General features: G+C 70.4%; 53 protein-coding genes (2 of these 53 running past the window's edge). 20 read left to right on the plus strand and 33 right to left on the minus strand.

The window, feature by feature from the left end:
• The 5 genes from ACIBHX_RS08540 to ACIBHX_RS08560 all read right to left on the minus strand — a co-directional run.
• Positions 1–130: the 5' end (the start) of an MBL fold metallo-hydrolase gene (locus ACIBHX_RS08540; protein ID WP_397065557.1), read on the minus strand. 473 nt of this gene lie to the left of the window's left edge; 130 of the gene's 603 nt are visible here — the first part of the coding sequence; it begins with the start codon at positions 128–130; its stop codon lies off the left edge, out of view.
• 74 nt (positions 131–204) lie between these two features.
• Positions 205–1,290, minus strand: a complete 1,086-nt coding sequence (locus ACIBHX_RS08545) for an S-(hydroxymethyl)mycothiol dehydrogenase (RefSeq protein ID WP_397065559.1) — start codon at positions 1,288–1,290, stop codon at positions 205–207.
• 16 nt (positions 1,291–1,306) lie between these two features.
• A complete protein-coding gene (locus ACIBHX_RS08550; protein WP_397065561.1) occupies positions 1,307–2,281 on the minus strand; it encodes an adenylate cyclase regulatory domain-containing protein in 975 nt (324 codons plus the stop codon).
• A gap of 9 nt (positions 2,282–2,290) precedes the next feature.
• Positions 2,291–2,803 (minus strand): PH domain-containing protein, encoded by a 513-nt coding sequence (locus ACIBHX_RS08555; protein WP_397065563.1) that lies wholly within the window; start codon positions 2,801–2,803, stop codon positions 2,291–2,293.
• Between the two features lie 33 nt (positions 2,804–2,836).
• A complete protein-coding gene (locus ACIBHX_RS08560; protein ID WP_397065565.1) occupies positions 2,837–3,658 on the minus strand; it encodes a biotin--[acetyl-CoA-carboxylase] ligase in 822 nt (273 codons plus the stop codon).
• A gap of 83 nt (positions 3,659–3,741) precedes the next feature.
• On the opposite strand from ACIBHX_RS08560, the gene ACIBHX_RS08565 reads away from it, so the two are divergent.
• From ACIBHX_RS08565 to ACIBHX_RS08575, 3 genes are read left to right on the plus strand one after another with little or no spacing between them, the layout of a single operon-like run.
• The gene (locus tag ACIBHX_RS08565; protein WP_397065567.1) at positions 3,742–5,916 is read left to right on the plus strand and encodes an FdhF/YdeP family oxidoreductase; all 2,175 of its coding nucleotides are present in this window, start codon (positions 3,742–3,744) and stop codon (positions 5,914–5,916) included.
• The gene (fdhD, locus tag ACIBHX_RS08570; RefSeq protein WP_397065569.1) at positions 5,913–6,749 is read left to right on the plus strand and encodes a formate dehydrogenase accessory sulfurtransferase FdhD; all 837 of its coding nucleotides are present in this window, start codon (positions 5,913–5,915) and stop codon (positions 6,747–6,749) included. The genes ACIBHX_RS08565 and fdhD overlap by 4 nt, the downstream gene beginning before the upstream one ends.
• A gap of 50 nt (positions 6,750–6,799) precedes the next feature.
• The gene (locus ACIBHX_RS08575) at positions 6,800–7,906 is read left to right on the plus strand and encodes an epoxide hydrolase family protein (protein WP_397065571.1); all 1,107 of its coding nucleotides are present in this window, start codon (positions 6,800–6,802) and stop codon (positions 7,904–7,906) included.
• Here the strand turns inward: ACIBHX_RS08575 and ACIBHX_RS08580 are convergent.
• Positions 7,890–8,813 carry a LysR family transcriptional regulator gene (locus ACIBHX_RS08580; RefSeq protein ID WP_397065573.1) on the minus strand — a complete coding sequence of 308 codons (924 nt, stop codon included), beginning with the start codon at positions 8,811–8,813 and terminating at the stop codon, positions 7,890–7,892. The two genes, ACIBHX_RS08575 and ACIBHX_RS08580, sit on opposite strands and share 17 nt — an antisense overlap.
• Before the next feature lie 119 nt (positions 8,814–8,932).
• On the opposite strand from ACIBHX_RS08580, the gene ACIBHX_RS08585 reads away from it, so the two are divergent.
• Both ACIBHX_RS08585 and ACIBHX_RS08590 read left to right on the plus strand, forming a co-directional pair.
• The gene (locus ACIBHX_RS08585; protein ID WP_397065575.1) at positions 8,933–9,868 is read left to right on the plus strand and encodes a zinc-binding dehydrogenase; all 936 of its coding nucleotides are present in this window, start codon (positions 8,933–8,935) and stop codon (positions 9,866–9,868) included.
• Positions 9,858–11,234 carry an MFS transporter gene (locus tag ACIBHX_RS08590; protein WP_397065577.1) on the plus strand — a complete coding sequence of 459 codons (1,377 nt, stop codon included), beginning with the start codon at positions 9,858–9,860 and terminating at the stop codon, positions 11,232–11,234. Before ACIBHX_RS08585 ends, ACIBHX_RS08590 begins: the two co-directional genes overlap by 11 nt.
• A gap of 59 nt (positions 11,235–11,293) precedes the next feature.
• Here the strand turns inward: ACIBHX_RS08590 and ACIBHX_RS08595 are convergent, their stop codons facing one another.
• Genes ACIBHX_RS08595 through ACIBHX_RS08605 form a run of 3 tightly spaced genes read right to left on the minus strand, consistent with a single transcriptional unit; the run spans position 11,294 to position 16,295 of the window.
• Positions 11,294–13,915: a phosphoenolpyruvate carboxylase gene (locus ACIBHX_RS08595; protein ID WP_397065578.1), complete on the minus strand. Its 2,622-nt coding sequence runs from the start codon at positions 13,913–13,915 to the stop codon at positions 11,294–11,296.
• A 56-nt stretch (positions 13,916–13,971) separates the two neighbouring features.
• Positions 13,972–15,534: a hypothetical protein gene (locus ACIBHX_RS08600; protein ID WP_397065580.1), complete on the minus strand. Its 1,563-nt coding sequence runs from the start codon at positions 15,532–15,534 to the stop codon at positions 13,972–13,974.
• The gene (locus ACIBHX_RS08605) at positions 15,531–16,295 is read right to left on the minus strand and encodes an ABC transporter ATP-binding protein (protein ID WP_397065582.1); all 765 of its coding nucleotides are present in this window, start codon (positions 16,293–16,295) and stop codon (positions 15,531–15,533) included. Before ACIBHX_RS08605 ends, ACIBHX_RS08600 begins: the two co-directional genes overlap by 4 nt.
• Positions 16,296–16,331: 36 nt before the next feature.
• Between ACIBHX_RS08605 and ACIBHX_RS08610 the strand changes: the two genes are divergently transcribed.
• The 3 genes from ACIBHX_RS08610 to ACIBHX_RS08620 all read left to right on the plus strand — a co-directional run bounded on the left by ACIBHX_RS08610 (position 16,332) and on the right by ACIBHX_RS08620 (position 19,163).
• Positions 16,332–17,918 carry an acyl-CoA carboxylase subunit beta gene (locus ACIBHX_RS08610; protein WP_397065583.1) on the plus strand — a complete coding sequence of 529 codons (1,587 nt, stop codon included), beginning with the start codon at positions 16,332–16,334 and terminating at the stop codon, positions 17,916–17,918.
• Positions 17,915–18,115 (plus strand): acyl-CoA carboxylase subunit epsilon, encoded by a 201-nt coding sequence (locus ACIBHX_RS08615; protein WP_397065584.1) that lies wholly within the window; start codon positions 17,915–17,917, stop codon positions 18,113–18,115. The genes ACIBHX_RS08610 and ACIBHX_RS08615 overlap by 4 nt, the downstream gene beginning before the upstream one ends.
• A 106-nt stretch (positions 18,116–18,221) precedes the next feature.
• Positions 18,222–19,163 (plus strand): NYN domain-containing protein, encoded by a 942-nt coding sequence (locus tag ACIBHX_RS08620; RefSeq protein ID WP_397065586.1) that lies wholly within the window; start codon positions 18,222–18,224, stop codon positions 19,161–19,163.
• A gap of 103 nt (positions 19,164–19,266) precedes the next feature.
• Here ACIBHX_RS08620 and ACIBHX_RS08625 read toward each other — a convergent pair whose 3' ends face one another.
• The gene (locus ACIBHX_RS08625; protein WP_397065588.1) at positions 19,267–20,232 is read right to left on the minus strand and encodes a DUF5937 family protein; all 966 of its coding nucleotides are present in this window, start codon (positions 20,230–20,232) and stop codon (positions 19,267–19,269) included.
• A gap of 46 nt (positions 20,233–20,278) precedes the next feature.
• Between ACIBHX_RS08625 and ACIBHX_RS08630 the strand changes: the two genes are divergently transcribed.
• The 3 genes from ACIBHX_RS08630 to ACIBHX_RS08640 all read left to right on the plus strand — a co-directional run bounded on the left by ACIBHX_RS08630 (position 20,279) and on the right by ACIBHX_RS08640 (position 23,506).
• Positions 20,279–21,493 carry an MFS transporter gene (locus ACIBHX_RS08630; RefSeq protein WP_397065590.1) on the plus strand — a complete coding sequence of 405 codons (1,215 nt, stop codon included), beginning with the start codon at positions 20,279–20,281 and terminating at the stop codon, positions 21,491–21,493.
• A 115-nt stretch (positions 21,494–21,608) separates the two neighbouring features.
• Positions 21,609–23,006, plus strand: coding sequence for an Ada metal-binding domain-containing protein (locus ACIBHX_RS08635; protein WP_397065591.1), 1,398 nt, complete (start codon positions 21,609–21,611; stop codon positions 23,004–23,006).
• The gene (locus ACIBHX_RS08640) at positions 23,003–23,506 is read left to right on the plus strand and encodes a methylated-DNA--[protein]-cysteine S-methyltransferase (protein WP_397065593.1); all 504 of its coding nucleotides are present in this window, start codon (positions 23,003–23,005) and stop codon (positions 23,504–23,506) included. The genes ACIBHX_RS08635 and ACIBHX_RS08640 overlap by 4 nt, the downstream gene beginning before the upstream one ends.
• Here the strand turns inward: ACIBHX_RS08640 and ACIBHX_RS08645 are convergent.
• A complete protein-coding gene (locus tag ACIBHX_RS08645; RefSeq protein ID WP_397065595.1) occupies positions 23,503–24,663 on the minus strand; it encodes an MFS transporter in 1,161 nt (386 codons plus the stop codon). The two genes, ACIBHX_RS08640 and ACIBHX_RS08645, sit on opposite strands and share 4 nt — an antisense overlap.
• Before the next feature lie 83 nt (positions 24,664–24,746).
• On the opposite strand from ACIBHX_RS08645, the gene ACIBHX_RS08650 reads away from it, so the two are divergent.
• Positions 24,747–25,181 (plus strand): MarR family winged helix-turn-helix transcriptional regulator, encoded by a 435-nt coding sequence (locus ACIBHX_RS08650; RefSeq protein WP_397065597.1) that lies wholly within the window; start codon positions 24,747–24,749, stop codon positions 25,179–25,181.
• A gap of 19 nt (positions 25,182–25,200) precedes the next feature.
• On the opposite strand, the gene ACIBHX_RS08655 is transcribed toward ACIBHX_RS08650, so the two are convergent.
• The 12 genes from ACIBHX_RS08655 to ACIBHX_RS08710 form a co-directional block, all read right to left on the minus strand.
• Positions 25,201–26,136 carry a hypothetical protein gene (locus ACIBHX_RS08655; RefSeq protein ID WP_397065598.1) on the minus strand — a complete coding sequence of 312 codons (936 nt, stop codon included), beginning with the start codon at positions 26,134–26,136 and terminating at the stop codon, positions 25,201–25,203.
• Positions 26,133–26,705 (minus strand): hypothetical protein, encoded by a 573-nt coding sequence (locus tag ACIBHX_RS08660; RefSeq protein WP_397065600.1) that lies wholly within the window; start codon positions 26,703–26,705, stop codon positions 26,133–26,135. Before ACIBHX_RS08660 ends, ACIBHX_RS08655 begins: the two co-directional genes overlap by 4 nt.
• The gene (locus ACIBHX_RS08665; protein WP_397065602.1) at positions 26,702–29,635 is read right to left on the minus strand and encodes a BTAD domain-containing putative transcriptional regulator; all 2,934 of its coding nucleotides are present in this window, start codon (positions 29,633–29,635) and stop codon (positions 26,702–26,704) included. Before ACIBHX_RS08665 ends, ACIBHX_RS08660 begins: the two co-directional genes overlap by 4 nt.
• 78 nt (positions 29,636–29,713) lie before the next feature.
• Complete coding sequence (locus ACIBHX_RS08670) at positions 29,714–30,154, minus strand: pilus assembly protein TadG-related protein (RefSeq protein ID WP_397065603.1); 441 nt, start codon at positions 30,152–30,154, stop codon at positions 29,714–29,716.
• Positions 30,151–30,537, minus strand: a complete 387-nt coding sequence (locus tag ACIBHX_RS08675) for a TadE family protein (RefSeq protein WP_397065604.1) — start codon at positions 30,535–30,537, stop codon at positions 30,151–30,153. The genes ACIBHX_RS08670 and ACIBHX_RS08675 overlap by 4 nt, the downstream gene beginning before the upstream one ends.
• Entirely contained in the window at positions 30,534–30,953 is a 420-nt protein-coding gene (locus ACIBHX_RS08680) for a TadE family protein (RefSeq protein WP_397065606.1), read from the minus strand. Before ACIBHX_RS08680 ends, ACIBHX_RS08675 begins: the two co-directional genes overlap by 4 nt.
• Positions 30,950–31,171: a Flp family type IVb pilin gene (locus tag ACIBHX_RS08685; protein ID WP_214320877.1), complete on the minus strand. Its 222-nt coding sequence runs from the start codon at positions 31,169–31,171 to the stop codon at positions 30,950–30,952. Before ACIBHX_RS08685 ends, ACIBHX_RS08680 begins: the two co-directional genes overlap by 4 nt.
• Position 31,172: 1 nt before the next feature.
• Positions 31,173–32,093, minus strand: coding sequence for a type II secretion system F family protein (locus ACIBHX_RS08690; protein ID WP_397065607.1), 921 nt, complete (start codon positions 32,091–32,093; stop codon positions 31,173–31,175).
• Positions 32,086–32,964: a type II secretion system F family protein gene (locus ACIBHX_RS08695; RefSeq protein ID WP_397065609.1), complete on the minus strand. Its 879-nt coding sequence runs from the start codon at positions 32,962–32,964 to the stop codon at positions 32,086–32,088. Before ACIBHX_RS08695 ends, ACIBHX_RS08690 begins: the two co-directional genes overlap by 8 nt.
• Positions 32,964–34,265: a CpaF family protein gene (locus tag ACIBHX_RS08700; protein WP_397065611.1), complete on the minus strand. Its 1,302-nt coding sequence runs from the start codon at positions 34,263–34,265 to the stop codon at positions 32,964–32,966. The genes ACIBHX_RS08695 and ACIBHX_RS08700 overlap by 1 nt, the downstream gene beginning before the upstream one ends.
• Complete coding sequence (locus tag ACIBHX_RS08705) at positions 34,262–34,969, minus strand: hypothetical protein (RefSeq protein WP_397065612.1); 708 nt, start codon at positions 34,967–34,969, stop codon at positions 34,262–34,264. Before ACIBHX_RS08705 ends, ACIBHX_RS08700 begins: the two co-directional genes overlap by 4 nt.
• A gap of 1 nt (position 34,970) precedes the next feature.
• Positions 34,971–35,603 carry a hypothetical protein gene (locus ACIBHX_RS08710; protein WP_397065614.1) on the minus strand — a complete coding sequence of 211 codons (633 nt, stop codon included), beginning with the start codon at positions 35,601–35,603 and terminating at the stop codon, positions 34,971–34,973.
• Between the two features lie 286 nt (positions 35,604–35,889).
• Here ACIBHX_RS08710 and ACIBHX_RS08715 point away from each other — a divergent pair, with 286 nt between their 5' ends.
• Both ACIBHX_RS08715 and ACIBHX_RS08720 read left to right on the plus strand, forming a co-directional pair.
• A complete protein-coding gene (locus ACIBHX_RS08715) occupies positions 35,890–36,459 on the plus strand; it encodes a hypothetical protein (protein ID WP_397065615.1) in 570 nt (189 codons plus the stop codon).
• Positions 36,460–37,611: 1,152 nt separating this feature from the next.
• Positions 37,612–42,576, plus strand: a complete 4,965-nt coding sequence (locus tag ACIBHX_RS08720; RefSeq protein WP_397065617.1) for an FtsK/SpoIIIE domain-containing protein — start codon at positions 37,612–37,614, stop codon at positions 42,574–42,576.
• A 413-nt stretch (positions 42,577–42,989) separates the two neighbouring features.
• Here the strand turns inward: ACIBHX_RS08720 and ACIBHX_RS08725 are convergent, their stop codons facing one another.
• Positions 42,990–44,258, minus strand: a complete 1,269-nt coding sequence (locus ACIBHX_RS08725) for a hypothetical protein (RefSeq protein ID WP_397065619.1) — start codon at positions 44,256–44,258, stop codon at positions 42,990–42,992.
• Entirely contained in the window at positions 44,258–44,626 is a 369-nt protein-coding gene (locus ACIBHX_RS08730) for a hypothetical protein (RefSeq protein ID WP_397065620.1), read from the minus strand. Before ACIBHX_RS08730 ends, ACIBHX_RS08725 begins: the two co-directional genes overlap by 1 nt.
• 111 nt (positions 44,627–44,737) lie before the next feature.
• Between ACIBHX_RS08730 and eccB the strand changes: the two genes are divergently transcribed.
• From eccB to ACIBHX_RS08750, 4 genes are all read left to right on the plus strand, one after another.
• The gene (gene eccB, locus ACIBHX_RS08735) at positions 44,738–46,153 is read left to right on the plus strand and encodes a type VII secretion protein EccB (RefSeq protein WP_397065622.1); all 1,416 of its coding nucleotides are present in this window, start codon (positions 44,738–44,740) and stop codon (positions 46,151–46,153) included.
• An 18-nt stretch (positions 46,154–46,171) separates the two neighbouring features.
• Positions 46,172–46,504: a hypothetical protein gene (locus ACIBHX_RS08740; RefSeq protein WP_397065623.1), complete on the plus strand. Its 333-nt coding sequence runs from the start codon at positions 46,172–46,174 to the stop codon at positions 46,502–46,504.
• A gap of 241 nt (positions 46,505–46,745) precedes the next feature.
• Entirely contained in the window at positions 46,746–47,042 is a 297-nt protein-coding gene (locus ACIBHX_RS08745) for a hypothetical protein (RefSeq protein WP_397065624.1), read from the plus strand.
• Positions 47,042–47,455 carry a YbaB/EbfC family nucleoid-associated protein gene (locus tag ACIBHX_RS08750; RefSeq protein ID WP_397065626.1) on the plus strand — a complete coding sequence of 138 codons (414 nt, stop codon included), beginning with the start codon at positions 47,042–47,044 and terminating at the stop codon, positions 47,453–47,455. Before ACIBHX_RS08745 ends, ACIBHX_RS08750 begins: the two co-directional genes overlap by 1 nt.
• A 9-nt stretch (positions 47,456–47,464) precedes the next feature.
• Here the strand turns inward: ACIBHX_RS08750 and ACIBHX_RS08755 are convergent, their stop codons facing one another.
• From ACIBHX_RS08755 to ACIBHX_RS08785, 7 genes are all read right to left on the minus strand, one after another.
• Positions 47,465–48,841, minus strand: coding sequence for a LysM peptidoglycan-binding domain-containing protein (locus ACIBHX_RS08755; protein ID WP_397065627.1), 1,377 nt, complete (start codon positions 48,839–48,841; stop codon positions 47,465–47,467).
• A 194-nt stretch (positions 48,842–49,035) separates the two neighbouring features.
• Positions 49,036–49,803 (minus strand): hypothetical protein, encoded by a 768-nt coding sequence (locus ACIBHX_RS08760; RefSeq protein WP_397065629.1) that lies wholly within the window; start codon positions 49,801–49,803, stop codon positions 49,036–49,038.
• A gap of 2 nt (positions 49,804–49,805) precedes the next feature.
• Positions 49,806–50,846, minus strand: a complete 1,041-nt coding sequence (locus tag ACIBHX_RS08765) for a hypothetical protein (RefSeq protein ID WP_397065631.1) — start codon at positions 50,844–50,846, stop codon at positions 49,806–49,808.
• A 13-nt stretch (positions 50,847–50,859) separates the two neighbouring features.
• Entirely contained in the window at positions 50,860–52,194 is a 1,335-nt protein-coding gene (locus ACIBHX_RS08770; RefSeq protein WP_397065633.1) for a WXG100 family type VII secretion target, read from the minus strand.
• Positions 52,195–52,202: 8 nt separating this feature from the next.
• Positions 52,203–52,598 (minus strand): hypothetical protein, encoded by a 396-nt coding sequence (locus tag ACIBHX_RS08775; RefSeq protein ID WP_397065635.1) that lies wholly within the window; start codon positions 52,596–52,598, stop codon positions 52,203–52,205.
• A 77-nt stretch (positions 52,599–52,675) separates the two neighbouring features.
• Complete coding sequence (locus tag ACIBHX_RS08780) at positions 52,676–52,984, minus strand: WXG100 family type VII secretion target (protein WP_397065636.1); 309 nt, start codon at positions 52,982–52,984, stop codon at positions 52,676–52,678.
• Between the two features lie 45 nt (positions 52,985–53,029).
• The gene (locus ACIBHX_RS08785) at positions 53,030–53,404 is read right to left on the minus strand and encodes a WXG100 family type VII secretion target (protein ID WP_397065638.1); all 375 of its coding nucleotides are present in this window, start codon (positions 53,402–53,404) and stop codon (positions 53,030–53,032) included.
• Positions 53,405–53,718: 314 nt separating this feature from the next.
• Between ACIBHX_RS08785 and ACIBHX_RS08790 the strand changes: the two genes are divergently transcribed.
• Complete coding sequence (locus ACIBHX_RS08790) at positions 53,719–54,837, plus strand: hypothetical protein (RefSeq protein ID WP_397065639.1); 1,119 nt, start codon at positions 53,719–53,721, stop codon at positions 54,835–54,837.
• The gene (locus ACIBHX_RS08795) at positions 54,834–55,496 is read left to right on the plus strand and encodes a hypothetical protein (RefSeq protein ID WP_397065641.1); all 663 of its coding nucleotides are present in this window, start codon (positions 54,834–54,836) and stop codon (positions 55,494–55,496) included. Before ACIBHX_RS08790 ends, ACIBHX_RS08795 begins: the two co-directional genes overlap by 4 nt.
• A 2-nt stretch (positions 55,497–55,498) precedes the next feature.
• Here the strand turns inward: ACIBHX_RS08795 and ACIBHX_RS08800 are convergent, their stop codons facing one another.
• Positions 55,499–55,624, minus strand: partial view of a YbaB/EbfC family nucleoid-associated protein gene (locus ACIBHX_RS08800; RefSeq protein ID WP_397065643.1) — the 3' portion only. It continues 318 nt past the right edge of the window; 126 of the gene's 444 nt are visible here — the last part of the coding sequence; its start codon lies off the right edge, out of view; its stop codon occupies positions 55,499–55,501.

Consider the following 55,624-nt stretch of genomic DNA (forward strand, 5'->3'; position numbering starts at 1 on the left):
CGGAGGCGGAGTGGGAGGCGTCGATGACGATCACCTCGCGGGCGTCGCCGACGATCCAGACATTGTTGTCCACCTCCCACGTACCGCCGTCCAAAGAGAACGTGCCGGAGGTGATGACGCGGTCGATCATGGCCCTCGAGCCTGGCGGCTCGAAGGCCCTGATCGAGTCGATGCTGTGTCTAATGGTTCGTTCGCTTCGCTCTCTCACAGGACCACCACCGAACGCAGCACCTCGCCGCGGTGCATCTTGGCGAAGGCCTCCTCGACCTGGTCCAGGCCGATTCGCTCGGAGACGAACTTGTCGAGCGGCAGCCGGTTCTGCAGGAAGAGGTCGACGAGCATGGGGAAGTCGCGGGAGGGCAGGCAGTCGCCGTACCAGGAGGACTTGAGCGCGCCGCCGCGGCCGAAGACGTCGAGCAGAGGCAGCTCCAGCCGCATGTCGGGCGTGGGCACGCCGACCAGGACCACGGTGCCCGCCAGGTCGCGGGCGTAGAAGGCCTGCTGGTAGGTCTCGGGGCGGCCGACCGCCTCGATCACGACGTCGGCCCCGTGTCCGCCGGTCAGCGACCTGATCGCCTCGACCGGGTCGGTCTCGGCGGAGTTCACCACGTCGGTGGCGCCGAAGCCGCGCGCCCACTCCAGCTTGCGCGGGTCCACGTCGACGGCGATGACCTTGGTCGCGCCCGCCAGCGAGGCGCCCAGGACGGCCGCGTCGCCCACGCCGCCGCAGCCGATGACGGCCACGCTGTCGCCGCGGGTGACCCCGCCGGTGTTGATGGCCGCGCCGAGCCCGGCCATCACGCCGCAGCCGAGCAGCCCGGCCACCTCGGCCGGCGCCTCGGCCGAGACCTTGGTGCACTGCCCGGCCGCGACGAGCGTCTTCTCCAGGAAGGCGCCGATTCCGAGCGCGGGCGACAGCTCGGTGCCGTCCTTCAGTGTCATCTTCTGCGCGGCGTTGTGGGTGTTGAAGCAGTACCAGGGCCGCCCGCGCAGGCAGGCGCGGCACTGGCCGCAGACCGCGCGCCAGTTGAGGATGACGAAGTCGCCGGGCGCCACGTCGGTCACGCCCTCGCCGACCGCCTCGACGACGCCGGCGGCCTCGTGGCCGAGCAGGAACGGGAAGTCATCGTTGATGCCGCCCTCGCGATAGTGCAGGTCGGTGTGGCAGACCCCGCAGGCCTTGACGTTCACCACCGCCTCGCCGGGACCCGGGTCGGGCACCAGCACGGTCTCGAGGGTTACTTCCTGGCCTTTACCTCGGGCGATGACACCCTGCACTTCGTACGGCATGCCAGCCATCCTCCGTTCAACCGGATGATCTCCGCAAGACGTAGGGCTGCACCACGCCGAGCCCGCGGGCGGGACGCCGCCGGATCTTGTGCGCCTCGACGGCCGGGACGCCCTCCACCTGGGAGGCCAGCTCGGAGTCGACCACGATCGTGCCAGGCCGGGCGATGGCCGTCAGCCGCGCCGCCAGGTTGACCGTGGTGCCGAAGATGTCGCCCATCATCGGCAGCACCGGCCCGTAGGCCATGCCGATGCGCAGCTCCCCGGTCTCGACCAGCTCCAGCGCGATCTCGGCGGCCTGCTCGGCGGTCGGCGCGGTGAACAGCACCTCGTCACCCAGCGTCTTGACCAGCCGGGCGCCGTGCGCGGCGATGACGTCGGACGCCCGCGCCTCGAACCCCTCCACCAGGTCGCCCAGCTCGCGCTCGTCCAGCTCCCTGGCGCGCCGGGTGAAGGAGACGAGGTCGGCGAAGCCCACCGCGATCGACAGGCGGGTGGGCACCAGCTCCTCGTTGATGTCGGCGATGGCCAGCAGCCGGGTGCCGGCCGCGGCCAGCTGCTCGCGCCAGACGTGCACCAGGACCTGCTCGAAGTCGGGCAGCAGTTGCTGGGCGGTCGTCAGCACATGGGCCAGGTCGGCGTCGGAGGCCTCGCGGTCGCGCGGCAGCATCGCGCCGATCATGATCTCGGCCTGCCACTGAGCCAGCCTGGCCGTGGTCTGGCCGAGCGCGCGGGCCATCCGGATGACCGTCTGCTCGTCCAGCAGCCCGCTGTCGAGGATCGTGCGGACCCTGCTGAGGATCGCGACGTCGGCGTCGGTGAAGGCCACGGTGTCGTCGGGCAGCGTGGCGAAGCCGAGCGCTCGCCAGATCCGCTCGGCCAGCTCGGACGGCACGCCCGCCTTGGCCGAGACCTCGGACCTGGTGTAGCGGGCGGGGTGGCCGACCAGCAGCTGCTCGATCTCCTCGGCGGTCGGCCTGCGTGAGGTGTCCACGCCCTGAGGCTACTGGCCGTCCACCTGGCCGTCGGAGATGTCCTCCACGGCGCGGAACAGATCGGCCCTGACATCCTGGATTCTGGGGATGTCACGCAGCACGAGCTGGCCCTCGTCGCTGGCGGACTCGACGGTCAGCGTGCCGCAGCCGAGGATGCGCTCGAAGAACGCCTGGTCGGAGCTCACCGAGTTGACCTTGGTCAGCGGGATCTCGTCGGTCGACTTGTTCAGCACGCCGGTGCTGATCGTGAAGCGGTGCGAGGTGAGCACGTAGCCGGTGTTGCGCCACTGCAGGTAGGGCACGAACGACCACACGGTCAGCAGCAGCACCGCGATGACGCCCGCCGCGACCCTGCCGTAGAAGGCGTACTGCCACGTGCTGGGGATGAAGAACAGTGCGGCGCCGAAGGCCAGCACGATGAGCACGAGCGCGATGAACGGCACGACCATCCGCTTCCAATGCGGATGGAACGACCGGATGCGCTTCTCACCAGTCGTCAGGTGGTGGTCCGGGAGGGTCATGGCCCACATCGTGCCACCTGGGCAGCCGCAGAGCTACGAAGACGGGCGAACGTGGATCACCTCGCCGGCGCTCAGGGTGTACGTCCGGCCGCCCGCGTCCACCTGGAGGCAGCCGGACCTGTCGACGCCGGTGGCCTGTCCGATCAGCAGCTTGCCTCCCGGCAGCTCGACCCTGACCTGCTGCCCGATCGTGGCGCTCGAGGCCTGGTAGGCGGCCCGCAGCCCGGCGGCGTCGGCGTCTCCCCCGCTGGCGCTCCAGTCGCGGTAGTGCCGCTCCAGTTCCCTGAGTACGGCACGCAGCAGCGGATCGCGGTCGACGCAGGCGGCCTCCTCGATGGCCAGCGAGGTGGCGGTCTCGACGGGCGCCTCCGAGCTCTTGAGGGAGACGTTGAGCCCCATGCCGATGACCACGGCGTCCTCCACCCGCTCGGCCAGCACGCCCGCCAGCTTGCGCTCGCCGATCAGCAGGTCGTTGGGCCACTTCAGGCGCACGTCCACCTCGGCCAGGCGGCGCAGCGCCGAGGCGGCGGCCACGCCGAACAGCAGGGGCAGCCAGCCCTGCGCGGTCGGCGGGACGGTGGGCCGCAGCAGCACCGAGAACGTCAGCCCGGAGCGCGGCGGCGCTGTCCAGGTCCTGCCGAGCCTGCCGCGCCCGGCGACCTGCGACTCGGCCACCAGCACGGCGCCCTCCAGCGCACCGGCGCGAGCCGCCTCGCCCAGGTCGGCGTTGGTGGACCCGGTGCTGTCGACGACCGTGATACTGGTCCACAGGCTGCCAGGCCGTACGAGGGCGCGCTCGAGAGCCGCCTGGGAAAGCGGCGGGCGCTCGAGGTCGGAGTATCGGGAAACGGCCATCTCCCTATCTTGACGGAACGGCTATGGCTGTCATCGCCCGGGCTCGGCTGTTCCCCGGACGAAGCCCCAGGCAGGATGGGGGCATGAACCCGCGTAACTGGGCCTCGTGGCGGCCGTTCGGCATCGGCCTGCGCAAACCGAACAACTACCTGGAGCTGTGGAAGGCGTTCAAGTCGGTCAAGGGCAACCGGCGCTACGCCTGGCGCATCCTCAACCAGGGCACGTGCGACGGATGCGCGCTCGGCACGCACGGGATGCGGGACTGGACGATGGACGAGATCCATCTGTGCAACATCCGGCTCCGGTTGCTGCCGCTGAACACGATGCCCGCCCTGGACCACCGGAAGCTGGGCGACGTCTCCGGGCTGAAGGGCATGAAGAGCGCCGAGCTGCGGGAGCTGGGCCGCCTGCCGTACCCCATGCTGCGCAGGAAGGGCGACCAGGGCTTCACCCGCATCTCCTGGGACGAGGCGCTGCGCATCGCGGCGGAGTCGCTCGAAGGCGCTCGCTCCGGCACGTATCTGACCAGCCGCGGCGTGCCGAACGAGAACTACTACGCCGCCCAGAAGGCCGTGCGGGCGATGGGCAGCAACAACGTCGACAACGCCGCCCGCATCTGCCACTCGCCCTCGACCGTGGCGCTCAAGCAGACGATCGGCGCGGCGGCCACCACCTGTTCCTACACGGACTGGATCGGATCCGATCTGATCGTCTTCATCGGCTCGAACCCGGCCAACAACCAGCCGGTCGCCATGAAGTACCTCTACCACGCCAAGAAGGCCGGCACCCGGATCGCGATGGTCAACACCTACCGCGAGCCGGGCATGGACCGTTACTGGGTCCCGTCGAACGCCGAGTCGGCGCTGTTCGGCACGAAGATGACCGACGAGTTCTTCGGCGTCAACGTGGGCGGCGACATCGGCTTCCTGACCGGCGTGCTCAAGCACCTGATCGAGAACGACTGGGTGGACAAGGAGTTCGTCGAGTCCCGCACCAAGGGCTTCGAGCAGGTACGGCAGGCCGTCACCGACCAGCCGTGGGAGCGGCTCGAGGCGATCTCCGGAGCCTCGCGCGACGACATGCTCCGCCTGGCCAGGCTGCTCGGCGAGGCCAAGTCGGCGGTGCTGGTGTGGTCGATGGGCATCACGCAGCACACCTACGGCGAGGACAACGTCCGCTCGATCGTGAACCTGGCGCTGGCCAGGGGCTTCGTCGGCCGCGACAGGTGCGGGCTGATGCCGATCCGTGGCCACAGCGGCGTCCAGGGCGGGGCCGAGATGGGCGCCTACGCCACCGGTCTGCCCGGCGGCCTGCCGATCACGCCGGAGAACGCCGCCAGGTTCACCGGCCTGTGGGGCTTTGAGGTGCCCACCACGCCCGGCCTGACCGCGACCGAGATGATCGACGCGGCCCACTCCGGCGACCTGGACGTGCTGATCTCCTCCGGCGGCAACTTCCTCGAGGTGCTGCCCGATCCGGACCACTGCCGCGAGGCGCTGTCCAGGCTCAGGCTGCGTATCCACATCGACATCGTGCTGTCGTCGCAGATGCTGGTGGACGGGGACGTTCTCGTCCTGCCCGCGCAGACCCGTTACGAGATGGTCGGAGGGATCACCCAGACCTCCACCGAGCGCCGCATCATCTTCTCCCCCGAGGTCGAGGGCCCGCGCGTCGGCGAGGCCTGGCCGGAGTGGAAGATCTTCACCGAGCTGGCGTCCCGCATCGGGCCTGACATCCGCTTCACCGGAACTCCGCAGATCCGTGCGGAGATCGAGCGGGCCGTCCCCTTCTACGCGGGTATCTCCGAGCTGACGGGCTTCGGGGACAACGTCCAGTACGGCGGGCGCCACCTGTTCTCCGACGGCCGCTTCCAGACCGCGGACGGCCTGGCCGCGTTCTCGGTGCTGGAGTTGCCCCACCTGGAACGGCCCGACGGGTCGTTCATGGTGGCGACGCGGCGCGGCAAGCAGTTCAACAGCATGGTCCACGAGCGCCGCGACGGCTTCAACGGCGCCATGCGCGAGGCCGTGCTGATGAGCGACTACGACGCCGACCGCCTGGGCCTGGCCGACGGCACGGCGGTCGAGCTGCGCGCGGACGGGCGCTCCTACCTGGGCAGGGTGCTGCGGGCACCGCTCGTGCCGGGCAACCTGCAGATCCACTGGCCCGAGGGCAACGTCCTGCTCGACGAGGCCCGTCGCTCCCCCGACGCCAAGATCCCCGACTACAACGCTCTCGTCACGGTGCACAAGCTATGACCACTCCAACCCGGCCCGGCCCCACAACCCGCGCCCGAATCCGCGAAATTTCCGGAAATGTCGCCCGAGACCGGCGCGACGACCTCGCCACCGAGGAGCCGATGGAGATCCGGCTCGCGGGCGCCGACGGCGCCCGCAAGACGCTGGCGATCACCATGCGCACCCCCGGCCACGACTTCGAGCTGGCGGCCGGCTTCCTGAACGGCGAGGGCATCGGCGGCATCGCGGCCATCGCCTACTGCACCGACGACGACGTCGAGCCCGAGGCCCGCTACAACGTCGTCACGGTGCACCTGCGGGGCCCGGTCCCCGAGCTGCCCAGCCTCGACCGGCACTTCATGACCTCGAGCGCGTGCGGGGTGTGCGGCTCGGCCAGCCTCGACGCGCTGCGCGACCGCTGCTCCCCGCTGCCCGCCGATCCGCTGCGACTCACCCCGCAGACCCTGTACGGCATGCCGTACGCGCTCAGGAAGGCGCAGGGGGTGTTCGGGAAGACCGGCGGGCTGCACGCGGCGGGGCTGTTCACCGCCGAGGGAGAGCTGCTGGCGGTCCGCGAGGACGTGGGCAGGCACAACGCCGTGGACAAGGTGGTCGGCTGGGCCGGGCTGCAGGGACGGCTGCCGCTGCGCGGGCACGTGCTGATGGTCAGCGGCAGGGCCAGCTACGAGATCATGCAGAAGGCGCTGGCCGCGGGGATCCCGGCGGTGTGCGCGGTGTCGGCGCCCTCGTCGCTGGCCGTCGACCTGGCCCGCGAGTTCGGGATGACGCTGGTCGGTTTCCTGCGTGAGGAGCGGTGCAACGTCTACGCCGGGGCCGAGCGGATTGTGGAATAAAGCATTCCGTTCTGCTAAACTGAGGGCACATCCTCTCGAAAGGGACGACCATGAGTGAGATCCGCGACTTCCGCATCGACATCCCCCAGTCCGACCTCGACAGCCTGCGGAGCAAGCTGGCGGACGTGCGGTGGCCCGCCCAGGTCTCCGGCGCCGGCTGGAGCAGGGGCGTCCCCGTGGACCACCTCAAGGACCTGGTCGAGTACTGGGCCGACGGCTACGACTGGCGCGCGTGGGAGAAGCGGCTCAACACCCACCCGCAGTTCGTGACCGAGATCGACGGCCAGGACATCCACTTCGTCCACGTCCGCTCCTCCCGTGAGGACGCGCTGCCGCTGCTGCTCGCGCACGGCTGGCCGGGCTCGATCGTGGAGTTCCTGGACGTGATCGAGCCGCTGTCGGCCGACTTCCACCTGGTCATCCCCTCCCACCCGAACTTCGGCTTCTCCGGCCCGACCACCGATGCCGGGTGGGACTCCTTCCGCATCGCCAAGGCCTACGCGCAGCTGATGGAGCGCCTCGGTTATGACCGCTACGGCGTGCAGGGCGGCGACTTCGGCGCCTTCATCGCTCCCGACCTGGGCCGGGTCGCCCCCGAGCACGTGGTGGGCGTGCACGTCAACGCGGCCACCGCCGGGTTCATCCCGTTCGGCGGGGTGGACGAGGAGACCCTGGCGAGCCTCACCGACGGGGAGAAGGTCCGCCTGGAGCGGATGCAGCGGTTCCTGTCCGACGGCAATGGCTACTTCCAGATCATGGCGTCCCGTCCGCACACGATCGGGTTCGGGCTCGCCGACTCCCCGGTCGGGCTGCTTGCCTGGATCGGCGAGAAGATGCACGACTGGGCCTACCCTGCCGGGTCGATCGACCGGGACCACCTGCTGACCAACGTGATGGTCTACTGGCTGACCAACACGGGCTCGTCGTCGTCGCAGATGTACTACGAGTCCATGCACACCGGCAACTGGCCCACCCCGTCGCAGACGCCGACGGCCGTGGCCAACTTCGCCGAGGACATCGCCATCCGGCGCTTCTCCGAGCCGCTGAACAACATCGTGCGCTGGACCGAGTACGACCGCGGCGGTCACTTCGCCGCGCTGGAGGCGCCGGACCTGCTCGTCTCCGACGTACGCGAGTTCTTCAGCTCTCTGCGATAGGCACCCAGTGCCTGGCCGGGTCGTAGTCGAGCCATCCGTTGGCCCGCACGGCCCGGCCTACCGCGTCCAGCAGCAGGGGCAGCAGCGGGTGCCGCTCGCCCTCGCGCCACACCAGCGACCAGCCGTACAGCGGGGTGGGCTCGGCCAGCGGCACCCGCCTGAGCCCCGCCGCGACCGGGGCCTCGGCGGGCAGCAGGAGGTACTGCCCAGGTGTGGACCGCAGGTGGTCCAGGTTGGCCTCCATGCCGAGGTTGACCCCGCCGAAGGCGTGCGGCAGCCCGAACTCCTCGGCGAACAGCCGCAGGAACTCCAGCCTGGCCGCGTCCGCGGGGAACCACAGCTCGCCCGCCCGCAGATCCTCCGGCCGCAGCCGGTCGGCCGCGGCCAGCGGGCTGTCCTGGCTCATCACGGCGGCCACCGGCTCCAGCCTCACCAGGCGCCGCGTCAGCCCGTCGGGCAGCGGCCCAGCCGGCGCCCAGCCGAAGCCCGCGTCCAGCTCGTCCCGCCGCAGGCCGGTTACCGCGGCGGCGACGTCGGAGCGCATGCCGAGCGCCAGGTCCAGCCCCGGCTCCAGCTCGACGAGCAGGCGCACCATGCGCTGCGGACCGTACAGGTGGCTCCACACGTCCAGGCGCAGCGGCCGGTCGTCGTGGACGGCCGCCGCCACGGCGCGGTCGGCGGCGCGCAGCGTCTCGACGGCGGGCTCGAGGAACCGCCTGCCCGCGGCGGTGAGCTCGACCACGTGGCCGCCCCGGTCGAACAGCCGGGTGCCGAGCACCTCCTCGAGCCGGGCGATCCGCTTGGACAGCGCCTGCTGGGTGAGGTAGAGCTCGGCGGCGGCCTGGCCGAAATGCAGCCGCTCGGCGGTGACCACGAACGCCCTGACCTGGGCGAGGTCCAGATCCACCCCGTTCACCTCCCCTGACAACCGCCCGTTGTCGAAGCCGCGCGAGAGCTGTTGGACGCTCCCTGGCCGGCCCCGCTTATCTGGTTTCGGACATTCCACCGAAACTCTAAGGGGTCTCCATGAAGGCGCTCCTTCCCACCGGCGTGCCCGGGAACCTGGTCGAGCCGGGCTCGGCCGACCAGCCCGCGCCGGGTCCCGGCGAGGCGCTGGTCAAGGTCGAGGCGTTCTCGATCAACCGGGGCGAGGTGCTCCAGCTGCACCGCCCGCAGCCCGGGTCACGGCCGGGCAAGGACGTGGCCGGGCTCGTCGTTCAGGCCGCGGCGGACGGCTCCGGGCCGCGCGTGGGCCAGCGGGTCGTCGCCCACCTGCCGGGCGCCGGCTGGGCCGAGTACGCGGCGGCGCCCACGGACGCGGTGGCGGTGCTGCCCGACTCGGTGTCCACGGTCACCGCGGCCGCGCTGCCGCTGGCCGGGCTCACCGCGCTGCGGCTGCTGCGGACCGCCGGGTGTGTGGCGGGCTGCAAGGTCCTGATCACCGGGGCCTCCGGCGGCGTGGGCCACTACTTCGTCGAGCTGGCCGCGGCGGCGGGCGCGAGCGTCACCGCGGTCACCGCCTCGCCCGAGCGCGGGCGGCGGCTGCTCGAGCTGGGGGCCGCGGCCGTGGTCCACGACCTGGACGACGCCCGCGGGCCGTTCGGCAGCGTGCTGGAGTCGGTGGGCGGCACGTCGCTACCGCGAGCGCTCGCGCTGCTGGCTCCCGGCGGGAGCCTCTTCTGGTTCGGACAGGCCTCGCGGGAGCCCGCCACTCTCAGCTTCTTCGACTTCTTCAAGGGGCCGCTGTCGGCGACGATCCGCCACTTCAGCTACGCCGACTCGGCCGAGCCGTACCGGACGGACCTCGAGGCGCTGGTGCGGCTGGTCGCGGACGGGCGGCTGCACCCGGAGATCGGGCGCCTGGCCGACTGGAGCCAGACCGCCGAGGCCCTGGACGACCTGCACGAGCGCCGGATCACCGGCAAGGCCGTGCTGACGATTGGACACCGAGATGAGCACTGAGATGACCGCCTTGACCGTTGACCGGATCACCATGACCACGCGGCAGCGACTGGTCCTGGTGCTGCTGCTCGGCTCGCAGTTCATGCTGGCCGTGGACTTCTCGATCCTGAACGTGGCACTGCCCGCGATCGGAAAGGGGCTGGGGTTCTCGATGGAGAACCTGCAGTGGATCGCGACCGCGATGATGCTGCCGTCGGCCGGGTTCACGCTGCTGTTCGGCCGCATCGCGGACCTGGTGGGGCGGCGGCGGATGCTGCTGACCGGCATGGTGCTGCTGGCGGCCGGTTCGCTGGCCGGCGGGCTCGCGGAGTCGCCCGGCATGCTGCTCGCGGCCAGGGTCGCGCAGGGCATGGCCGCCGCGCTGGCCACTCCCGCCGCGCTGTCGCTGCTGACCACCTCCTTCCCCGAGGGGCCGCTGCGCGACAGGGCGCTCGGGCTGAACGGCACGCTGCTGTCGGCGGGGTTCACCGCGGGCGCCGTGTTCGGCGGGCTGCTGACCGACCTGCTGAGCTGGCGATGGGCCTTCTTCGTGAACCTGCCCGTGGCCGCGGCGGTCGTGCTGGCCGCGCCCGGGCTGCTGCCCGAGAGCCGCGGCGAGGAGCGGGCCAGGCTGGACGTGCCGGGCGCGCTGACCGTGACCGCCGGGATGCTCGCGCTGGTCTACGGCGTCACCACGGCCTCGTGGCCGGCCATCGCGCTGGCCGTGGCGCTGCTGGCGGCGTTCTGGCTGATCGAACGGCGCGCGGCCGCGCCGCTGGCGCCGATCGGGGTGCTGACCAGGCGCACCGTGCGCGGCGGGAACCTGGGCGGGCTGGTCACGTTCACCATGGAGAGCTCGCTGATCTTCCTGCTCACGCTCTACCTGCAGAACGTACTGTCCTACACGCCGCTGCAGACCGGGCTGGTCTTCGCCGTGCTGGGCGTGGCCGCCTTCGCGGGCGGGCTGCTCGCGCCCAAGGTGATCGGCCGGGTGGGCAACCGGGCGGCGCTGGTCGGCGGGCTCGTGCTGCAGGGCGTGGCGACCGGCTCGCTGGTCCTGCTCGGGCAGGACGGCGCGGGCTCGCTCGTCCTCGTGCTCGCCGTGCCCGCCGCCGGTGCCGTCGGCCACCTGGTCGCGATCGTGTCGTACATGGTGACGGCCACCTCGGGGCTGCCCGACAGCGAGCAGGGGCTGGCCACCGGGCTGGCCTCGATGACCCAGCAGGTGGGCATCACCATGGGCATCCCAGTGATCAGCGCGGTGATCAGCGCGGTGGCCACGGCCGGCGGCTCGGTCCTGGCGGGGGTGCACACGGCGATCCTGGTGAACGCGGCCATCGTGCTCGTGGGAGCCGGGGCCGTGCGCTGGATCCTGCGCCGGTCATGATTCGGCACGCCGGTCAGGGCGCTCACCCGCGACCCCGCCAAGGGCGGGGCTGCCCGGCTCTAGCCGGTGTTCTGCAGCCCGGCTGCCACGCCGTTGACCGACAGGAGCAGGAGCGTCGACAGGCGCTCCCGCTCCTGCTCTCCCACCTCGCCGGTGCGCAGCGCCGACAGCGCGCGCAACTGCAGGTGGGACAGCGCGTCCACGTACGGGTCGCGCAGCTGCACGGCGCGCGAGAGGACCTTCCTGTTCTCCAGCAGCCGCGTGTGCCCGGTGACCTCCAGCACGAGCCGCCTGGTCAGGTCGTACTCGGTGAGGACCTGCTCGGCGAAGTCCTTGCGGCCGCCGAGCGCGAGATAACGCTCGGCGATGGAGCGGTCGGTCTTGGCCAGCGACATCTCGGCGTTGTCGAGCATCGCGTTGAACAGCGGCCACTCGGCGTAGGCGGCCCGCAGCTCCTCCATCGAGTCGACCGCGGCCAGCCCGCTGCCCAGGCCGTACCAGCCGGGCAGGTTGACCCGGGTCTGCGCCCAGGCGAACACCCACGGGATCGCCCGCAGGTCGTCCAGCGAGCGCGGCGCCCCGAGCCCGCGCCTGGCGGGCCGGGAACCCAGGCGCAGCGAGCCGATCTCCTCCAGCGGGCTCACCAGCGCGAACCACTCGGGGAAGCCCGGGTCCTCCGTCAACGCCCGGTACGCCTGCTCTGAGGCCTGTGCGACCTGGGCGGCCAGCGGGCGGAAGCGCTCGGCGGCGGCAGCCGTACGGGATCCGATGGACGGCGAGGAGGCCAGCAGGACGGCGTTGGTGACCTGCTCCATGTGGCGGCGGGCGATCGCGGTGTGACCGTAGCGGGCGAAGATGACCTCGCCCTGCTCCGTCACCTTGAAGCGGCCGGCGACCGAGCCCGGCGCCTGGGCGAGCACCGCCCGGTTGGCGGGACCGCCGCCGCGGCCGAGCGCGCCACCGCGGCCGTGGAACATGCGCAGCTTCACCTCGTGCCGCTGCGCCCAGGCGGTCAGCTGCTCCTGCGCCTCGTAGAGCTTGAGCGTGGCCGCCGCGGGGCCGAGCTCCTTGGCCGAGTCGGAGTAGCCCAGCATGATCTCCATGCGCCGCCCGGTGGCCGCCAGCCTGGCCTGGACCTGCGGGAGCTCCAGCATTCCCGACAGGACCGTGGGCGAGTTCTCCAGGTCCTGGCCGGACTCGAAGAGCGGCACCACGTCCAGCACCGGCGCCTTGGCGCCCAGGGCGTGCTCGGCCAGCTCGTAGACGGCAGCGACGTCGTCGGCCGTGCGGGTGAAGGAGACGACGTAGCGGGAGCAGGCGGTGACGCCGAAGCGCTCCTGGATCCAGCCGATCACCCGGATCGTGGCCAGGACCTCCTCGGTGCGCTCCGACAGCTCACCGCCGGCCCTGATCTCCTCCAGGGCGGCCGCGTGCACCTGGGAGTGCTGGCGCACCTCCAGCTCGGCCAGGTGGAAGCCGAACGTCTCGACCTGCCAGATCAGGTGCTGCAGCTCGCCGTAGGCCTGCCGTCTGGCGCTGCGGGCCAGGGAGTCCTGGCCCAGGCGCAGGTCGGCGAGCAGGTCGGCGGGCGAGCGGTAGGCCAGGTTGAGGTCGCTCTCGCGGGTGGCGGCGATGCGGGAGGCGACGAACAGCAGCCACTGCCGGTGTGGCTCCTCGGGCGAGCGGGTGGCCAGCTCGGAGACCTGGTCGGGGTTGGCGTCCTCGGCCATGCGCAGCGCCGCGCGCAGCTCGGGCGAGGGCGGGGTGAACTGGGCCGCCGCGGTGATCGTGCGGGCGATGCGGGTGCAGGCCGCCTCCAGCGCGCTCAGCACGTGCTCGGCCTGGATGAGGATGGTCTCGCGGGTGACGCGGGCGGTGACGTTGGGGTTGCCGTCGCGGTCGCCGCCGATCCAGCTGCCATAGCGGATGTACGGCCTGGCCAGCGGCGGCCGGGTGCCGCTCCCCTCGCCGAGCGCCTGGTCCAGCGAGCGGTAGACCTGCGGCACCATGCGGAAGAGCGTCTCGTCGAAGGCCGCCATCGCGGTGCGGACCTCGTCGAGCGGGTCCAGCTTGGTGTTGCGCAGCTGGGCGGTGCGCCAGAGCAGGTCGATCTCCTCCAGCAGGCGGCGCCTGCTCTCCTCGCGCTCGGAGGCGCCCCTGCCCGGGGTGTTGTACTCGGTGAGCTGCCCGCTGATGCGCTGGATCGCGGTGACCACGGCCCGGCGGCGCGCCTCGGTGGGGTGCGCGGTCAGCACCGGGTGCAGCTCCAGCCCCTCGACCAGCTCGGCCACCCGCTCGCGGCCCAGCTCCTCGACGGCCTGGGCCGGCGACCCGCGCAGCGGCTCGCCGTCCACGTCGCGTTCGCGCAGCGTGCGGATGCGGTAGTGCTCCTCGGCGAGGTTGGCCAGATGGAAGTAGCAGGTGAAGGCGCGGGCGATCTGGACCGCCCGGTCGATCTCCCACCCGGCCACCATGGCGGCGATCTCGTCGCTGGAGACCTCGCCCAGGCGGGCGGCGATCACGGACTTCCGCAGCCTCTCGACGTCCTCGAGCAGGTCTTCGCCGCCCTGCTCGGCGATCACCTGGCCGAGCAGCTTGCCGAGCAGCCGCACGTCGTGGCGCAGCTCGTCGGGCATCTCGGTGACGGCCTCGCTACGACGTTGGACCCCCTGGTCAATCATGTTCCGAGGTTATCGAGTCGTCTCGAAAGCGCGCAGACCGGTCTCACCTCGTGGACTCAGCTCGCCTTCGACACCGCCGCGAGCAGCTCGGGCAGCTTGGGGAAGGCGATGCGGGCGGCCAGGCGCCTGCCCGCGATCTCCAGGGCCAGCCCGTAGAACGGCGCGAGCACCGCCACCCAGGCCAGCCCGATCATCGTCGGGATCACCACAGGCAGCGACACCAGCACGATCGAGAACAGGCCGCCCAGCGAGGCGGCGAACGCCTGACCACCCTGCCCCGGCGCGGCACCGCTGAAGGCGTTGAGCCGCTCGGGCACCGTGTACGGGATCAGGACGCTGATCAGCGAGGCCACACCCAGCCCGATGCCCAGCTCGCCCCAGGCGGTCAGCATGGCGGGCAGGAACATGCCCGGGTCGCCCACGAGCGCGCACACCACGGCCGACACCAGGGCCAGCAGCGGCAGTCCGATGACCGCGGTGGCCAGGTGGCGTCCTGCCAGGTCGGTGCGGACCTGCCGCTCGGAGCCGAAGGCCACCGCGTTCATCCAGAACGAGCGCCCGTCGAAGCCGTAGCTGTTGCCCGCCTGCAGCCCGATCATCAGCGCGGCGAAGGCGGGGAAGAGCACCACGACGCCGCCCAGCTGCCCGCCGGCTCCGTTGCTGAGGGAGAAGGCCAGGATCGCGGTGACGACCACGGACATGAACCACTGGACCCGGAACCTGGGCTCCCGCCTGGCGTACTTGAGCTCCTTGGTGACCACGGCCGCCAGCTGCCCGTCGGGCAGGAACCGGTCGACCAGCCCGCTCTCCTTGCGCACCGAGGCGGCCTGCGTGGAGGCGTCGGGGGTCACCAGCGCCCGGCTGAGCGCCTTGATCCACAGCCAGCCGAGCAGCAGCACCAGCGCCGCCAGCACGACGAGCTCCGCCAGCCCGGCCAGCCCGCCGTCGGCGATGGCATGCGCGGCCAGCCCCGACGGGGACCAGCGCAGCACGCTCGCCAGCCGGTCGAGCATCGCGCCGGGGTCGCCGAGGCCCCTGTTGATGATCAGGTTGGGCAGCTGCGCGAGCACCACCACCAGGACCGCCGCCACCGCGAGCACGTCCCGCCCGCGCCTGCTGCGCAGCCCGCTCGACAGCGCCGTCGTCACCAGCCGCGAGGCCACCAGGCACAGCGCGAACTGCAGCAGTACGGCAGGCACCGCGAGCACCAGGCCACCGAATCCGGAGGCGAGCCCGGCCATCCCGCCGAACGTGACGATCAGCGAGGCCAGCGGCCACACGCCGGTGGCCGAGGCGGTGAACATGCCCACCGCCAGCTGCCCGGTGCGCAGCGGGAACAGCGACAGCCGCGCGGGGTCGAGCGTGTCGTCCAGCCCGAAGGCCAGCAGCGGCACGACGATCCAGCCGATCAGCATGAACGTGTAGACCACGATCACGACCTGGGCCGCCACATCGTGCGGCGCCAGGCGCAGCAGGCTCATCAGCAGGAAGCCCAGCCCGGCCAGGCCGATCGCGAGGATCAGGGTGAAGATGAAACCGATCTTGCGCTGAGTGTCCGCGCGCAGGTTGCCCGCCAGCAGCCGCAGCTTGAGCTGGGCGAACAGCGCGACCGTGGTCACTGCTTGGCCCCCAGCCAGCTCAGCCCGGTGTCGCCGCTGTTGCGCGGGCCGCCGACGAGCTGCAGGAACGCCTCGTTGAGCGTGCGGCCGCCGCGCACCTCGGCCAGCGGGCCCTGCGCCACGATGTGGCCGCCGCTCATCACCGACACCCAGTCGCACAGCCGCTCGACCAGGTCCATCACGTGGCTGGAGAAGATGACCGTGGATCCGGAGGCGGTGAAGCGCTGCAGCACGTCAGTCAGCGTGTTCGCGCTGACCGGGTCGACTCCCTCGAACGGCTCGTCCAGGAAGAGCACCGACGGGTTGTGCAGCAGCGCGGCGGCCAGGCCGATCTTCTTGCGCATGCCGGTGGAATAGTCGACGACGAGCTTGTCGGCCGCGCCGGTGAGATCCATCACGGCCAGCAGCTCTTCGGCGCGTTGCTCGACGTCGCCCTTGGCGATGCCGCGCAGGCGGCCGTTGTAGATCAGCAGCTCGCGGCCGGACAGGCGCTCGAACAGGCGCAGGCCCTCGGGCAGCACACCGACGCGGGCCTTGACCTGGAGGGGGTCGCGCCACACGTCGAGACCGTCGATCCAGGCCTGCCCGGCGTTCGGCCGCAGCAGCCCGGTAATCATGCTGAGCGTGGTCGTCTTGCCCGCTCCGTTGGGGCCGACCAGCCCGGCGAAGCTTCCCGCCGGGACGACCAGATCCACCCCCGCCACCGCGATCTGGGGACCGTACTGCTTGAAGAGCCCCTGCGTCCGAACCGCCTCCGTCATGGAGTCCACTGTAGGAGGCGCGTTAACCTTGCGCGCATGAGCGCTGCTGAGGCTATGCCGGAAAAACCGGATATCCACACCACTGCGGGCAAGATCGCCGATCTGGACAGACGGCTGGACGAGGCGATGCACGCCGGGTCCGCCGCGGCGGTGGACAAGCAGCACGCGCGCGGCAAGATGACGGCCCGCGAGCGGGTGCTCGCTCTGCTGGACGAGGACTCGTTCGTGGAGTTCGACGAGTTCGCCCGGCACCGCTCGACCATGTTCGGGCTGGAGAGCCGCCGACCCTACGGCGACGGCGTGATCACCGGGTACGGCACGATCGACGGCCGCCAGGTGTGCGTCTTCTCGCAGGACGTGACCGTCTTCGGCGGCTCGCTCGGCGAGGTGTACGGCGAGAAGATCGTCAAGGTGCTCGACCTGGCGTTGAAGACCGGCTGCCCGATCATCGGGATCAACGAGGGCGGCGGCGCGCGCATCCAGGAGGGCGTGGTCGCGCTCGGCCTCTACGCCGAGATCTTCAAGCGCAACGTGCACGCCTCCGGCGTCATCCCGCAGATCTCCCTGATCATGGGCGCCGCGGCCGGCGGGCACGTGTACTCCCCCGCGCTGACCGACTTCGTGGTGATGGTGGACCAGACCTCGCACATGTTCATCACCGGTCCCGACGTCATCAAGACGGTGACCGGCGAGGAGGTCAGCTTCGAGGAGCTGGGCGGCGCGCACGCGCACAACACCAAGTCGGGCGTGGCCCACTACCAGGCCACCGACGAGCAGGACGCGCTGGACTACGTCAAGGCGCTGCTGTCCTACCTGCCCTCCAACAACCTCGACGAGGCGCCCGCCTACGACAGCGCCGAGGACCTGGACCCCGATCCAGAGCTGGACGAGCTCATCCCCGACTCGGCCAACCAGCCCTACGACATGCACCGCGTCATCGAGCACGTGCTGGACGACGGGGAGTTCCTCGAGGTGCACGCGCTGTTCGCGCCCAACGTCGTGGTCGGCTACGGCCGGGTGGACGGCAGGCCGGTCGGCGTCGTGGCCAACCAGCCGATGCATTTCGCCGGATGCCTCGATATCAACGCATCCGAGAAGGCAGCACGATTTATACGAACATGTGATGCATTCAATATCCCGATCCTGACATTTGTGGATGTGCCGGGATTCCTGCCGGGGACCGACCAGGAATGGAACGGAATCATCCGGCGCGGCGCCAAGCTGCTCTACGCCTACGCCGAGGCCACGGTGCCGCTGGTCACGGTCATCACCCGCAAGGCGTACGGCGGCGCCTACGACGTCATGGGGTCCAAGCACCTCGGCGCGGACGTGAACCTGGCCTGGCCCACCGCGCAGATCGCGGTGATGGGCGCGCAGGGCGCGGTCAACATCCTCTACCGGCGCGAGCTGGCCGCCGCCGAGGACCCGGACGCCGAGCGGGCCCGGCTGGTGACCGAGTACGAGGACACGCTCGCCAACCCGTACATCGCGGCCGAGCGCGGCTACGTCGACGCGGTGATCCGCCCGTCGGAGACGCGGGGCCAGATCGTCAGGGCGCTGCGGGCGCTGCACAACAAGCGGGCGTCGCTGCCGGCCAAGAAGCATGGCAACATCCCACTATGAGCACGCATTTGCGCATTGTCCGCGGTGACGCCACACCTGAGGAGATCGCCGCTCTGGTGGCCGTGCTCGCCACCCGCGACACGGATCAGCCACGGCCTGCCGTACGCAAGACCGAAACATGGCGAAACCCGGCCCGAGGGATGCGTAAGCCACTCGCGCCAGGGAAGACGGCTTGGCGAAACAGCGCCCTTCCGTAGATAGATCCCAGGAAACGGGTGTCAAGCTCCCCGGGAGTTGGGACTATCTAGAAAAGAAGGCGTATATAGTCGGCCGATCAACTAACGCCGCGGCCTGGAGGACGACATGGCCATCCCAGACCTCATGCCGCATCCCGTGGCAGCCAAGTACGCCGTACTCGTGGATGTCGGCTATCTGTACGCTGCCGCAGGTGAAGTGCTGCTCGGCGCCAAGGAGCGCAAGGAATATCGGGTGGCCGCCGATGAGCTGATCCAGAGTCTACAGAAACATGCAGAGGAACGTATTTCTGGCGAACTTCTGCGGATCTATTGGTATGACGCCGCTCGTGACCGCGTGCCCACCGTCGACCAGCGGGTGATCGCCCAGCTGCCCTGGGTGAAGGTACGGCTTGGCAACCTGAACGCCCGTGGCCAGCAGAAGGGCGTTGACGCGCAGATCAGGAGCGATCTGGAGGCGCTGGCCAGGCATCACGCGGTGACCGACACGATCCTGCTGGCGGGCGATGAGGACATGGTGCCCGCCGTCGAGGCCGCCCAGGCCTACGGGGTCCGCATTCACCTGTGGGGCGTCGAGCCACCTTATGGCACGAACCAGGCCGAACGCCTCGTGTGGGAGTCCGACACCGTCGAAGTGATCTCCGCTGATTTCCTGAGGCCGTATTTCTCCCGCGCACCGCAGCCCGTGCCCGTCACGCCGCCCGCCGTGGCACCCTCGCCCGCGCAGGTCTTCGCCGGCCGGGCGCCCGCCAAGCCGCACGTCAAGCCGGGCCAGGTGGCCAAGCTCGGGCCGTCGCGTCCGCGTGTGGAGGACGTGGGCGAGCACGTGGCGCAGAAGTGGATCCTCACCCGCGGCCGCGACAACATCCGCGACCTGCTGCCCGGGCCGATCCTGCCCACGGTCATCGACACCGAGCTGCTCATCGAGGCGGAGAAGGAGCTCGGCCACTCGCTGCGCCCCTACCCGGAGGCCCGCGTGTGGCTACGCGACGGCTTCTGGGCCCGCGTCTACCGCGAGTTCGACCTGGGCGTCGGGGTCTCTTCCAAGTAGGACAGGATCTCGTACGGCCGGCCGTGCGGACCGGCCGCCCGCCGTACTCCGGCGGAGGACCCGCGACCGGCGAGTCCGGCGAGTCGGTGACGCTTGCCCGCCGTCACGGCGCCCCGTTGACCAGGGACTCGGCCACGTCGGTCCGGGCGTAGAGGACGTAGCGGCCTGTCCGGTGCGCCGTGCAGAGGCCTGCCCGGCGCAGCGCTGTGAGGTGCTGGCTGGTTCCCGCCTCCGAGAGGTCCAGGCGGGTGGCCAGGGCCTGGGTGGAGGCGGGCTGGTCGAGCTCGGCGAGAAGGCGGGCCCTGGTCCTGCCGAGGATGGCGGCCAGCGCCTCGGGGACGTCGGCGGCCTGGCGCTCCCAGAGCGTGGCGATGCCGCGCGCCGGGTAGCGGACGGTCGGCTGGTAGGGCGGCGTGGTCACCGAGAAGACGCGCGGCCAGACGAACACGCTCGGGACGAGCAGCAGGCCCAGGCCGCGCAGGCTGCGCGTGCCCGAGGCGTGCCGGTGCCTGACGGACAGGCGTCCGTCCTGCCAGGTGATGGCCTCGTCCAGGTCGGCGAGCATGCGCTGGGCGCCGCCCTCGGCCAGCAGGCGGGCGCGGTAGAGGACCTCGCCCTCGAGCAGCGACCTGATCCGCGGCCAGTAGGGCGCCATGGCGGCCTCCCAGTAGGCCGACACCTCCCCCGCCAGCCGTTCCAGGCCCTTGTCCGGGTCGTCGTAGAGCTCGCGGATGTGGGTCGCGCGGGCGTCCTCCAGGTCGGACCTGACCCTGCCGGCCGCGCCCCGCATCGTGGCCAGCTCGAGCTCCAGGTCGGGCATCGAGGTGGAGGGCGGCGTGCAGGTGAAGCCCGCGATCGTCACCGTCGGCACGGGGACCAGGGCCGACAGCAGCCGCCAGTCCACGTCGGCGAGGCGCCGGCGGACCTCGTGCACCCACGGCTTGAGCAGCGGGTGCGCGTCCGGATCCTTCACCACGCGGACGCTGGCCACGACCTCGCCGAGCGGGGAGATCGCGAAGCGGATGTTCGCCACGTCCTGCGACGTGAAGGGCAGTTCGATTCGCTTCACACTTAATCAATAGCACTCCGGTGCGCCGTCTCGGATCGTCTACGGCATGACCGTCGTAGAAACGCCGCCGCTGCTGCGGCACTCCGGATTCCGCAACGTCTATCTGGCCGCGGCCGTCAGCCAGCTCGGCAGCCAGATCAGCTACGTGGCGCTCCCGCTGCTGGCCGTCACCGCGCTGCACGCGGGCCCTGCCCAGCTCGGACTGCTGTCCGCGCTCGGGACGCTGACCGTGCTCGTGCTCGGGCTGCCCGCGGGCGCCTGGGTGGACCGCGTCAGGCGGCGCCCGCTGATGGTGGGGATGGACGTGCTGCGGGCCGCGACGCTGGTGACCGTACCGGTGGCCTGGTGGTCGGGGTGGCTGTCGATGGGGCAGCTGTACGCGGTCGCGGTGCTGGTGGGCGGCGGGTCGCTGCTGTTCGACGTGGCCTCCTACAGCCTGCTGCCCGGGCTCGTCGGCCGTTCCCGGCTGACGGCGGCCAACTCGCTGCTCGTGGGGACGGGCGCGGGGATGGACATCGCGGGCAGGAGCCTGGCGGGCGTGCTGGTGCAGCTCGCGGGCGCGCCGGTGGCGATCCTGCTGGACGCGCTGTCCTACCTGTGGTCGGCGCTCTGGCTGCGCGGCGTCCCCGAGCCTCACCCCGAGGACGGTACGGCCGGCGGTGACCAGCGGATCCGTGACGGGGTGCGGTTCCTGTTCGGGAACCCGGTGCTGGTGGCGGCGTGCGTGCAGGGGGCGATGGCGAACCTGGCCTTCCCGCTGTGCTCGGTGCTGTTGCCCGTGCTGATCGTCGAGCAGCTGCGGTATCCGGCCTGGGTGCTCGGGGCCTACCTGGCAGTGGGCGGGCTCGGCGTGCTGGCCGGGTCGTCGGCCGCGCACCTGATCGGGCGGCGCCTGGGGACCGGGCGGGCGGTGTGGCTGGTCAGCCTGGCCACGGCGCCGGCGGCGCTCGTCACGCCGTTCCTCGATCGCGGCGGCTGGCTGGTGGCAGCGGCGGCGGGGTGGTTCGTGCTGACGTTCCGCACCGGGGTGAACAACGTGCTGCTGGTGAGCCTGCGGCAGCGTGTCACGCCGGACGGCATGCTGGGCAGGATGACCGCGACCATGCGCCTGCTGCTGACGGGCGCGCTGGGCGTGGGCGGGTTGCTGGCGGGGCTGCTCGGCGAGGTGGGCGGCGTCCGCGTGCCGATGTGGACCGGCGCGATCGTCATGGCGCTGAGCTGGGTGCCGATCACGCTCTCGCCACTGCGCAGGGAACCGTGACGAGGCGATGTCCGATTCCCGCTGATCGGTGCCTTCGACGTGCTCACCTGCACTTTCACGGCAAGGTCTGATTCCCGCCAGTCACGGTCCTCGATCACGGCATATCGTCGAGGACATGTCACCACTCGAGCTCGACTTCGACTCCTGCTACCGGGCGGTCAGCGCCCGGGACGCCCGGTTCGACGGGCGCTTCTACACGGCGGTGACGACGACGCGCATCTATTGCCGGCCGATCTGCCCGGCCCGCACGCCGGCGTCCCGCAATGTGCGCTTCTACCGGCACGCGGCGTCGGCGGAGGCGGCCGGGTTCCGGCCGTGCAAGCGGTGCCGTCCCGAGCTGTCGCCCGGCGATCCCGGCTGGGACCTGCGGGGCGACCTCATCGGCCGGGCGCTGCGGCTCATCGACGACGGCGCGGCGGACGAGCAGGGCGTGGCCGGGCTGGCGCGCAGGCTGCACATCACCGAACGCCACCTGCACCGCCTGTTCGTGGGCGAGCTCGGCGTGGGCCCGCTCGCGGTCGCCAGGACGAAGCGGCTGCTGCTGGCCAAGCAGTTGCTCACCGAGACGGCGCTGCCGGTCACCGACGTGGCTTTCGCCGCGGGGTTCGGCAGCGTCAGGCAGTTCAACGCCACGATGCGCGAGACGTACGGCTTCACGCCCAGCGAGCTGCGCGCCACGGCAGGTCCCCGGCACCCCGCCGAGGAGGCGGGGACGGCGACGCTGCGGCTGCGGTTGAACCGGCGCGAGCCGTACGACGCCGGCGGGGTCTTCGCGTTCCTGGCCTCCCGCGCGATTCCCGGGCTTGAGGTGGCCGACGGGTCCTCCTACACGCGGCTCGTGCCCGGCGGAACGATCACGCTCACGCCGCTGGCGGGGCACATCGCGCTGGACGCCACGATCTCGGACACCCGGCAGCTTCCCCGGATCGTGGCCAGGGCCCGTCGCATGCTCGACCTGGACGCCGACCCGGGGGCGATCACCGAGCAGCTGGGCGCGACCTCGCTGCGGGCGCTGGTCGAGGCGCGGCCGGGGTTGCGGGTCCCCGGCGCGTTCGACGGGTTCGAGCTGGCCGTCCGGGCGGTGGTGGGCCAGCAGGTCTCCGTGAAGGGGGCCAGGACCCTGCTGGGCAGGATCGTGGCCAGGGCGGGCGCCGACGGGCTCTTCCCCACGCCGGAGCTGCTGGCCGAGGCCGACCTGACCGGGCTCGGTCTGACGAACCGGCGGATCGCCACGATGCAGGACCTGGCGGGACGGATCGCCGGCGGCGAGATCGACCTCGACGGCGGCCAGGATCCCGCCGAGGCCGTTGCGGCGCTGCTCGAGGTCCCGGGGATCGGCCCGTGGACCGCCAGCTACGTCGCGCTCAGGGCGCTGCGCGATCCGGACGCCTGGCCCACGGGCGACCTGGTGCTCGACAAGCGCATGGCCGCCCTGGACATCCCCCGAGATCACATCGAACGGTGGCGGCCCTGGCGGGCTTACGCCGCCCTGCACCTGTGGAGTTCATCATGATCAAGGCTCAGGTCCTGCCGACCCCCATCGGCCCGCTCTCCCTGCTCGTCCGCGACGACGTGCTGGTCGCGGCCGGGTTCACGCAGGAGCCCAAGGAGATGTTCGTACGGCTGGCCCCCGAGCTCCAGGCGGAGGGCATGCAGGTCGTGGACGACCTGGGCAAGGTGTCCAGGGCGACCACGGCCTACTTCGCCGGCGACCTGGACGCCATCGACGCGCTCCCTGTCGACCAGCCGGGCACGCCCACCCGCAAGGAGCTCCACCGGGCGCTGCGCGAGGTGAAGGCGGGCACCACGGTGTCGTACGCCGAGCTGGCCGAGCGGGCGGGAATGCCCAGGACCGCCGCCAGGGCGGCAGGCTCCGCGTGCGCGCAGAACCTGATCGCGCCGTTCGTCCCCTGCCACCGGGTCCTGCCCAGCACGGGCGGCTTCGGCGGCTACTACTACGGCGTGCCGGTCAAGGAGTGGCTCCTGGCCCACGAGGCGGCGAGCCGTTCCTAGACAGTGGCCAGCGCGTGCCGGCGGGCCTGGACCCCGGCCAGGCCCGCCGCCGCGAGGCCGACGAGGCCGAGCAGCGCGGCCGTCCAGGCCGGGGCCGTGTATCCGAGGCCGGCGTCGATGGTGAGCCCCGCGACGAACGAGCCGATCGCGTTGCCCAGGTTGAACGCGCCGATGTTGGCCGCGGAGGCCAGCGTCGGCGCCCCGGAGGCGGCATCCAGCACCCGGGTCTGCAGCGGCGGCACCGTGGCGAACGCCGCCACCCCGAACAGCGTGATCGCGATCACGAAGGCCACCTGGTTGGCCGAGACCAGCGCGATGACCACGGCGAAGAACGTGAGCAGCGCGACGGAGACATAGATGCTCGGCATGACGGCGCGGTCGGCGAGCCTGCCGCCGATCAGGTTGCCGATCACCAGCCCGATGCCGAACAGCACCATCACCACCGGCACGGCGCCCGCCGAGAAGTGAGCGACTCCGGTCATGATCGGCGAGATGAACGTGATGATCGCGAACACCGGCGCGAACCCGAACACGGTCATCGCCAGCGCCAGCCACACCCCGCCCTTGCGGAACGTGGCCAGCTCCCGCAGCACCCCGCCCGAGGACGGCCGCGGCGAGGCGGGCACCAGGGCCAGCACCCCCGCCAGCCCGATCACACCGATCACCACGACGACCCAGAACGTGGCACGCCAGCCGAACGACTGCCCGATCCACGTCCCGAGCGGCACCCCCAGTACGTTGGCCAGGGTCAATCCGGTGAACATCAGGGCGATCGCGCTGGCCCGCTTCTGCGGCGCGACCACCTCGGCCGCCACCACGGATCCGACGCCGAAGTAGGCGCCATGCGAGAAGGCCGCCAGGAACCGGCCCACCATCAGCACGCCGTACGAGGGCGCGAGAGCGGACAGCAGGTTCCCGACGATGAACAGCACCATCAACGCCAGCAGCATGGTCTTGCGTGACAACCGGCTGCCCAGCATGGTCAGCGGCGGCCCGCCGACGGCCACGCCCAGCGCGTACCCGGACACGAGCAGCCCGGCCGCCGGGATCGTCACGCTGAAATCGGCGGCGAGCTCGGGCAACAGACCGTTGATGATGAACTCGGTGGTCCCGATGCCGAAGGCGCTGATCGCCAGGGCGAACAGGGCGAGAGGCATAGAATACTCCTCAGACGACGTTAGTAAGCGTGGACATTAATTGCACACGCCGACTATCGGACCATACAACGAAGGTGGACGTCATGCCAATCGCCGATGACGCCGTCGAGGCGCGCGCGCAGGGCTGGCGGCGGCTCGCGGCCCTGCACGCCAGGATCGAGGAGCAGCTGGAGCGGGCCCTGCAGCGCGAGCACGAGCTGAGCGTGAGCGAGTACACCGTGCTGGACGTCCTCAACAGGCAGGACGGCTGGCACATGCGGATGCAGCAGCTGGCCAGGGCCGTGGTGCTGAGCCAGAGCGCGACCACGCGGCTGGTGACGCGCCTGGAGAAGCGCGGGCTGCTGCGCCGCTTCCTGTGCGAGGACGACCGACGCGGCATCTACTCCGAGGTCACGCCCGCCGGCAGGGAACTGCTCGAGCAGGCGGGCCCGACGCACGACGCCGTGCTCAACGAGGTGCTGGCGGAGGCCACCGCCGTGCCCGAGCTGGCGGAGCTGGCCAAGACGCTCGCGGGCTGAGCTTCAGCGGGTCGGCGGCTCATCCCTCGCCGGGCTTGACGTCGCTCTGCACCTCACCCACCGGCACGTCGCGCGTCGCGTCCACCTCCACGGGCGCGTACTGGAACGGCACCACCCGCTCGGCCACGCGCACCGGCCAGACCGTGGTCACCTTGAGCACATACACCTGGCGCGGCCAGTCGACGGAGGCGTGCAGATAGCGCACGCCGCAGGTGAACTGGCCGCCCTTGACGTACGACTTGCCCGACGTGCCGCACTCCCCGCGCACCTCGGCCCGGTCAGGCGTCGTGCCCGGGTCGATCTTGATGTTCTCGAGCGTGGCCACCACCGTGGCGCTCATAACGCCGGGGATCGTCGCCGTGACCGAGCGGCGCGGCTGGCCGACGCCGTCCAGCCAGACCCAGGTGGGCAGGTTCACGTAGCTCTTGGCGTCCGGGTTGAGCTTGATCGCCGGCTGGGGCACGGTCAGCGCGGCCCTTGCGATCTGGGCCAGCTGCTCGAAGGTGATCCCGGCGGGCGGCGTGGTGCCCGGCGGCACCCACGCGAACGGGTCGAGTCCGCCCCAGCAGGCCCGGCCCTTGGGATCGGCGTCATTGTAGGCGGGCGTCCACCAGCGTCCCGGCTTGCCGATCTTGTCCTTGAACTGCTTGAGGAACTTCTGGAACTCCGCCTCGCTGCCGTCGGGGTGCATGCGGAACCAGTAGTCGCGCACGTCCTGCTGCGTCTTGAGCATGTTCGCCGCGTCGGGTCCCGGCTCGTACCAGCACGGGCGCTGGATCTGGTAGCCGTCGCTGGTCCCGCCCCTGGCGCCGTTGCCGGTGATGACGATCTTGGAGTTGGAGAGCTTGACGCCCGCCGTACGACCGTCCTGGAAGCCGTCGCCGCGCGGGCCACCCGGATCCGCCGGATTGACCACCATCAGCCCCGCGGCCAGCAGCGAGATCAGGCCCTTCATCGGCTGCACCCTTCTGCGCTGTGGCGGAATCCCTTGACCCGCCACACACCGTCGTCGCCGCGATGCGCCACCACGGCCTGGAGGTAGGGGGCCCGAGTCCAGGACGGCTGGCGGGCGACCACCTCGCCCGTGTCCTTGGCCACCAGCCGCAGTCCTGACTCGTCCACACATGCGTTGATCTGCGCGCCGTCGCCCATGACCGCGGCGACCCGCAGCGAGTACAGCCGGGCCGTCCCCTTCACCGACCGCCGGCCATCGGTGAAGCCCTTCACCCAGTCGTACGCCTCGCGCGCCGCGGGATCTTCGACCCGGCTGAGGTAACCGTCGTCGTCGGACACGACGGCCTTCCACGAGCCCACGTAGTAACCGGAGAGCACCTTCATCAGCGGATCGGTCTGCGCGGGCCACTCCACCAGCACTCGCAGGTCGTCGTTTATCTTGATCGTCTGCGTGTGCGGGGCCTGCACGGCTTTTGCCGCATTTGTCGGCATATTTCTGGGTGTGTACGGCTTGTCCGCTGGGCCGCATGCCGCGACGAGCAGCAGGAACACGAGCAGTGAACGCCTCATGCCGTCGACTCCCTGACCACGTGGATGCGCCACGACGGCAGCAGCTCGTCGATCAGCGCCTCGGTCTCGGGCGCCATCCCACCGCCGTACGGGTGTGACGCGGACCTTCTGGACAACCCATCCACCACGGCCCGGAGCCGGGCCGTGTCACCCGTGGCGTGCGTGGCCCGCAGCAGGTCCCGCCACAGGCCCTCGTCGTCGGCCGCCAGCAACAAGGCGGCCCGGATCGCCGCCACGGCCCCGTCGGGGTCGCCGTGCACCAGCTTGATCTCGCACAGCCGGTGCGCGGCGTCGGCCACCCCGGCCGCCACGTCGTACTCCAGCTCGTCGGCCGCCAGCCACGCGTACCTGCCCGGCGGCCTGCCGCTCAGCAGCGGGCCTCTGACCAGACCGAGCGCCCGCTCCAGCAGGACGGCCCTGGCCGTCTCGTCACCGTGGGAGCGGCGCACCAGCTCGCGGAAGAGCGCCCAGTCCGTGCGGACCTCCGGTCCGAGGCGGAGCCTGCCCGCCTCGTCCGCGTACAGGTGCGGGTTCCCGTCGCCGTCTTCGCCCAGCCAGTCGGCCACCCTGGCGATCGTGGCGTCCCTGACCATGGCCTGCACGCCGCGCGGCCACAGCACGCCGCCGAGCACCACCGGGTGCACACCGCCCGGATGGGTGGCCAGGTAGATCAGCAGCTCCGTGGCCAGGGCCTGCCTGCCTTCCTCGAGCACCTCGGCGCCGACTACCTCGATCGGGCCCAGGGTGCGGATCTCGATGGCGGGCGGGCGGGTGGACTCCAGCGGCTCGTCGTCGGGGATCGCCTCGCCGTCGAGCTGCTCCGCCGTACGGAACAGCTCGATCAGGGCGCGGTAGTGGCGGCGCGGCAGCAACTGCGCCTCGACCTCGAAGCCCAGCTCGGCGATGCGCGCCCGGCCGTCCTCGGTGATCTCCATGGTCCACGTGGCGTGCGGTACCTCGCCGGTCACCACGTATCCCGCGGTGTCCCTACGGGCCAGCAGGGCCAGGCGGCGGGCCTCGTCCTGGGTCGGGGCGACCGCGCTGAGCAGGTACTGTGCGTCGCGCGGGCTGCCGTTGACGCGCCCGGTGAGCACCTCGTCGCGCGGGGCCGCCGTCGCCTCCAGCTCGGGCAGCACCTCGGCCAGGCTGCCGACGGCCTTGATCCGGTCGGGCGCGATCGCGGTCAGCTCCTCGCCGAAGCCGACGAGCGTGATGCGCATCCGGTCGGACCAGCGGTTCGTGGCCAGCTCCACGGCCAGCGCCGCCAGGGCCGCGGTGGTCTGCGGGCCGCGGATGTTGATCAGGCCCTGCGCCGCCTCCAGGTCGACCAGGACCCTGCCGCTCGCGTCCGTGCCCAGTGACACCAGCCCCGGGTACGGCGCGCCATGCTGGCCGCCGGGGTCTCCCCCCGCCAGCAGCCGGCCCTCATGCGCGGCCAGCCGCCAGACCTGGCCGCCGTCCTGGTCGGTCCACGGGGTGGGCGGGTCGGGGTCCGGCGGGTGGATCCACAGGTCGAGATGGCGCGGGGACAGGTGGGCGGCGTACACCGTGGGCGGTGTGCGGTCCTGCGTGGCCAGCTCGGCGCCGAGCATGCGCAGGCCGACGTCGAGCAGGCGGGCCCCGGGAGCGTCGGCACCCAGCCTGAGCGCCACCTCGGCCTTGGCGGCGTCGTCGCGGGGGCGGACCAGGCGGTGGCCGAACGCCCGGCGCCACAGCTGCTCGCGGCGCCGCCTGGCCAGCACCAGCAGCAGCCCGGCCGCGGCCAGCGACCCGCCGGCGAGGTAGTCGACCAGGTCCAGGCCCGGGCTCCTGTCCTCGGCCTGCCCCGCCTCCTCCGCATCCGCCTGCTTGGCCTGTTGCTCTGTGCTCCTGGGTTTCGCGGTCTCCTGACCTCGCTTGTCCTGCTCGGCGTCCCTGGCGCCCTGCTGCGGCTTTCCCTCCGGCTGCTGAGGCCGCCCGCTTTGGTGGGGCTGCGCGGTCTGATCCGGTTGCCCGGGTTGCGGTTGCGTGCCCAGGTGGTCCTGGCTGGGCTGCGCGGTCTGGTCGGGTTTCGCCGACTCTTCGTGATGGGCGATGGGTGTCCCGGCCTCGAGATGGGCGCTCGACTCCTGGTGGGCGCTGACCGGGCGGTGGCCCGAGGTGGGGTGCTCCTTGAGGGTCTGGGCGCGGGCCTGGGAGGCGGGGACGATGTGGATGTTGCGGGCGTCGTCCGGCATGTCGAGCACCCAGCCGGGCCTGATCAGGTCGGCCATCCTGAGCCGGGTGCCGTCCGGCTGTTCCTTGTGCTGGTTGAGCCGGTATATCTCCGGATATCGGCGCCCGTCGCCCAGGCACTTCTCCGCGATCTCCCACAGGCTCTCGTGGTGGCGCCCGTGCGGCGGCTGCACCACGTACACCTTTTTGGTCTTGTGCGTGTCGAGCACCTGCTCCACGATCGGCGCCGAGAACGCCACCGCCGTCATCGGCGCCCGCACCGGCGGCGCGGTCCCCATCCTGGCGATCGGCGCCGCCACCGCGCTCGCGGTGAACAGCACGAGCACCGCCGAGACCAGCCGGTTGGCCAGCGCCTGCGTCCCGCCCGAGAACGGCACCCTGGCGGGCATCCCGACCCGCCGCACCCCGGCGTACACCTCGACGATCACGCACACGAACAGCTGGAACCAGGCCAGCCACACCAGCAGCACCAGCACCGCGACGATCGTGCTCGGCCCCATCCTGCTGGTGAGCAGGTCCAGGCTCAGCAGCTCGCCCGAGACCGGCGGCCCGACGAACCTCAGCAGCAGGTACGGCACGCCGCCCACGAGCCCGGCGAGCGCCGCCAGCGCACCCAGGCCGGCGAACACGTCACCCACGGTCCGCCTGGCCGGAATCCGCACCGGGGCGGGCCGGGGCCGCCGCCCTGTGGGTCGCGCCGGGTCTCGCGTGGGCATCGCCTCTCCCTTCTGGCGTCCAGCGTCCTGCCTGGTCGTCACCTGATCCACCGAGTGAGCCGATTCGGTCTGGCTCGGCTAGCGGGCGTCCGGGCCCGCCGTGGCCTGCCCCTCCATCTCCGATCCTGGGAAGCCGAGCGCCCCGAGGAAGAGCGCCGTCCAGCGGACCTTCACCGCCACCGTCACCTGGGCCTGCCCGCCGCCGACCGCGCAGGAGGCGGGTGAGGCGTCGGCCGTGCCGTACGCGGCGACGATCTCGTCCGCCCTGGCGCACACCTGGGTCTCGTCCAGCAGGCGGACGGTGCCGGTGGTCCTGAGGTACTCGACGTCGATGCGGTCGGCGCCGGCCCTGGCCGCCTGCTCGGCGATGTCGGTGGCCCGCAGCCTGGCGTTGATCGCCGCCCCGCCGTCCACCAGGAGCCCGGCCAGCAGGAACACCACCACGGAGAAGAGCACGGTGAACACCGACATCGAGCCACGCTCCCGCGTGGCCCGCCGTACCGGGGAAGGAGGCTTCACTGAACCCTCCTGAACTGCTCGAGCGGGACCACCGCGGTGCCGGTGAGCTGCTTGGTCGCGCCGAAGCCGAGGAAGCCGAGGTCGAGCTCGCAGGTGACCGCGGCCCGGACCTGGCCGCCCTCGCGCCAGTCGGTGCCCGCCAGCGACACCGACGCCGCCCCGCACCGGTCCTTCAGAGCCTGGTCGAGAGCGGCCTTGGCGGCGCTCTCCGCGTCGGAGATGGTCCGCGCCACCGAGGCCGCCCGCGCGGCGTCCCTGGCCGAGCCGTTGACCTCGCCCTGCGCCTGCACCAGACGTCCCGCCCCGGCCAGGAACATCAGGAACAACAGGAAGACGGGCGCCAGCATGACCGTCTCGACCGCCATCGACCCGCGCTCCTTCACCGGCAGTCATCTCCCTGGTTGTCGGGGCGGAAGCATTCGACGGGGCCGCCGGAGGTCGCCGTGATGGTGAAGGTGAGGTCGGGCAGCAGCGGTACGACCTGCACGGCGCTGCCCGTGACGGTGACCCAGCGCTGGTCGGGGTCGGACGTGCCGGTGCTGGCCGCGGCGTTCTCCAGCAGTTTGGGACCGATCGCACGCACCACGGACTCGGCCTTGGCCTTGGCGTCCGACTCCCACGAGCCGGAGTCGAAGGGGGCGGCCCTGGCCACGCGGGCGCCCTCGCGGGCGGCCGCCTCGGCGACCTGGCGGCCGTGGAACCAGAGCGCCACCTGCACGATGAGCAGCGCCACCGCGAGGATGACGGGCATCAGCATGGCCAGCTCGACCACGGTGGCGCCGCGTTCGCGGTCGCTCACGTCTTGCCGCCACCACCGCCGAAGGAGTTCTGGATCTCGCCCTGCTTCTGCTCGACGAGCGTCTTGATGAGCGTGGCGAGCCCGAGCGCGACCCCGGCGATGATCGCCGTGATGATCACCCACTCGACGGCCGACGCGCCGCGGGTGGGGGCCGTGCGCGCGCGGTGGATGCGGATGCCCAGGTAGGCCCGCAGGTAGACGATCCAGGGATGGTTCATGTCAGGACCCCAACATCTTCATAGCGGCGGGAAAACTGAGAAAGATCACGAAGCCCGCGCAGAGCAGCAGCTGGGCCACGAGCATCGACTGTGAGCGTTCGCCGGCGCGGCCCTCGATCTCGGCCAGCTCCCTGCGGCGCAGCGTGGCGGCCCTGGCGGTGAGCGACGCGCGGACCTTGGCTCCGTCGTCGGCGACCAGCCCGAGCGCGGCCGACAGGTCGCGCAGCTCGTCGACGTTGATCTCCTCGCCGAGCTGGCCGAGTGCCTGCCAGGGCGTGATGCCGACGATCCTGGCGCCGCTGAGCGCCTCGCGGATGCGGGCCATGCACCAGTTCGGCTGGTCGCCGCTGACGTTCACCGCCATCAGGAGCGCCTCAGGGACGCCGCGGCCGCCCGCCAGGTTCATCGAGACCAGGTCGAGGAAGGCGCCGACCACATGGCGGAAGTCGCGCCGCCTGGCCGCCGCGTCACGCCGGATCTGCAGGTCGGGCAGGAAGAAGAACACGACGGCGACCGCGACGGCGCTCCAGAACGGGATCGTCAGCGAGGTGCCCCACCCCATCAGCACCAGCCAGCCGAGCAGCAGCGGGAACGCCAGCAGCCCGGCCGCCGCGAGCAGCACCTTCGTGGCCAGGAACCCCTCGAACGAGCGCCCGACCAGCGCCAGGTCCGCCCTGATCGAGCGGGCCTCCCAGCCGCGCGCCCCGTACAGGCGGGCCAGCCGTACGCCGAGACCGCGGCGGAAGGCGCTGACCTCCTCGTCGGGCAACACGAGCTGGATGCGCGCGGAGTCGGCGTCGTCGCGCACGGAGTCGAGCGCGAGCAGCCTCGCGACGAGCCCCGGCCGCGCCGGGAACAGGGCACGCAGCAGCAGGAACAGGCCGAGCCCGAACACGCCGCCCGCGAGCACGCCCTCAACCATGGCCGCCTCCCGTCTCGACCAGCTGTTGCGCGGGTTTGCCCGTCCCAGAGAGCAGGCGGGCGGGTTTGTCGAATCTGGCCAGGCGGCGCATCCACGCGAACCCGGCGCCGAACAGCCCCGCCACCACGACCAGCACCGCCTGGCCGAGCCAGCTGTGGTACTCGCTGACGTAGGAGGGGTTGAAGACCACCAGCAGCCCGGCGAAGGCCAGCGCGGTGATCACCACGATCTGCACGCTGCGCCGGGTGGAGCGGCGCTCGGCCTCGACGCGGCGCCGCATGTCGAGCTCCTCGCGGGCCGATACGGCCAGCGCGCCCAGCACGTCGCGCAGGCCAGGACCGCGCAGCCGCGAGTTCAGTATCAGGGCGGCGACCACCAGATCGGCCGAGGGATCGTCCAGCTCGTCGGCGAACAGGGCGAGCGCGTCGGGCAGCGCCATCCTGGTGTGCAGCCGGTCGACCAGCGCCCGCAGGTGCGGTCTGAGCATCGGCGCCGCGGCCCTGATCGACGACGGGATGGCCTGCTCCAGCCCGGCCGCGCCGGCGATGGTGTCGCGCAGCGACTCCGTCCAGGCGGCCAGCCCCTCCAGACGGCGCATCGCGGCCCGCTCCTCCGCCGCGCCGCCCGACAGTCCCCGCCAGGCGAACACCAGCAGCACCGCGCCCACCGCCATGACCGGCCAGCCGGTCACCACCAGGACGAGCACGGCGGCCACGGCGGCGATCGCGGTGCGCGTGGTCAGCGCCTTGACCAGGTGGCGCCTGGGCTGGGCGGGCCGGGGACGCATGCCGTACAGGGAAAGGAACAGCAGGAAGATCCCGGCGCCGGCGGCCGCTCCCGCCGGCAGGGCGAGCGGGTCGATCGTGAACATCACCAGCTCCCCGGGTTGTAGCCGTGTGCGGCGAGCTCTTCCAGGCAGGAGACGGGAGCATGGGGTACGGCGGGGCCGTCGGGGCCGGGCACGAACACCTCGCTCGACAGGACGCGGCCGTCGCAGCCGTTGACCTCGCGGACGCTGGAGACGAAACGGCGCAGGGTGCCGCCGCTTTCGAAGTCGTTGCGCTTCTCGACGAAGACGACGAAGTCGATGGCGCCCGCGATGAGCATGTGGGTGGCGTCGATGGGCAGGCGTTCGTCGGCCTGCAGCGCGTAGGTGGCGATGCGGTTGAAGACCTCCATGCTGGAGTTGGCGTGGATGGTCGACAGCGAGCCGTCGTTGCCCTGGGTCATCGCGTTGAGCATGGTGACGATCTCGTCGCCGAGGACCTCGCCGACGATCACCCTGGACGGGTTCATCCGCAGGGATCTCCTGACCAGCTCGGCCATGGTGATCTCGCCCTGGCCCTCGGCGTTGGGCAGGCGCTGCTCGAAGGCGACCACGTTCGGATGGAGTTCGGGGAACTGGTCGAGGCCCAGCTCCAGAGCCCTTTCGACGGTGATCAGGCGTTCGGACTGTGGGATCTCGTTGGCCAGCGCCCTGAGCAGGGTGGTCTTTCCCGCGTTGGTGGAGCCGGCGATCATGATGTTCTTGCGGGCGTTCACCGCGGCGGCGAGAAATCGGCCTATTTCCGGGCTCAGCGTGTTGTTGCCGACCAGGTCGGAGAGGAACACCTTGCCCAGGCGGGCCCTTCTGATCGACACGGCCGGCCTGAGCGTGACATCCATGACGGCGCTCAGCCGCGAGCCGTCGGGCAGGCGCAGGTCGAGCTGCGGGTTCGCGGTGTCGAACGGCCTGCTCGACAGCCCCGAGTATGCGGCCAGGATCTGGATCAGCTCGATCAGCTCGTCGTCGGACTCGGCCACGGGGTCGTGCATGACCTCCTGGCCGTCCGCGTAGCCGACGAAGACGCGGTCGCAGCCGTTGATGTCGATGTTCTCCACCTCGGGGTCGTCGAGCAGCGGCTGCAGGCGGCCGACGCCGAACAGCGCGGCGTGGATCCCCGCCGCGAGCGCCTCTTCCTCCTCGACCGTGGGCGGGGTGCGGCCCAGTCCGATCTCGCTGCGCGCGTGCTCCTCCAGCACCTGGGAGATCAGCGCCCTGGCGAACTGGCGCTCGTCCTCGCCCGTCATCGCGACCAGGCCGTTGGCCTGGTCGAGCCTGCGCTGGTGAGCCAAGCGGTCGCCGACCTCCTGGCGGAAGCGCTTGACGAGACCGTGGTCGATCATGCTCATGTGAGCCTCCTGGCCAGGTCGCGGGCGGTGCGGATGAGGAGCGTGCGGTCCAGGCGCCCGCCCCATCTCCCGCGCAGCAGCTCGGCGCCCTTGGGGTCGTGGGCCAGGCCGTACACGTGCTCGACGCTCTGACCGACGACGCGGCGCACGTCGTCGATGGAGGCGCGGTAGTTGCGCGGGTCGGCGATCACCACGACCGCGTGCGCCTTGCTGATCGACAGGCGCTCGCGCAGGTGGGCGACGTGGTCGAGGGTGGCGCGGGTGAGCATCACGACCTGGTCGGCCTCCGCCATCAGGTCGGCGATCTGGGGATAGGAGCCCAGGCGGCCGCAGTCGGCGATCACGTCCGCGCCTGGGACGGCGGCCAGCGTGCGGCCCAGTGGCCCCCACATCCAGGTCAGTCCCGCGGCCTGCTCGCCGTGGGTGAGCCCGGCCAGCACGTCGAGGCCGCCGACGATCTTCTGTGTGTGCTCGTGGATCTGCGCGGGCTCGAGCCCCCTGCGCGCGGTGGCGCCCAGCGACAGCAGACCCTTGGCCGGGTTGAGCACCCCGCCGTCGGCCCCGGGCAGCCGGTAGGCGAGGTCTCCCCCCGCCGGGTCGCACTCGGCCAGCAGCACGGGCCGCGGCCACACCGCCGCCAGGGCCGTCGCCGTGGTCGTGACGCCCGGCGCGCCCTTGTCGGCGGCCAGCACGATCAGTGCCACCTCAGCGCGCTCCGGGCAGCTCGGCCACCGCGACCTCGCCGGCGGAGGCGTATCCGACGATCTCCGGCGACGTCGACGCGTCGACGATCACGGTGATCTGCCCCTTGTCGCCCACGCTGTTGACCAGCGCGCTCTGCGCGAGCACCTGACTGTCCTGCTGTGTCGTACGGCCTGCCGCGTGGACGATCTGGACGCGGTCTCCCGCTTCCAGCCCGGCTGGATACTGGCCGGGTTTGAGCGCGAGACCCACCCTGGCCTTCCCCGGGCCGAGTTCCTGGCTGGCGGTCACGCCCATGTCGCTGGTCAGGAGCGTGCCCGGCAGGATCGTCACCGCGGCGAAGGTCTGCAGGACCCGTTGTCTTTGTGACCACGCGACGTAGTCGACGCCCGTGTCGGCTATCTGGACCTCCTCGATCACCCGGTCGGTGAACGGCTGGCCCGCGCCGACCTGTTGGGTGACCCTGATCGCGGAGACCCGGTCGCCGCTGCGCAGCACGAGCAGCGTGGTGGCCAGCGCCCCGCCCAGGATGAGGAGCACGGCGAGCGCCGCCAGCGCGGGCTTCCGCTCACGGGGAGGAACGGGAAGCTTGCGCGAGGCAGGGGCGGACAGCCCCGGCTTTTCTGCGGTCCTCATGGGTGGGGGGCTCCCAATTGGCTGAGTTAATTGTGTAATTCACGCCATTATGTGCACCCGGGTGACGAGGTGGGGCTCGAATGCGCCGAACCATGCTCGTTTCGCAGGTAGGACACTGTCAACTGGAATTGCGTTATGCCTATTGGGTTGGCCGACTTGACGTTTCTCGATTTTTTGGGTTATGCGGCACTAGATTAACTCTCATCCCCCCTTTCACGGATTTTTCATAAGATTCATACTTTTGGACGGCTTCTGAACCCGTTCAACTTGTGCGATCATTGGCGGCATGGCTCGCAGGAAGCTCCCGGCCTGGCTCCGCCCGCCGCCGCAGCCCATACGGCGAGACACCACCATCGCCTCCCCCCATGCCACCCCCGAAGCCCAAGACACCCCCCGAGTCCTGGACACCCCCGGAGTCCAGGACACCTTCAAGGCCCAGGACGGCCCGGGGGCCAACGACAGCCTCGTCACCAGGCTCCGCCTAGGCGACGCTTCACGGGTCTTTCGGCTGCGCGAGGACGGGACCTCGCGGATCTTTCGGCTCCGCCAGGACGGGACCTCGCGGGTCTCCCGGCTCCGCCAGGACGGGACTTCGTGGGTCACCCAACTGCGAGAGGACGGGGTCACTCGGGTCTCTCGGTTGCGGGAGGACGGCGCGTCGCGGGTCGAGGAGTTGCGGCGACGTGGGGTGGAGCGGATCGTGGGGGCGCCGGCGACCGAGCGAGTAGTGGAGCGGCTGCATCGGGCGGCGACCGGGCTCGCGGAGGTCACCTCTGACGTGAGCGCCTACGCGGGGCTGCTCGAGGAGAAGGCCGGAGAGCTGCACGACCGCACCCGCTCACGCCGCGATCCCTAGGTTTTCCACAGCGTCATCCACAGGAAAGGCCTCACGGCCGAGCAAAATCCCCGCTAGTTTTCCACAGGCCCACTTGTCATTCACGGCCATGCGGGTCTTCATCCCCGCCATCCGCACAGGTCCGACGCCTCATACCGGTTGTCCACAGGCAGCCGAGAAGCCGCGCCCGTCATCCACAGGCGAGCCGGTCCATGCCGTTGACGTCAACTGGCGCGCCTAACGTGCCTTCGGGCGCTACCTTGGCGCCCGCGGGGTGCGCCCCGCTCGGCCCATCCGAGGAGACGGCACATGCGGATCATGCTCACCGTGCTCGGCGAGCAGGGCGACCGTGACGTGGTCATCGATGGCGACGACGGCATCACCGTGGCCCGCGTGGCCGAAGCCCTCGACTCCCCCGAGCCCCTCGCCAAGGTCGTCCGCCTCCCCCGCTCCCGCGCCCCCTACGGCCTCTCCGACCCCCACCCCCCAACCCCCCTCCCCTCCCCAACCAACACCTCCCCTCCCGATCCACCACATCAGGAACTCCTCAACCGCGACCCAGCCGCCCCCACCCCACCACCCCACCACGGCCCCCACAACAACGCCCCCGCCGCGCCACCCCACAACCACCCCCACAGCGACAGCCCCGCCGGACCGCCTCACGGCCGTTCTCGCTTGGACACACCCGCCACTCCGTTCCCAGGCGCCGCCCGCCGCGGACCCACCACCTCCGGCGTGCCCGCGCCGCCTGATCACGCGATCGGGCCTTCCGTGCCCGCATCGAGCGTGCCCGGCGGCCTCGGGTCTGTTCCTCCGGTGACGCATTCCTGGGAGCCTTCCGACGACACGCGTGGCGCTCCGCCCCAGGGCCCGGGGCACCGCAGCCGCACCGGCATGCCACCTCACCGCCTCGACCCGGCAACGCCTGAACGCGAACCCTCACGTCCTACAGCGCTCCCCTCGGAGACGCCCCCGCGTCCCACAACGATCACCCCGGAGACGCCCTCACATCCCACAGCGCCCCCCTCGGAGACGCCCTCACATCCCACAGCGCTCTCCTCGGAGACGCCCTCGCGTCCGACGGCGCCCACTCCGGAGATGCCCTTCGGCAGGTCCGGGACATCACGCCGCGGCTCTCGAGGTGGCCTGCCGTACCGGAGTTCAGAGCGGGGCGTGGTCGATGGGCTGGCGTATGACGGGCCGGCGTTGTGGCGGAACGGGAAGGCGCTCGATCCGCGGGCCCCGGCGCGGGCGGTGCTGCGCGACGGTGACAAGGTGACGCTCGACCCCCGGTTGGCACGCTCCACGGTGATCGAGGAGCCGGGCGGCGTGGCCGAGGTGCGCGTGGTGGGCGGGCCGGCGGCGGGAGCGGTGCACCGGCTGGGCCTCGGCGTGCACGTGATCGGCTCCGATCCCATGTGCGCGATAGCCGTGGCTGATCCGACCCTGGCTCCCGAGGCGGCGACCGTACGCGTGACTCCGGGGGCCATCACGGTCGAGCCGGCACGCCGCGACGAGCCCGCGCAGGCGCCGCGGCTGAAGTTGAAGGGCCGCTGGGCCGAGGAGGTCGCCGAGATGGCGGCCAGGGTGGAGGCGCGCGAGGCCGCCAAGCAGGAGCACTGGAGCTCACCGTGGCCGCAGCCCGAGCTGGCCGCGAGCACGCTCACCGAGGCCCGCGACTGGCCGGAGGACACGCTGCTGACCTGCGGCTCGTCGCTGTTCACGCTCACGGCGATCGAGCCGCGGGACGCGCACCTCGCGCCCAGGGCGGAGGGCGGCGTGGCCTACAACCGGCCGCCCCGGCTGCGGCGGCCCGAGCCCGAGCGGCGCTTCGAACGGCCGAGGGAGCCACACCGGGCCGAGGGCATGCGGCTGCAGTTGCTCGCGGCGATGCTGCCCGCGGTGCTCGGGTTGACGCTGGCGTTCGTGCTGCACCAGTGGTACTTCCTGCTGGTCGCACTGATGACCCCGATGATCATGATCGGCCAGTGGTGGAGCGACCGGCGGCACGGCCGCAAGCAGCACCGTCAGGCGAGTAAGCAGCACAAGCAGGAGCTCGAGGCATACGGGCAGGCGGTCGAGCGGGCCAGGGCGCAGGACGAGCGCTCCCGCAGGCACGACGCCCCCGACCCCGCGCAGGTGCTGCTGACCGCCACGGGACCGCGAAGACGGCTGTGGGAGCGGCGTGTCCACGACGCCGACGCGCTCAAGCTGCGCGTGGGTCTCGCCGACCTGCCCGCCGACCTGGAGCTCACCGAGGAGCAGGGCGGGGCGCTCGATCCGCCGATCTGCCGCGCCGTACCCGTGTCGCTGGCGATGCGGCGCCTGGGCGTGGCGGGGGTGACGGGGCCGCGCGAGACCGCGACCGCGCTGGCGAGCTGGCTGATCGGCCAGGCCGCCACCCTGCACAGCCCGCGTGACCTGGCGATCGTGGTGCTGTCGGCGCACTCGGACGGCGAGCGTCGCTGGAGCTGGGTCCGGTGGCTGCCCCACTGCGCGCCGCGCGGTGGCGAGGAGTGCGTGGCTCTGGTCGGCACCGATCCGGAGTCCGCGGCCCGCCGGGTCGCCGAGCTGGCCGCGCTCATCGACGAGCGCCAGAACACCGCGATCCCGGAGCTCGGCAAGATCCCCACCGGTTGGGACGATCTCGGCGGACCCGAGACGCCCGCTTTCTCCTCGTATGACGTCCGGCCCTATGACGTGCTCGTGGTGCTCGACGGCGCGCAGGTGTTGCGCGGGCTGCCGGGCATGCCGCAGGTGCTGCGCCAGGGTCCGCGGTCGGGCGTCTACACGCTGGCGCTCGACGAGGATCAGCGGCTGCTGCCCGAGGAGTGCGCGACGGTCGCCGACTGCGCGGCCGACGGTCAGGTACGACTGCGCGGCGGCGGGCTCGAGGCGATCGGCGACATCCTGGGCGACCTGGTCTCGCCCTCCTGGTGCGACCGCCTGGCCAGGGCCATCGCCCCGATCCGCGACGTGAGCAGGGACGACTCGGCGGGCAACCTGCCGGACGAGGCGCGGCTGCTCGACCTGCTCGGCCTGCGCGCTCCGACGGGACGCGAGGTGGCCGCGCGGTGGCGGGCGCGGGGCACCACCCGGGCCGTGATCGGCGTGGGACCCGACGGGCCCTTCGCCGTCGATCTCAGCCTGGACGGCCCGCACGGCCTCATCGCCGGCACCACGGGAGCGGGCAAGTCGGAGTTGCTGCAGACGCTGATCTCCGCGCTGGCCGTGGCCAACCGGCCCGACCAGCTGACGTTCGTGCTGATCGACTACAAGGGCGGGGCGGCCTTCAAGGAGTGCGTACGGCTGCCGCACACGGTGGGCATGGTCAGCGACCTCGACGGCCACCTGACCCAGCGGGCGCTCGAATCGCTGGCGGCCGAGATCCGCCGCAGGGAGCGGCTCCTGCTGGCGGCGGGGGCGAAGGACATCGAGGACTTCCTCGCCTCGGGGCGGGAGCCGCTGCCACGGCTGGTGCTGATCATCGACGAGTTCGCCGCGCTGGTGTCCGAGCTGCCGGACTTCGTGAGCGGCCTCGTGGACATCGCGCGGCGCGGGCGGTCGCTCGGCATCCACCTGATCCTGGCCACCCAGCGGCCGGCCGGGGTGGTGACGGCCGACATCCAGGCCAACACCTCGCTGCGCATCGCGCTGCGAGTCACCGAGCCCGCCGAGTCCACCGACGTGATCGACCTCCCTGACGCGGCCCGCATCTCGAAGTCGACCCCCGGGCGGTGCTACGTGAAGTCGGGAGTCGGGGCCGCGGCGGCCGTGCAGACCGCCCGGGTCGGCGGGCGCGGCTCGGGAAGCGGGGACGCGTTCGTCCGCGTCGGGGACCTCGACTGGCGCACCCTCGGCCGCCCACTCCCCGCACCGCCCACGCCTGCCGGCGACACCGGCACCACCGACCTCACGCTCCTGGTGGACGCCCTCATCGAGGCCGCCCGCATGGCGGGGGTGCCCGACCAACCGAGCCCCTGGCTCGAGCCCCTCCCCACCCACACGGTCCTGGACCTGTCCCATCGCCTCACCCCCGACCTCACCAAAGCACCAACCACCACCACCTCGCCCAATCTCGTCCCAGAGGGTGCCACCCACGTCCGCACCTCACGAGGAGCCAGCGGCGGCCGCATCCCAGGAATCGCCGCGGACGGCCGCACCCTGGGGAATGCCGGCAGCGGTCGCGCCCCAGAGAATGTCACCGGCAGCCGCACCCCCCGGGGAGTCAGCGGCGGCCTCACTCCCGCGAACACCACGGACGACCGCGCCCCAGGGAATGCCACCAGCGGTCGCGACCAGGGGTGGCTTGTCGGGGCCTTCGACGGTGGCGCCGGGCGCCTTGAGCACGGCGTCGCGGAGCGTGAGTCGTGGGAGGAGGTGGAGCCTCTGGTGTTCGGGGTGACGGACCGGCCGTGGGCGCAGGACCGGCGGCCCCTCGCTCTGGATCTCGTCCACGGAGGACACCTGCTCATCGCGGGCGGCGCCCGCAGCGGGCGCTCGACCGCTCTGCGGACCATCGCCGGCGCGATCGCCGCGCAAACCTCGCCGTCCGACGTTCACCTGCACGCGATCGACTGCGGCTCAGGCGCCCTCCTGCCCCTGGTGTCGCTCCCCCACTGCGGCGCCGTCGTCACCCGCGACCAACTCGACCGCGTCGAACGCCTCCTCACCCGCCTCAGATCCGAGATCGGCCGCCGCCAGCAACTCCTGGCCGAGGCCGGACACGCCTCCCTGGCCGAATATCGCGAGGCGGGCAACAGGCTGCCCTGGCTGGTGCTCATGGTCGACCGCTGGGAAGGCTACGTCGCGGCCTTCGAGGGCTACGACTACGGCCGCCTGACCGAGTCCCTCATGCAACTCCTCCGCGAAGGTCCTGCGGTGGGCTTGCGCGCCGTCGTCACCGGCGACCGCTCGTGCCTGCTCGGCCAAGTCTCCACCCTCTTCGAGGACCGCCTCCTCCTCCGCCTGGCGGACTCGGCCGACTACGGCCTGGCCGGCCTCCCGATCAAGAACCTCCCCACCTCGGTCCCCCCAGGCCGCGCCCTCACCATTGGCGAACACGGCATCGTCTCCAGCCAGATCGCCCTCCTGGCCGACGACCCCTCAGGCCCTTCCCAGGTGGCCATCCTCCAGCACCTGGCCCGCGCCGTACCCACCCCCAACACCCAGCAAAGCACCATCCTCCACACCCCCACTGCCCGCAGCCCGCAGCCCAGCAGCACACCCACGGCCCTCGACAACCCGCAACCGGGGAACATCACGGGCACACCCGCTGCCCCCGACAAACCGCAACCGGGCATCATCACCCGCACACCCGCCGACCGCGACAAACCGCAGCCAAGCAACACCACCGGCACACCCGCTGCCCCTGATAGCCCGCAGCCGAGCAGCATCGATCGTGGCGTGGGCGAGTCCGGGTATGGGCGGCGGTGGCGTTGGGAGGGCGAGCCGCCGTTGCGGGTCGACGCGCTGCCCATGCGCATCACGGCGGGCCAGGTCATGGAACTCGACCCGGGCTTCGTCCCGCCGTCGCCGCTGTGGGCGCTGGCGGGCGCGGGCGGTGACGCACTGGCCCCGCTTGGCGTCGACCTGCTTGCCCACGGCCCCGGCGCGGTCGTCGCGGGACCGCCGCGCTCGGGCAGGTCCTCGGTGCTGCTCACGATGGCCAGATCGCTCATCGAGTACGGCACGCCGGTCGTCGCCGTGGTCCCCCGACGCAGCCCGCTGCGCGACCTGGAGGGGGCGCTGGCGGTGCTGGACGGCAACGCGACGGGCCTGCAGGAACTCCTGGCGGAACACGACCGATACGTCGTCCTCGTAGACGACGCCGAGCTCATCAACCCCGACGCCCCCGCCGGACAAGCCCTCGACGAGATCCTCCGCACAGGCAGAGACGCCGAGCACGGCCTGATCATCGCCGGAGCCACCGGCGACCTGGCGACCTCCTACCGCGGTTTCATTGCGGACACCCGCAAGTCCCGAATGGGCCTCCTCCTGTCAGTCCAGAGCCCCGCGGACGGCGACCTCTTCACAATCCGCCTCCCCCGCGGCTCAGTAGGCGGCCCCCCAGGCCGCGGCCTCCTGGTCACCATGGGCAACACCACCCCCATCCAAACCGCCGTCCCCACCCCCTAGCCCGGGCGCGGGGCTCCTAGGCGGGTGCCCGCCGGCCGAACGCGTGCCTCGGACATGCTCGGACGCGGTCAGGTGCGAGGCACGCTGGCGGGTGCCTGCGGAGGGCTCGGACGCGTGGGATGCGGAGCGAACATGGGCCCCGGCGGACGGTTGGGCGCGCGACCCGCAGACGGGGTGCCCGCAGGGGCGCACAGGCGCGGTAGGGCCTGGGTCCACACGCTGTGCCTACGGGGCGCTTGGATGCGTGGGGACGTAGGGCCGAATGTGGGCCCCCGAGGACGCTGGGATGCGGTCAGGCGCGGGCCCGCGGGTGGGGAGCCGCGGGGACGATCGGACGCGATTGAGCGCGGGAGCCCCGCGGGGCGCTCGGGGATGCGGGGTGAGCGCCGGGCCGCGGGGCTTGGGGTGCCGGGTTAGGCGATGAGGTGATCGCGGGCTTCGGGGGTGTCGGTGCCCCAGACGCCGTCATCCTCATGGAGCCAGGTGGTCGTGCCCGGATGCTCCTGCTCCTCGCCCGCGGGCGTGGCACCGACGGGAGGGAAGAACCCGCTCGACGGCCCCCCGGCCGAAGCCAGGCGCGTCGTCCGAGCAGCGTCGACGCCGCCGCCGAAGGCGTTGGGCAGCGTGACAGCCGAGGTCGGCGACCCGTTCCCGGTGGGCGTGTGGGTGACCGAGGGGTGCGTGGTGCTGTTCGGCGTGGTCAGGCTGGTCGGGTCGATCTTCGGCTGGTGGTACTGGGACAGGTCCGTGCCGTGGGAGCCCTTGGTGGGATCGGCGACCGAGGGGTGCGTCACTCCAGCGGGGTTGGTGACGCCGTTCGGCGCGCCGCCGTTCTGGTTGCCGCCGTTCGCGTCGGACCCGCCGGGGTTCCCATTGCCGTTGCCGTTGCCGGTGCCGTTGTCACCACCGGTGCCGTTGTCCCCGTTGCCGACGCCGCCCAGGTCTCCTGTGCCGTTGCCTCCGTGATCGCCGCCGGTCGATCCGGGCCAGCCGTTCGTCCCGGGGCCGTTCGGGTCGTAGGAGGTCGGGTCGTAGGAGGTCGGGTCGTAACCGTGGTACTTGGACGGATCCCACCCGGGCCCCTTGTACGGGTTCTCGTAAGGGGGTATCTCCGGCCCCGCCACCTTCAGCTTGGGCAGGTCCTCGCGCACCGAGGCGGGCAGGCTGTTGTAGATGTTCGACAGGTCGTTGTTGAGGTGCTCCAACTCCTCCTTGGCCACCCCGTTGTTGGTCGAGAAGAAGTTCCAGCCGCCGTCCTTGTCCCGGGCGAACAGGTTGAGGGCGTCGCCGCCGCCAATATCCCACGTGCGGCCCCACCCGAACGTCCCGCCGTAATTGCCCTTGTACTTGGGGATGATCTCCTTGCCGAGCTTCTCCAGCGGCGGGCCCATCTTGTCGGCGCTTTCGGTGAACTCCCGGATCGTCTGGTGCAGCTGCTGGAGAGCCTTCTGCGCCTCGACGGACCCCTTGTCGCCCCAGCAGTCCGCCATCGCTCGGGCAGCGTCCTCGAGCTTGCCGAGGGTGTCCTTGAGGACCCTGCTGGCGTCGCCGTAGGCGACCCCGGCCTTCTCGATGCCCTTCTCGTCCAGCGTGTCGAAGAGCATCTTCACCTTGTCGGCGTGCTGCTTGTCATGGACGCCGAAGTCGATGCAGTAGGGCTTGACCGCGTATTCCTTCGCCATCAGGCATCCTCCACGATGCTCGTGCCGCCCATCAGCTGGTTCAGCGAGTCGAAGTCCTTGGCACCGGCCAGCAACAACCCGATGGCGTTGCGGTACTGGTCGACCACCTTGCCGTAGATGGTGCGGAAGCCCTCGTTTCCTCCGGCCACCGCGTCGAAGAACGCTTTGACGGCCTTGGCCTCGTCGTCCATGACGACCTTCGGCACGTACGAGTTCAGCTGAAAGTCCTGGAGGGATCCCGCTTTGGTGCCGGTGAGGACGTCATAGTCCCGAGCGAGATCAATCGCGATGTTCTTGAGCTTGCTGGCGCTGTAGGTGATCTGGTCGGGCTTTGGGTCCAGCCCCGGCCAGTCCTTCTCATCTGCCACAGCAACACCTCCCGTTAGATCACCAAGATTAGTCCAGTCACGCCTCAAATGGGACATAGTTATCAACCACTTCTATGCTGTCCCAGTAGTCGCCCTTCTCCCAGGAGCAGCATGCAGACTCGGAAGGACCTCTACCAGGCGCATCGGCTGATGACCCAGCGCCTGGGCATGGCCCTGTTGCAGGGCGAGCCCGACGTCTCCGAATCGCCGATGCGGCGTCAGAACGTCGCGATGTTCTGCGGGATGCTGCTGGCCGTCCTGGTCGCGGCGGCCTTCGGGATCTGGGGGATGCTCAAGCCAGGCAACGCCACCAACCTCACCGATGCCGGGCAGTTGCTGGTCGAGGAGGAGACGGGCGCCAGGTTCGTCTACAGCCAGGAGGACGGCCGGCTGCTGCCGGTGGCCAACTACGTCTCTGCCCGGCTGCTGCTCGACGCCGGGGAGATCAAGACGCGTAAGGTCTCCGCGGCCTCGCTGGCCGGCTTCAGCCGCGGCCCGATGGTGGGCATCCCCGGCGCCCCCGACTCACTGCCTGCCAAGGCGCAGCTGGTCAAGGGCCCGTGGTCGGCGTGCGTCTCGGAGACGACCGGCCCGGCAGGGGACGTCAAGCAGTTCGTCACGCTGGTCGGCGGCATCTCCGTCGGCGGGGCTCCGGTCGCCGGCGGCGCGCTGGTCGTCAAGGACGACCAGCAGCAGGGCTGGATCATCTGGGCGAACCAGCGCATGCGCATCGGCCCGGAGGGCGTGCAGGCGCTGGGCGCCGCCAACATCAGGAAGGTCCCCTCCTCCTGGCTGAACGCCATCCCGGCCGGCCCGAAGGACTTCGTCTCGCCGGCCATCGGCAACCGCGGCAAGGTCGTCGCCGGCCCCGCGGGCCGCCGTGCCCGCGTCGGCCAGATCTTCACCGCGTCCGGCATCGCCGGTGCCGCCGACTCCTGGTACGTGCTGCTCGACGACGGTCTCGCGCCAATCACCGTCACGCAGGCCCGGCTCCTGTGGCAGGACAAACGCACGAAACAGGCGTACGGCAAGCTTCCCGTCGAGCCGGTCAAGATCGACGCGGCCACGGCCAACGCCCACCTGTCGAGCCAGCAGATCATGGGCGGCGGGCTCCCCGCGACGCTGCCGAAGCTGATCACACCCGGCACCACCGCGCCCCTGTGCGCGGTATACGCCAACACGCAGGCCGGCTCGGCCAAGGCGACTCTGACCGTGGGCACGCTGGCGATCCCCGTGCCACGCACGATGGGCAACCAGGAGCACTTCGACCAGGTTCTGCTGCCGCCGGGGCGGGCGGCGCTGGCCGGTCTGCTCCCCGGCGACGGGCAGCTGTCGGCCATCTCCACCTACGACCTCATCAGCGACCAGGGCCGCCGTTTCCCCCTGATCGCGGCGGATCAGATCGAGAAGCTCGGCTTCGACGAGACCGACGTCGCCCCGGTGCCCGCCCACCTACTGCACCTGATCCCCCAGGGCCCGGCCCTCGACCCAACAAAGGCCCGCACTCCAGTGGACATCACCCAGTAGACGCAGAAGACCGCAGTCATGTGGGCGGGCCTGTTCTACGCCTTTCGGTTCGCGGCCCGGCTCTGGGCCTCCTACCTGACCTATCTGCGCTCGATGCGGCTGGTCGCGCAGGCCCTCAGCCTGCTGAGCGCGCTCGGTACGGCGCTGCGGTCCCTGCCCGTGGTCGGGCGGCTCAAGGTCGCGGGAAAGCCGGCCAGCGTGCTGAAGCAGGCGCTGCGGCCGTTCAACGCCGAAGCGATGACCAAGCTCGGCAACACGAGGTTCGCGAACTTCGCCAAGCCCACCGGCTACGTCTACGGCGGCAGGCGACGGAGGAGCTGCGCCTGCCGGCATGGAACGCTCCAGAGATGACCTGGCGGGTGACGGATGAGGGTCGCTGTGGGACGTGGCCCAGAAGGTGTGGGCGACGGATCGCGCTGGCGCGAGATCTGCGAGGCCAACCGTGACGCCATCGGCCCAACCCCAACGCGATCAGGATCGGACAGGCACTCACCATCCCAAAGCACGATTGAAGATCGCCTCTTACACATTCGTGACATCTAGGTAGATGCTCCGTAAGATCCACGCTAACAGGAGTTAAAGGGAGCGATCCATGGGGCGTGAGAGCAACGGCTTCGCATACCAGCCGGGGGACCTCGAGAAGGGCGGCAAGGCGGCCGACGTGACCGCCACGTCGCTCACCAAGCCGCTGAACGACTTCATCGCCAACGCGGCTGCAACCCCGAGCACGTTCGGGCTGGTCCCGCAGGGCTCGGAGGAACTGGCGAGCGACTACCGGACCTTCTACACCGAGACCGTCAAGTGGGTGCAGGCGCTGCAGTGGAACCTGGCCAACGCGGCCAAGACCCTCAACACCAGCGAGAAGAACTACAACAACGGCGGCGGCTGATGGACTTCCAGCTCAGCGACCTCGACGCGGTCCGCGAGCGCGCGGACCGCGAGAGCCGGCGCGCGGAGGCGGTCCGCGCCGAACTCGACGCCATCGAGGGCAAGGGCGAGAGCGCCGAGGGCAAGGTAGGCGCCGTGACCGACGCCAACGGCCGCCTCCTGTCGATCACCATCGATCCGCGCGCGCTGTCCATGGGCAGCCTCGACCTGAGCGAAGAGATCACGCTCGCCGTACGGCGAGCCCAGGACGACGGCGAGACCAGACGCGAGCGCGTGCTCAACGAGGCGCTGAGCGACGTCCCCAAGACGCCGGAGGAGATCCTGGACCAGTTCCAGGAGATCTCCCACGGCTACCAGCGCTTCATGGACCACGCCGACGCCAAGATCGACGACATCATGCGGGGTCTGGGCTAGCGCTAGCCCCTACTTGCGGGGGATCTTGAGGGTCATGCCGGTGTCGATCCTGTTCGGGTCGGGCCCGATCACGTCACGGTTGGCCTCGTAGATCTCCCGCCAGCGGTGGCCGTCGCCGTACACCTTCTCGGCGATGTCCCACAGCGAGCCCTCGTTCACCGGCCACGACCCGACCTTGACCTCGACCGGCGACTGCGTCACAGGAGGCTGTGGGGGCTGCGGTGGTTGCGGTGGTTGCGGAGGCTGGGCGGACTGCGGGCGCGGCTCGGTGGGGAAGCTCCGCTGGGCGTCCTGGCTGATGTGCGGCTGCGCCTGGTCGGGGGCGAGCGGCGTGATGGTCCGCAGCAGGGTCCCGGGAATGAGGCCGCCGAAGGAACCCGCGGCCATGACCATCTTGGGGTCCCTCAGACCGAGCTTGCCGACGCCCCAGCCGAAGCCGGCGTTGTAGATACCGGCCGTGGTGCCGAAGATCGCCGCGTTCTGCGCGATCTTGCTGAGCGGCTTGCCCTCGAGCGAGTCGTTGACGATCGACGGAATGGAGCCCGCCATGAAGCCGGCCGCGGCGTTCATCCGCCACGGGTGAGCCCTGGTCAGGGCAGCCCACCCGGTCGTGCCGAGTGGGAGCGCTCCCGCCATCCAGGACGCGTTCGCCAGCTGCGCGTAGCCCAGGCCGAACGGGGCGACGAAGGACTTGCCGTCGATCGTCCTGCTGAAGCCGTTGGAGATGAAGTTACCCGTCCAGCTGAGCGAGGCGACCTTCCAGAAGTTCTTGAACGACTGCAGGCTCGTCTGGCCGAATGACATGCCCGCGGTGCCGTCCAACGTCAGGGCGTTGGCAAAGCGGGAGTCGCCGATGCCCTGCGCCAGCTTGAAGAGCCACCTGTTCTTGGGCTGCAGCACGTTTCCGCTGAACTTGGTCAACCCGAGGCCAGCCGAACGGCGGCCACCGAAGAGCCGGGCGATAGCCCGCAGCGGTGCCGCGAGCCGCTTCATGAGCGCGACCAGGCGCATCATGATCGTCGTGCCATAGACGGTGCCCTTTGCGGCGATGCGCGCCCTGGCCGCCCAGGCCACGTATTTGCTCAGCGCGCCGTACGCGAGGGAGACAGCGATGCTGGCGATGACTGCCTCGATGATCGACTTGATCAGTTCCTTCAGCGCCACCTTGGTCTGGTGGCTGGCCTCTCTGGCCATGTCGAGGACCTTGACCACGCTGCGGAGGTTCTTGACGACCTCCACGCGGTCCGCGGGGTTGAAGTACCGGCCGCTCATTTCTTGATAGTGGTCGGCCGCGCCACCCGACCACTCAGACGTGCCCTTGCCGGCCGCCGCGCCGATGTCGACCTTCTCCAGCTCACCGGCGAGTTGTTCGCATGCGGCGGACATCCTCTGCAACTGCCGCTCTTCGGCGTCGCCGCCAAGCGACTTGACCGCATTGAAGAGTGTTGTGAGCAGCTCAGAAACTGCATCCGCCACAGGGCCCCCTAGTCCCACAGGCACCTGGAGTGCCTAATGAGAAGAATGATGCCTTGTTACCTTTATGTTGACAAGAGTTCACTATGTAGCCATTTGTTAACAGATTAGACCAAAGAGGTCCCTGCGGACAGATCCGGAAGCCCACCCATAGCCGGATCCTTGATAGCCACGGGCGTCACCGCACCGGACTTGGCGTCGTTGCCGAGTGCGGTCGCACCGAAAGTGGCAGTGGGAATCTTCATGTCCTGGAATTTCATCGCCAGCTGCTGGCTCGTTAGTGAAGCGAGCTGGTATACGCCGTAAGTGGCCCCCGCAAACACCGCCACCTTCATCAGCAGTGGCTTGAAGCGCTCCCAGAGCCCCTGCAGCCCCGCGTTGGTCGCCGCCTGGGTCGCCACCGCGGCAGCCAGGTTGATCTTGCCCATCAGTGAGAGGGTGGCCAAGGTGGCCATCACCCCCGCGATGCTCAGGGCGATCCACGACACCATGTCGTAGTGCTTGGCGGAGGCATCCAGGTTGTCGCCCACGACGTCGCGCTGGCCCGCCATGTTCTTGGCCTGCTTGATGTACTCGTCGATCTGCCCGGAGACGAGCTCGAAGCTGCCCGCCTCCCAGTGCGCCTTGTTCTTCAAGTCATCCTTGAGCTTGTTCACATCGTTCATGAGCTGGTCGATCTCTTGGGTGTCCCCCCCGTTCTGCTTCGTCTTCCAGGGGACCTTGGCCGCCCTCATCTGGTCGGAATCGGCGATCGTGAGGCCGATCCCGGCCGCGATGGAAAATGCCAGGGGGCGCCTGATGACAGCCGCGGCGTAGGTGGCGAGAGCGGCCGCCAGGAAGAAGCGGTTCCTCGTGCCGAACAGTGACTCGCTCATGTTCATGCCTCCAAGTGCCGGACGACATCGGGGGCGACGTCATCGTCGAAGCCCCACACGCCCTCGTCGTCCTGCCTCAGGTCGTACTGGGACGACTGCTCCTTCTCCTGCTCACCACCACCACCGCCCATGCCACCCATCGGGAGGAACGGCGCGCCGCCCATGCCGCCCATCCCGGAGCCGAGCTTGCCCGCCAGGCCGCCCGGCAACGATCCGTTCGGGCCCATGCCGGAGACGCTTCCGGCGGGATTCAGGCCGGGCAGGCGCCCGGGGTCGATCCTGGTGTTGCCGCCCTCGGGCGTGCCGACGGTCGGCGTCTTGAGGCTCGACGGGTCGAAGTTGGACAGGCCGGTCTTGGTGGGGTCGGGCATGTTGAGCTTGTCGCCCAGGTTGGTCTTGCTCGGATCCAGACCCGAGGTGTCCGGCATCTTGAGATCCGGGTTCTTCAGGTCCGGGTTCTTCAGGTCCGGCGTGTTGAGTTTGGGATCCGTGAGCCTCGGATCGTTCAGCTTGGGATCGTTCAGCTTGGGATCGGTGAGCTTCGGATCGGTCAGCTTCGGATCGGTCAGCTTCGGATCTGTCAGCTTGGGATCGGTGAGCTTCGGATCCGGCAGCTTCGGGTCAGGGATCTTCGGGGTCTTGAGATCCGCGGGCGTGAGGTTCGGAATGCCGCCCGGGCCGGGGATCTCGGGGCCGCCGGGCGGCGGCTTCTGGTTGGCGGCTTCCGCGGCCGTGTAGCGGTCGTCGGCGGTCTTCAGCGCCGACTGCCAGGAGTCCAGGACCTCCCTGGCCACCTTCAGCGTGCTGGTGTGATCGGTGCGCGCCTGCGTGTGCCCGTGGCCGGCATCCCTTCCCGAAATCCCGTAGCCGGGCCACCCGAGGTCGATCTGGCCGGTTCTGTTCGAGAGGGAGGACACGGTGTCGCCGGTGTGCGTGAGGCTCTTGCCGGTGTTCTCGATCTCACCCGACTTGAACTTCACGCCGGAGCTCGGCGTGAAGTTCATCCCGGCACTCAGCTGGTTGTAGTAATCCTGCGCTCCCATGTCCCCCTCCTTCTCAGCCGATGCGCGGCTCGGTCACCGTGTGCGACGCCGTCCAGTCGTTCGGGTCGCCCTTCAGGTCGGGGGTGTGCTCGAAGGACTCGCCCTCGCCCCCTCCCCCGCCCATCGGGAGCCACGGGGACATCCCGTTGCCGTTCGCCAGGCCACGCGCGCCGGCGGCGGTGAGTCCGTTCCCCGCGAACGGCGCCGGCTCACCCAGCACCGACGGCACGCTCGGGGTCGCGCTGTTCGGCGTGATGAGCGTGTTCGGCGTCGCTGTGTACGTCGGGGTGTAAGTCGTCGGGGTGTACGGCGTGGCGACGGTGTGGGGCGTGAAGGTGGCCACCTGGCTCTGCCGCGCGTTGTGATCGATCACGGAGGGCACGGTGGTCTGACGGTCGTGGCTCGTGGTCGACGTGACGCCCTGCGGCTGGCCCGCCGCATTGTCGGAGTGCGAACCGTCCGGGTTGGTGCCGTCCGGGTTGGTGCCGTTCTGATCGGTACCACCCGAGTGGTCCGTGCCGCCGTTGTCGCCGGTGTGGTGGTCCGACCCGGTGGATCCGTCGTCCTGGCCGGTGCCTGTGTGGTCCGTGCCGCCCGGCTTGTCGCTCTGGTCGTGGCCGCCGGTCGTGTCGTGGCCGTTGGTCCCGGGAGCCGTGGTGCGGTGTCCGGGGTCCGTGACGTGGCTCTTCTCCACCGGGGTGTACTTGCCCGGGTGCCAGCCGTCGTCCTGCGAGCTCTCGGGGTAGACCACCGGGGTCTGGTTGGGATCGCCGCTGGGGCTCGAGACGATCGGCACCTCGTAGGTCACGCTGTACGGCACGTTGACCGCGTAGATGTTGGAGATCTTCTGGTTGAGCTCGTACATGACCTTGCGGGCTTGGATGTCCGCGGAGTCCTGCTTGGGGCCCAGCGGGAGGTACGAGTCCGCGATGGCCATCGACACGGAGGAGTAGGTGCCGTCCTTCTCCTTCAGGTCGGTCTTGATGTCCTGGACCTTCTGCAGGGCAATGGGCACCTCCTGGGCGTACAGCCGCAGCGCCGTGCTCATCTGGTCCATCTTGGTCGACAGCTCGTTGCCGGTGGCGTGCAGCAACCGCAGGGCCGTCTGCACCTCCGCGGCGGTCGGGCCCTCCCAGACCTCGGCGAGCTTGGCGTGCTGCTCCTCCAGGGCCTTGGTGATCGCCTGCACCGCGCTGGACGCGTGCATATAGGCGAAGCCGGCGTCGTCGATCATGAGCGGCTCGGTGTCGCCGAGGAGCTTCTCGATCTCCGCCTTGGACTTGTTGACCTCCGCCCCTTGCGGGATCGCGGACGCCCAGATGACCAGTTCCTCGCGCTTGCTACCCACGAGCCACCTCAGGCACCTTGTGTCGGGTTCGTCTTGGCATACACGTCGGCGTTGGCCTCGATCGCCTCGATGGCCGCGACCACGGCTTGGGCCCACGCGCTGTAGGCCTCGTGGAACTTGGAGCCCCCGCTCTCCTTGCCCACTGTCTTGCCGAACTTGAGTGCGTCGTCCCACATGCCGATCTGCGCCTCTTTCAGCTGGCAGTGGTCCATGATGCTGCTGGTCGTGCCCGTGGTGTAGCCGTCGTCAGAACCCTTGCCCTGGATACCCTCCAGATGGGTCTTGAGCTCCCGGGCGATAGCGCGCATCTTGCCCACGTCGTACCTGAGCGTGACGTTCCCGTCGAGGCCCTTCCAGTTCGGGTCGAGGGTGAAGGAGCTGCCGTCCCCTTCTTCGTTGCGCATGCTTCACTCCTCCGTAAAAAGCCGTACGCCCGGCCGCCACCCGGAGGGGCGGCGACCAGGGCGAGAGGCGTACGTCTTCAGGCCTGAGACCAGAGCTTCCGGTTGAAGTCCTCGGCAGCCTGGTAGTTGCTGTTCGCGATACCGAGCGCCTGGGCGGCCTGGTGCAGGTCGTTACCCATCTGCTGCTCGGCGACGTCCCACTTTGAGCGCTCCTCGTCGAACATGGTCCGCGCGCCGCTGTTGCTGTCGAACCAGTGCTCCGACAGGATGTTCTGGACGTTCTTGTACAGATCATCGGTGATCTTGTCGAGCTGGGTGACCACGTTCATCAGGTGGCCTTGCGCGTCCTCCATGTGGAGGAAGTTAACAACCGTCTGGTCGGTCATGCGGGTCTCCGTTCCTGGCGAGTTCAGAGCTGGTGAGAGGCGGGATCAGCCCGTGGCCACCGGCCGGTTGAGGAGGTCGTTCACCGGATTGGTGGCGGCACCGACCTTGAGGTTCATGTTGTCGTCGGACGCCTTGGAGTACTGCCCGGCGCTGATGTTCAGGTTGTCGAAGATCCGCTCCAGACTCGCCAGGATGTTCTTCGCCTGGAGATCCCAGTCGTGCATGGCGGCCCTGTACTTCTCGGCGGCGGCTCCGCTCCAGCCGACGTCCCTCGGGTTGTGCAGCCTGGCGGCAGCGCCGAGAAGCTCCTGCACCTTGACCTCGACACCCTTACGCAGGCCCTCGATTTCACGCCCTGCCTGCTCCACGAGGCCGGCGGCCTGCGTGAGCTTCTCTGGGCTATAGCCGGTGATGCTCACTGAAACTCCCTCTCGCGAGATCTAACGCAGCGCAGAGCCTCATCCGTGCGGCCATGCGCAGGCGACGGCACGATCGTCACAAAAACCATCAAAGGACACGGTAGCTACCTCTAGCAACATAACTAACAAGTATGTAGATCACGGATAGATAACACCTAATGGGCCTTCGGGCAAACATGCAGGTGAGGGGCTACTTTCGCTATTGACGTGGATCGTGAACTCTCAGTCAACATGCGTGGGCTTTCATCCCTTCTGTGCCTGGTGCCCCGCCCTGGGATACCGTCTCGATCACCGGGTTACGGTCGGAGGGGACAGTGAGCGAGCAGCGCAGCGTGGACAGCTTGATCAACTGGGGCCCGTCCACGACTCAGGCGACCGTCGCCGCACCCATGGGCGGCGGGTCGAACCAGACAGTCACCTCGGCGGTCTCCGTCCCCGGCACGACACCGTCGGGCGGGCAGGCACACCACGCCTCACACGACCACCACGGCGGCCATCACGGCGATCACCACGGTGGCCACGACCAGCACCACGGCCACCACAACGACCACGCTCACGCGGTCGACAAGCAAGGCCCGCCGAACCCGCACCTCAAGGACGACAAGAAGCAGCAGGACGACGGCAAGAAGCAGGACACCGACCAGAAGAACGCCGACCAGGGCGACCAGAAGGACCCGTCCGGCGACCAGGGCGCGGACCCAGGGAGCAACCAGGTCCCCGGCGACGCGGGCAACGCCAAGGACCCCACCACCACCCTCCCCGACGACAAGGGCACCCAGCCAGACCCGGGCGCCGGCACAGGGGACCCCAAGGATCCCGGCACAGGCACAGGCGATCCCAAGGATCCCGGCACGGGTACGGGTGACCCCAAGGATCCTGGCACCGGAGACCCCAAAGACCCCGGCACAGGCACGGGCGATCCCAAGGACCCTGGCACAGGCACAGGCGATCCCAAGGAGCCTGGAAAGCCCGGCGACACAGGCGGGTCGGGAGACCCGAATCCCTCCATCCCCGGCGGAGGCGGAGGTGGAGGCGACTCCGACCCGAAGACCGACCCGAGCAAGACCGGCACCGGCAAAGACGGCACGGGTAAGGACGGCACCGGCGGGGACGATGGAAAAAAGCCCGGCAGTTCCGACAAGGACACCAAGCAAATCGGCGCCGACCCCACCAAGAACGTCGCGGGCATCGTGATCAACGACGTCTCCCCGCACATGCACGAGGCCTTCGAAACCGCCAACGGCAACCACGCGTTCGCCCCGGCCTTCGGCGTCGTGGGCCTGCACCTCGGCATCGCCCACGACAGGGCGAGAAGCGCCGTGACCGACTATCTCGTCGAGGGCTCGATGCTGATGACCCGCTGGGACGCCGCGCTCAAGAAGACCTCTGCCGTCTGGCAGGCAGCCAAGGACCACAACACTCCGACGGGATGACCACGATGGACTCGCTCGTGATCTTCGGCACTGCGGCGGCGACCACCGCTGCCGCCGCCTACATGCTCGGCGGTCCCACCTGGGCCATACCTCCGCTCGTAGGTCTGATGACGGGGAGCGACGAATCACAGCAGGGCGTGGCCGACAAATACGCGAAAACGGCCGATCTCCTCAACACGAGCAAGGAGAACCTGGGGAAGACAAAGACGGCCACCGCTCCCGAGGAGTGGACCTCCAAGGACAAGGAGGAGTTCAACAACAACGTCACGGAGCTGGTCAAGCAGATCGACCACGCCGTCAAGGGCGTGAACGGCGCCCACGACACCGTTCAGTGTTCGGCCACGACCACGACGGTATCCGGCTACGTCTGCCTCGCCGCCGGCGCCGCCCTGATGACGACCGCCTATCTCAGCTTGTTCACAGCCAACCATCCGCTGGGGCGGGTCGCCGCATGGACGCGCGCCTCCAAGGTATACACCGCGCTGTCCGCAGTGATGAAGAAGCAGGGGATGGTGGCCGTGGCCGCCGGCGGGGTCCTGCTGATCGTGGCGGGCTTGCACGAGTACCAGGCCCAGACGATCGCGGGCGAGGCCAAGACTCCCGAGGGCGGCGCGCCCGACTTCAAGAAGGTGAAAATGGACTGGGCCCAGAAGGCCTGAGCTCAGAGGTCGAGGCGGCGGCGGATGCGGTCGAGCTCGCCCATCACGTCCTCGAACGTCCGGTTGTAGGCCGCCTCAGCGCTCCTGACCTGCTCAAGCGCGGCGTCGGGGTTGTCGACGAACCGCAT

It is taken from the genome of Nonomuraea sp. NPDC050536 (assembly GCF_044457685.1).
Classification (GTDB): Bacteria; Actinomycetota; Actinomycetes; order Streptosporangiales; family Streptosporangiaceae; genus Nonomuraea.

Excerpts from the sequence above, each read along its gene's own strand:
- ACIBHX_RS08545 (WP_397065559.1), bottom strand. The coding sequence starts at position 1,290 with ATGCCGTACGAAGTGCAGGGTGTCATCGCCCGAGGTAAAGGCCAGGAA.
- ACIBHX_RS08555 (WP_397065563.1), bottom strand. The coding sequence starts at position 2,803 with ATGACCCTCCCGGACCACCACCTGACGACTGGTGAGAAGCGCATCCGG.
- ACIBHX_RS08560 (WP_397065565.1), bottom strand. The coding sequence starts at position 3,658 with ATGGCCGTTTCCCGATACTCCGACCTCGAGCGCCCGCCGCTTTCCCAG.
- ACIBHX_RS08565 (WP_397065567.1), top strand. The coding sequence starts at position 3,742 with ATGAACCCGCGTAACTGGGCCTCGTGGCGGCCGTTCGGCATCGGCCTG.
- fdhD (WP_397065569.1), top strand. The coding sequence starts at position 5,913 with ATGACCACTCCAACCCGGCCCGGCCCCACAACCCGCGCCCGAATCCGC.
- ACIBHX_RS08575 (WP_397065571.1), top strand. The coding sequence starts at position 6,800 with ATGAGTGAGATCCGCGACTTCCGCATCGACATCCCCCAGTCCGACCTC.
- ACIBHX_RS08585 (WP_397065575.1), top strand. The coding sequence starts at position 8,933 with ATGAAGGCGCTCCTTCCCACCGGCGTGCCCGGGAACCTGGTCGAGCCG.
- ACIBHX_RS08590 (WP_397065577.1), top strand. The coding sequence starts at position 9,858 with ATGAGCACTGAGATGACCGCCTTGACCGTTGACCGGATCACCATGACC.
- ACIBHX_RS08595 (WP_397065578.1), bottom strand. The coding sequence starts at position 13,915 with ATGATTGACCAGGGGGTCCAACGTCGTAGCGAGGCCGTCACCGAGATG.
- ACIBHX_RS08605 (WP_397065582.1), bottom strand. The coding sequence starts at position 16,295 with ATGACGGAGGCGGTTCGGACGCAGGGGCTCTTCAAGCAGTACGGTCCC.
- ACIBHX_RS08610 (WP_397065583.1), top strand. The coding sequence starts at position 16,332 with ATGAGCGCTGCTGAGGCTATGCCGGAAAAACCGGATATCCACACCACT.
- ACIBHX_RS08615 (WP_397065584.1), top strand. The coding sequence starts at position 17,915 with ATGAGCACGCATTTGCGCATTGTCCGCGGTGACGCCACACCTGAGGAG.
- ACIBHX_RS08620 (WP_397065586.1), top strand. The coding sequence starts at position 18,222 with ATGGCCATCCCAGACCTCATGCCGCATCCCGTGGCAGCCAAGTACGCC.
- ACIBHX_RS08630 (WP_397065590.1), top strand. The coding sequence starts at position 20,279 with ATGACCGTCGTAGAAACGCCGCCGCTGCTGCGGCACTCCGGATTCCGC.
- ACIBHX_RS08635 (WP_397065591.1), top strand. The coding sequence starts at position 21,609 with ATGTCACCACTCGAGCTCGACTTCGACTCCTGCTACCGGGCGGTCAGC.
- ACIBHX_RS08640 (WP_397065593.1), top strand. The coding sequence starts at position 23,003 with ATGATCAAGGCTCAGGTCCTGCCGACCCCCATCGGCCCGCTCTCCCTG.
- ACIBHX_RS08645 (WP_397065595.1), bottom strand. The coding sequence starts at position 24,663 with ATGCCTCTCGCCCTGTTCGCCCTGGCGATCAGCGCCTTCGGCATCGGG.
- ACIBHX_RS08650 (WP_397065597.1), top strand. The coding sequence starts at position 24,747 with ATGCCAATCGCCGATGACGCCGTCGAGGCGCGCGCGCAGGGCTGGCGG.
- ACIBHX_RS08655 (WP_397065598.1), bottom strand. The coding sequence starts at position 26,136 with ATGAAGGGCCTGATCTCGCTGCTGGCCGCGGGGCTGATGGTGGTCAAT.
- ACIBHX_RS08660 (WP_397065600.1), bottom strand. The coding sequence starts at position 26,705 with ATGAGGCGTTCACTGCTCGTGTTCCTGCTGCTCGTCGCGGCATGCGGC.
- ACIBHX_RS08665 (WP_397065602.1), bottom strand. The coding sequence starts at position 29,635 with ATGCCCACGCGAGACCCGGCGCGACCCACAGGGCGGCGGCCCCGGCCC.
- ACIBHX_RS08685 (WP_214320877.1), bottom strand. The coding sequence starts at position 31,171 with ATGAACCATCCCTGGATCGTCTACCTGCGGGCCTACCTGGGCATCCGC.
- ACIBHX_RS08690 (WP_397065607.1), bottom strand. The coding sequence starts at position 32,093 with ATGGTTGAGGGCGTGCTCGCGGGCGGCGTGTTCGGGCTCGGCCTGTTC.
- ACIBHX_RS08695 (WP_397065609.1), bottom strand. The coding sequence starts at position 32,964 with ATGTTCACGATCGACCCGCTCGCCCTGCCGGCGGGAGCGGCCGCCGGC.
- ACIBHX_RS08700 (WP_397065611.1), bottom strand. The coding sequence starts at position 34,265 with ATGAGCATGATCGACCACGGTCTCGTCAAGCGCTTCCGCCAGGAGGTC.
- ACIBHX_RS08710 (WP_397065614.1), bottom strand. The coding sequence starts at position 35,603 with ATGAGGACCGCAGAAAAGCCGGGGCTGTCCGCCCCTGCCTCGCGCAAG.
- ACIBHX_RS08715 (WP_397065615.1), top strand. The coding sequence starts at position 35,890 with ATGGCTCGCAGGAAGCTCCCGGCCTGGCTCCGCCCGCCGCCGCAGCCC.
- ACIBHX_RS08725 (WP_397065619.1), bottom strand. The coding sequence starts at position 44,258 with ATGGCGAAGGAATACGCGGTCAAGCCCTACTGCATCGACTTCGGCGTC.
- eccB (WP_397065622.1), top strand. The coding sequence starts at position 44,738 with ATGCAGACTCGGAAGGACCTCTACCAGGCGCATCGGCTGATGACCCAG.
- ACIBHX_RS08740 (WP_397065623.1), top strand. The coding sequence starts at position 46,172 with ATGTGGGCGGGCCTGTTCTACGCCTTTCGGTTCGCGGCCCGGCTCTGG.
- ACIBHX_RS08745 (WP_397065624.1), top strand. The coding sequence starts at position 46,746 with ATGGGGCGTGAGAGCAACGGCTTCGCATACCAGCCGGGGGACCTCGAG.
- ACIBHX_RS08750 (WP_397065626.1), top strand. The coding sequence starts at position 47,042 with ATGGACTTCCAGCTCAGCGACCTCGACGCGGTCCGCGAGCGCGCGGAC.
- ACIBHX_RS08755 (WP_397065627.1), bottom strand. The coding sequence starts at position 48,841 with ATGTCCGCCGCATGCGAACAACTCGCCGGTGAGCTGGAGAAGGTCGAC.
- ACIBHX_RS08760 (WP_397065629.1), bottom strand. The coding sequence starts at position 49,803 with ATGAGCGAGTCACTGTTCGGCACGAGGAACCGCTTCTTCCTGGCGGCC.
- ACIBHX_RS08765 (WP_397065631.1), bottom strand. The coding sequence starts at position 50,846 with ATGGGAGCGCAGGATTACTACAACCAGCTGAGTGCCGGGATGAACTTC.
- ACIBHX_RS08775 (WP_397065635.1), bottom strand. The coding sequence starts at position 52,598 with ATGCGCAACGAAGAAGGGGACGGCAGCTCCTTCACCCTCGACCCGAAC.
- ACIBHX_RS08780 (WP_397065636.1), bottom strand. The coding sequence starts at position 52,984 with ATGACCGACCAGACGGTTGTTAACTTCCTCCACATGGAGGACGCGCAA.
- ACIBHX_RS08795 (WP_397065641.1), top strand. The coding sequence starts at position 54,834 with ATGACCACGATGGACTCGCTCGTGATCTTCGGCACTGCGGCGGCGACC.